The sequence below is a fragment of the Marinibaculum pumilum genome (assembly GCF_042646425.1).
GTDB classification, from domain to species: domain Bacteria; phylum Pseudomonadota; class Alphaproteobacteria; order Ferrovibrionales; family Ferrovibrionaceae; genus Marinibaculum; species Marinibaculum pumilum.
Window position 1 is genome coordinate 1 of record NZ_JBHRTR010000007.1, and the last position, 56,011, is coordinate 56,011.

The following is a 56,011-nucleotide window of genomic DNA, read 5'->3' on the forward strand; positions in this document are numbered from 1 at the left end:
GCTCATCAAAGCTCCTCCTCACGGAGCTTGAATCACTGTTCGCAATCCCATGCTACAAATTTATGAGTTTACGACCTAGTCCTCGTCCTCGACCAGCAGGATATGCAGCCGCCGGGGCCCGTGCGCGCCCAGAATCAGCTCCTGCTCGATATCCGCGGTACGCGACGGGCCGGTGATCAGGTTCACGGTGCGCGGAAAGGCACGGTCGCCCGCCGTCACCGTCTGGGCCGCCCGCAGCCGGGTCCAGGCATCCTCCAGCGCCGGCACCACATCGCCGGCGCGCAGCACGACGACATGGGTTTCCGGCAGGAAGTTCAGGCTGGTCGGCCGCTCCGGCGCCGACCAGAGCATCAGGGTGCCGGTCTCCGCAATGCCGGCGAAGGCCGGGGTGACGGAAACGGCATCCTCCGGCACCGCCCGGCGCCGGGCGATGTCCAGCAGCCCGGCCTGCTGCCAGGGATAGGGGTCCAGCGCCAGGTCGGGGCTCATCGCCACCGCGGCCGGCAGGTTGCGGTCGCTGAGATAGCGCATCAGCGCCGCCGGCACCTCCGCCGCCGGCACCCGGTCGACGGTGGCATTGGCAGCGACCGCCTTCGCCGCGAACAGGTCCCGCATTTCCGCCACCGGGAGCTGCGCCCGCGCCGGCACCAGGTTGCGCGCCCGCGCGGCAAGCCGGCCCTCGACCTCTGCCGCCGCCGCCTCGCGGTCGCGGCCGGGCTGGCGGGCCGCCAGGCTGTCGCGCAGGCCGCCGAGGATCCGGTCGCGGGCGCCGCTCAATGCCGCCCCTCCCGGCCCCGCGCCGCCCAGAGATCGTGGAAGCTGCGCCCTTCGGGTGCCGGCATGTCGCGCCCGGCGGTCCAGCTGCCGGCGAAGGGCAGGCGCGCGGCACGGCCGCGCCGGCCGCCGGCAAGGGCGAGCCCGCGGGCCGCCAGGCGGGCGGCGATGCGGTAGAGCCGCGGCCGTGCCGCGAGCCAGGCCCAGGCCCGCACCGCATGGCGCTGCATCGCCGGCGTCACCGACTGGCGGAACGCCTCCTCCCGCCAGTGGCGCATGATCTTCGGCAGCGGGATCCGCATCGGGCAGACCTCCTCGCAGCGCCCGCAGAATGAGGAGGCCTGCGGCAGGTGATAGGCCTCCTTCACCCCCAGGAAATGCGGATCGATGGCCGCCCCGATCGGCCCCGGATAGACCCAGCCATAGGCATGGCCGCCGACGGCCCGATAGACCGGGCAATGGTTCATGCAGGCACCGCAGCGGATGCAGCGCAGCACCTCCGACGCCGGCCCGCCGAGCAGCCGGGAGCGGCCATTGTCCAGCAGGACGACATGGAATTCCTCCGGCCCGTCCAGGTCGCCGTCGCGCTTCGGACCGGTGGAAAAGGTGGTGTAGACCGACATCTCCTGGCCGGTGGCCGACCGTGCCAGGATGCGCAGCAGGGTGGAGACATCCTCCAGGGTCGGCACCACCTTCTCGATGCTGGCCAGCACCAGATGCACCCGCGGCAGGGACTGGGTCAGGTCGCCATTGCCCTCGTTGGTGACGATCACCGTGGAGCCGGTCTCCGCCACCAGGAAGTTGGCGCCGGTGATGCCCATATCGGCGTCGATGTATTTCTGCCGCAGTACCTCGCGCGCCTCGGCCACCAGGTCGCCGCCGTCGGTCAGTTTCCGCGTCTTGCCATAGCGCGCGTGATGTTCGTGGAACAGGTCGCTGACCTGCGCCTTCGTCTTGTGCACCGCCGGCGCGATGATGTGGCTGGGCGGTTCGTCGGCCAGCTGGATGATGTATTCGCCCAGGTCGGTCTCGATCGGTTCGACGCCGTTCTGTTCCAGGAACGGGTTGAGGCCGATCTCCTCCGCCACCATCGACTTGCCCTTGGTGACGGTGCGGGCGCCGGCCGCGCGTGCCACCGCCAGGATCGCCTCCCGCGCCTCGGCCGGGGTGGCGGCCCAGTGCACCTTCCCGCCGCGGGCCGTCACCGCGGCCTCGAACCGCTCCAGATAGACATCCAGATGGTCCAGGACATGGCTCTTGATCGCCAGCCCCTCGTCGCGCAGCGCGTCGAATTCCGGCAGGCCGGCCACCGCCGCCGACCGGGCATCGCCGAACTTGCCGCCGATCCGGGCGAAGCTGTCCTGCAGGATGCGGTCGTCCAGCGCCGTCCGGGCCTGTTCCTTGAAGCGGTGCGCGGCCAGCTCCATCACCGGCCCCCCAGCGGCGGGGCGGCCGTCTCTCCGGCCAGCACCTCCGCCACATGCCGCGCCCGGCAGGCGGAGCCGCGGCGGGTCAGCCGGCCGGCGATGTTCAGCAGGCAGCCCAGGTCGCCGGCCAGCACCAGCTCCGCGCCCGTCGCCTCGATGGCGTCGACCTTGCGGTCGACCATTGCCACGGAAATGTCCGGATACTTCACGCAGAAGGTGCCGCCGAAGCCGCAGCAGGCTTCCCGCTCGGCCGCCTCCACCAGCTCCAGGCCGGCGACCCCGGCTATCAGCTGCCGCGGCTGCGCCGCCACCCCGCCCTCCCGCAGGGAAGAGCAGGAATCGTGGTAGGTCACCCGGCCGTCGAAGCGCGCCGCCACATCGTCCATGCCGCAGATATCGACCAGGAAGGCGGTCAGCTCGTGGCAGCGCGCCGCCAGCGCGTCCGCGCGGGCCGCATAGGCCGGATCGTCGGCCAGCAGGGCCGGCAGATGCCGCGACAGCATGCCGGCGCAGGACCCGCTGGGCGCCACGACATGGTCGAAGCTTTCGTCGCCGAAGGTGTCGACCAGCAGCCGGGCCAGGCGGGTCGCGGAGGCGCGGTCGCCGCTGTTATAGGCCGGCTGGCCGCAGCAGGTCTGCGCATCGGGCACGCTGACCCGGCAGCCGGCCCGTTCCAGCAGGCGCACCGCGGCGAAGCCGACGGACGGACGGTACAGGTCCACCAGGCAGGTGACGAACAGGGCGACATGCGGCCCCTGCGACATCGCTGATCCTCGCTCTCTTTTCGTTGCCGGCAGTATAGCATCGCGCCGCCGCCGGGACGGCGACCGTGTCACGCGGCTGGCTGCACCAGGCTGCGCGGCACCAGGACCCACATATGGCCGGGATCGCGCATCCGGCCGGCACGGTCGGCCGCCTCCGGCCCATGGCCCCAGAACACGTCGCCGCGCACCGCCCCGCGGATCGCGCCGCCGGTATCCTGCGCGATCATCAGTCGCCGCAGCGGCAGGCCCGAGGGCGGCGGTTCGCCGCCGAAGGCCCCGTCGAGGTCGGTGTCCAGCCAGACCGGCAGGCCGTAGGCGAACAGGGTCCGGTCCACCGCCAGCGAGCGTTCCGGGGTCAGCGCCACGCCCTGCGCGCCGACCGGCCCGTCGCCGTCCAGCTCCCGGAAGAAGATGTAGGAGGCGTTCATGTTCATCAGGGCGTCGGCCTGGTCCGGGTGGGCCGCCAGCCAGTCCCGGATCGCCTGCATCGACATCCGGTCCTTCGGCACCTCGCCGCGGTCGATCAGCGCCCGGCCGATGGCGAAATAGGGATGGCCGTTCTGGCCGGCATAGCCCACCCGCATCGCGCTGCCATCTTCCAGCGCAACCCGGCCCGATCCCTGGATATGGAGGAAGAAGGCGTCGACCGGATCGTCCACCCAGACCAGTTCCAGGCCCCGCCCCGCCAGGGCGCCGCCGGCGATCGCCGCGCGGTCGGGGAAGCCGTCGGGCTTCGCGCCGTTCTTCAGTTCCGGCGGCAGGCGGTACAGCGGATACCGGTAGCGCGCGTCCGGGCGACGGGCGCCCCGCAGGCTCGCCTCGAAATAGCCGGTGAACAGACCGTCATAGCCACCGGGCCCGGCCACCTGGTAGGGCCGGAAATGCGTCTCGAAGAAGTCGCGTGCTGCGATCCGGTCCAGGACCCCGGTCTGCGCCAGGGCCGCACAGATCGGCTGCCAGTCGCCGATCCGGCCGAATTCCGGCCGCGGCCCGGCGGACCGCTCCGCCGGCTGCGCCATGATCCGGTCGCAGGACCGGCGCAGGGCCGGTATGGCCGCGTCGTGATCGTCCGCCGCCCAGCCCCGCATGGCGGAATAGGTGTCCGGCGTCAGCGCCAGGTCGGGCCCCGGCTCCTGCCGCCCGGCGCAATCGGTCAGCACCAGGGCCGCGCCCAGAACCGCGGCCAGGCGCAGATGCCGCAGCCAGGACCGGCGCCGCGGCCGCCCGCCGGATGGCCCGCCGGATGGTCCGATGGGCGTCGCCGTGAATTCGCCCGGCAATTGCGGAAAGGGGGACAGCCGCACCTTGGCGGCAGCCTATTGCTGGTCGCTGGTGGCGATCAGCACCCAGTTCGGGTCGGAGGAGGAGAGGTCGCGCCGGAAGGTCCAGTACTCGGCCACGATCTCGATCGTGTTGCCGGAACCGCCGATCACCTCGCCCTGCGCGTTCTTCGTCTGGTTCATCAGCTCGGCGACGATCTTCACCGTCACCTCCGCCACCCGGCCGGTGACATTGGCTTCGGAGATCGTGGCCGACTTGATGCCGATCAGGGTCGTCTCATGCGTCTCGCCGGCGCGGTCGCGCGCGTCGATCGCCTCCTCGAAGCTGCGATAGACGTCATCGGACAGAAGCGGCCGCAACTCGCTCTTCTCGCCCTTCGCGAAGGCCGTCACGATCATCTCGTAGGCGGCCTGGGCGCCCTGCAGGAACTGCTGTTCGCTGAAATTGCGATCCAGGCGCCGCACCTGCGCCAGGCCGGGCGGGCCGGCAGGCTCCGGCTCTTCACCGTCCCTCGCACCGCGTTCGGGCAGGGAAATGATCTTCTCTTCCTCGTCGTCCTGGTCCTTGTCCTCGTTCCGCACGTCGCGGGATCCGGGAAGGCCCCGCGGCGGCCGCTCATGCCCGGTGCGTCGCCCCAGCACGCCGCGCAGGCGCAGCAGGATGAAACCCGCCACCATGGCAAGGAGAAGAATTTCCAGGAACTGATAATCGCCGCCCATCGTATCCGTACCTCATCGGCCCGACGCGCCGGAGAGCAAGGCTCCGGAAGTCTCGGGCCAGTGTTTCCAGCGCGGCCGATCCGTTGCGAACAGCAGACCGCACCCTAACCGGTTGACGGCGCAGGGTCCAGCACAGCCGCAACCAACCTGCCGCGACGGCGCCGGATATCCGCCTTGCCGCCTCCGGCGCATCCATGCTAGCAGCCCAGCCGGCAGCGGCGGGCGAGCGGTCACGCATCGACCGCTTCGGCCTGCCCGTTCCCCAGATTGCCGCCGATGCCGGGCCATTTGGCCCAGGCGGCTGCAGACCCGAAAAGGCCTGACCCATGAGCAACGCCGCAGCCCAGGATCCGTCCGCGCCGGAAGCACCGTCGATCTCCGTTTCCGGACAATATGTGAAGGATTTCTCGTTTGAGAACCCGAACGCGCCGGAGTCACTGGCCAGCGACGCCCCGCAGCCTCAGATCGAGGTCAATGTCGATGTACAGGCCCGCGGCTTCCGCAACAACATGTACGAGGTCGTGCTGCGCATCCACGGGCATTGCCGCCAGGCGGAAAACACCGCCTTCGTGGTGGAGCTGGACTATGCGGGGCTGTTCGTCCTGCGCAATTTCGAGCAGGGCCATCTGGAGCAGGCCTGCCTGATCGAATGCCCCCGCCTGCTGTTCCCGTTCGCGCGGACGATCATCGCGAACACCACCCGGGATGGCGGCTTCCCGCCGCTGCTGCTGGACCCGATCGACTTCAACCAGCTGTACCAGCGCAGCCGCGCGACCCAGGCCGGTGCCGGCCAGGCTGCTGCCGATCAGGGTGCCACAGATCAGGGCGCGGACGAGAGCTGAGCGCCGGAGCCCAGCCTCAACCCCGTCCTTCCTCCGCGCCTTCGCCCCGCAGCCAGATCGGTTCGGCGATCTTCGCCTGCAGGAAGGCCAGATGGGCCGCCTGTTCCGCGGCGCTCGCCGCGTGCGGCCGCGGCGGCCGCGGGGCGGCGCCGGTCATCGCGGCGAGGCCGGCCTCCTCCTCCACTTGCAGGCTGAGGCCGGTCTGGCGGCCGCCCAGCAGTTCCAGATAGACCTCGGCCAGCAGTTCCGCGTCCAGCAGGGCGCCGTGCTTTGTCCGCGCGGAATTGTCGATGCCGAACCGGCTGCACAGCGCATCCAGGCTGGCGGCCGCGCCGGGAAAGCGCTTGCGCGCCATCCGCACGGTATCCACGGCGCGGTCCATCGCCAGCACCGGCAGGCCCAGCCGGGTCAGTTCCGCGTTCAGGAAGCCCATGTCGAAGCTGGCATTGTGGATCACCAGCGGATCGTCGCCGATGAAGTCCAGGAAGGCCTGCACCTCCTCCGCGAAGGTGCGGTGCCCGGAGAGGAATTCCGCCGACAGGCCGTGCACGCGGAACGCCTCCTCCGGCATGTCGCGTTCGGGATTGAGGTAGACGTGGAAGCTCTCGCCCGTCGCCACGTGATTGCGCAGCTCCAGGCAGCCGATCTCGACCAGCCGGTCGCCGCCGTTCGGGTTCAGGCCGGTGGTCTCGGTATCCAGCACGATCTCGCGCAGCATCAGCCCTCGCATCCTTTCCGTCCCGGCAAGCCCGCCGGGAAGGCCCTGCATGTCCTGGCCGGGTCATCAATCCGCAGCTGGCGTGCCTTCCTCGGCGCGCCGGCGCATTGCCGCAGCGACCCGGGAGACATGGTCCCGCGTCTCCTCCAGGCTGCTGCCGGTGGGAATGACGAAATCGGCCCGTTCCCGCTTCTCCGCATCCGGTACCTGCTTCGCCAGGATAGAGTCGAACTTTTCCTCGGTCATCCCGGGACGTGCCAGGACCCGTTCACGCTGCGCCTCCGCCGGCGCACTCACCACGGCGGAGGCGTCGACATTCTTCTCCCCGCCCGTCTCGAACAGCAGCGGGATGTCGAGCACCACGAACGGCGCGCCCGCCGCCTCCGCTTCCGCCAGGAAGCGCTGCCGCATCTGGCCGACCAGCGGATGGACGATGCCTTCCAGCCGTTTCAGTGCCGCTGCATCCCCCAGCACCAGGGGGGCCAGACGCTGGCGGTCCACGGCGCCGTCGACGACGGCGTCCGGGAAGGCTTCCTGCATCGGTGCGACCGCCGCACCGCCGCGGGCATAGAGCGCATGCACCGCCGCATCGGCATCGAACACCGGCACGCCGAGGTCGCGGAACATTGCCGCCACGGTACTCTTGCCCATGCCGATGGAGCCGGTCAGCCCGAGATGCAGCATGTCGGTCGCTTCCCCCTGCGATGGTCCTGCGGTTCGAATGACGCCCGGTGCTAGCCGGCCCGAAGGTGGTCCAGCATGGCCTGCCGCAGGGCCGCGGTGACGGCCGGCGCGACGCCGAACCAGGCGGCGAAGCCGGGTCGCCCCTGGTGCAGCAGCATGCCGAGCCCGTCGACCGTGGCGAGGCCTCGCGCCGCTGCGGCCTGCAGCAGGGCGGTGGCGAGCGGAGTGTAGACGATGTCGGCGACCAGGACAGTGTCGTCGGCCGGGGCCAGCAGCGCGCCCTGCAATGCCGGATCCATCGGCGGCTGGCCCTTCATCCCCAGGCTGGTGGTGTTCACCAGAAGCCCGCAGCCGGCGGCCGCCACGGTCGCCGCATCCAGGTCATGAAGCCGGATGCCGTCGCCGAGATGGTCGTGCAGCGCGGCGGCCCGGTCGGGAGAGCGGTTGACGATGCGCACTTCCGGGCAGCCGGCGTCCAGCAGCACGGCGGCGATCGAACGTGCCGCGCCGCCGGCCCCCAGCAGGCAGACCGGCCGCGCCGCCGGCCTGTAGTCGGGGCGGATCTCGCGAACGCTCTCCAGAAAGCCGTAGCCGTCGGTGCTGTCGCCTTCCAGGCTGCCGTCACTGCGCCGCACGACGGTATTCACGCTGCCGGCCCGGCGGGCCCTGTCACTGACGATGTCGACCAGGGCCGGTGCGGCGAGCTTGTGCGGCAGGGTGACGTTGAAGCCGCGCAGTTCGCCCGTCCGCACCCGGTCGAATGCCGCCGGCAGCGCATCGGGCGGCACCGGGATGCGGTCATAGCGGCCATCGATGCCATGCACCGACAGCCAGTGCCGGTGCATCACCGGCGACAGCGAATGGTCGACCGGCCAGCCGATCACGCCGGCCCGCGCCACGGGCCCGGAATCCGCCGCGCTCATTCCGGCACCACCCCGAGATGGCGCAGCCGCGCGATCACCGGCAGCAGCGGCATGCCCAGGATGGTGAACCAGTCGCCTTCGAACCGTTCGAACAGCTGCAAGCCGGGCCCCTCCATCCTGTAGCCACCCACCGTCGCGAGCGCCGCCTGCGGATCCCGCGCCAGGCAGGCATCCAGGGCGGCATCGCCGAACCGGCGCATGGTCAGGTCGGCGCTGTCCACCGCCTGCCAGGGGCTGTCTTCCCCGGCCCAGACAATGGCCGCGCTGGTCAGCCGGTGGGTTCGTCCCCGCAACGCAAGCAGCTGCCGGCGGGCGGCCGCGAGGTCGGCCGGCTTGTCATACCATTCGCCGCCGCAGGTCAGGACCTGGTCGGCGGCGATCACCACCGGCGCCGCCCTGCCGGCCGGCCATTGCCGCAGGGCCGCCTCCGCCTTGGCCCGGGCCAAAGCGAGCGCGGTCTCGTCGGCGGTCGCGCCCGCCGCCCGCAGTTCCGCCTTCAGCGGTGCCTCGTCCAGGCCGGGCGGCTGCAGCACCGCCGCGATGCCCGCCTGCGACAGCATGTCCCGCCGCGCCGCACTGCCCGAAGCCAGGACGACGGGACGCAGGCACGACTGCCGGCCGCTCACTCGCCTGCACCCCGCGGCGCTCCGGATCCCGGGCGGTCCTCCACCACATTCCTGTCGGGCGACTGCCGATTGCCCTGAAGCTTGTCCCGATGGCGTTCGTAGAGGGTGATGATCGCCGCCGCCGTCTCCTCGATGGAGCGGCGCGAGACGTCGATCACGGGCCAGCCGTGATCGGCGAAGAGCCGTCGCGCCTGGGCGACCTCCTCGCGCACCGCATCGGGGTCCACATAGACGGTCTCCCCGTCCTGTTTCAGCGAGCGCAGCCGCGACCGCCGCACCTGGATCAGCCGCTCCGGCGAGTTCGTCAGGCCGACGATCAGCGGCCGGGTCAGGCCGTCCAGTTCCTCCGGCAGGTCCATGTTGGGCACGAAGGGAATGTTCGCCGTCTTCATGCCCATATTGGCAAGATAGATCGCGGTCGGTGTCTTGGATGTGCGGGACACGCCGACCAGGACGATGTCGGCCTCCGCCAGCCGGTCACTCAGATGGCCGTCGTCATGGGCGAGGGTGAACTGGACCGCGTCGATCCGGCTGAAATAGGCGCTGTCCAGCTGGTGCTGCCGGCCCGGCCGGGTGACCGCCTGCTCGCCCAGGAAGCTGCTCATCGCCGCCAGCACCGGGTCGAGGACGGCGATGCAGGGGGCGGACATGCGGCGGCATCCCTGTTCCAGCAGGCTGCGCATCTCGGCATCCATCAGGGTGAACATCACCATGCCGGGCTGAGCCTCGATCGCCTTCAGGACCCGCTGCATCTGGCCCGGGGTGCGCACCAGCGACCAGACATGGCGCCGCGTCTCGCTCCGCGCGTTCGGGAACTGCACCAGGGTGGCCGCCGTTATCGCCTTCAGCGTCTCTCCCGTCGAATCCGAGACGAGGTGGATGTGGAAGCGCGCCGCCGGCGTGCCCGCGGGCGCGGCCGACGGTGCGACGGACGATGCGCTCACGGCCGGACCCCACCCGCTGCGGAGCGGGCGGCGCTCCGGCGGCTGTGGATGGATTCCGCAAAGCGGGGATGAAACAGGGTCATTCTCCGGCCCATGTGGACAGCATATCAGTTGTAAGCGACTTAACAGAGCGTCTGTCCCGAACCAAGGCCGCCGCCGCAGAGAGGGCGCAAGACGGGGATGATCCGGGCGCCAGCGCCATCTGTCCCCACTTTCCCCGGCATCCGGCGCGGCCGCCGGCATACCTGCCTCCGGCCAGGATGACCACCGGTTTGCGCCATCATCGCCCCTGATCTACACAGGCGCTGTCCACAGGCACTCGCCGCCGCACGGGGGATCACCGGATTGTCCCCAAATTTCGCGCCACCCCTGTGGACAGGATTTGATCCGCGCGATTCACAGGACCTACCTCCTCCACTTCCACCCAAAGAAAAGAGTCTTTGATGGGTGATCCCAGATGGATCCGTCCGGCATGACCGCAGCGAACGCGGACAAGTCTCTGCTCGCCGTAGCCCGCGGCAGGCGGCGCACGCCGCCGCCCGCCTGGCTGATGCGCCAGGCCGGCCGCTATCTTCCCGAATATCGTGAGGTCCGTGCCAGAGCCGGCTCCTTCCTTGATCTCTGCTTCCAGCCGGAGATGGCTGCAGAGGTCACCCTGCAGCCGATCCGCCGCTTCGGCTTCGATGCCGCGATCCTGTTCGCCGACATCCTGCTCCTGCCCCACGCACTGGGACGCGAGGTGCGTTTCGTGGAGGGCGAAGGACCACGGCTTGATCCGCTGCAGGATGCGGCAACGATTGCCGGTCTGCAGGACATCGACCCGCTTCCGGCGCTGGCGCCCGTATTCGAGACGGTTTCCCGGGTGCAACAGGCGCTGCCCGATGACTGCACCCTGATCGGCTTTGCCGGCGCGCCCTGGACCGTCGCCACCTACATGGTCGCAGGCGGCACGGAGCGGGAGCAGGTGCAGGCGCGGCTGTTCGCCTATCGGGAGCCGGCAGCCTTCCAATCACTCATCGATCGCCTGACCGAGACCACGATTGCCTATCTGGAGGCCCAGATCGCCGCCGGGGCGGAGGCCGTGAAACTGTTCGACAGCTGGTCCGGCGCCCTCGCGCCGGCGGAGTTCCGCCGCTGGTGCCAACTTCCGGCGGCGCGGATCGTCGCCACGCTGCATGCACGGCACCCCGACGTTCCGGTGATCGGCTTTCCGCGCGGCTGCGGCGGGCTGCTGACCGAATATGCGGCATCCACCGGTGTCGATGTCATCGCGCTTGATACCGGCACCGACCCCGCCTGGGCGGACCGGGTCCTGCCGCCCGGCCTGCCGGTCCAGGGCAATCTGGATCCGCTGGCGCTGATTGCCGGCGGCGGGGCACTGGAGCAGGCGGTTGCCGGCATCCTTGCCGCCCTTGGCAATCGACCGCATGTCTTCAATCTGGGCCATGGCATCCTGCCGCAGACACCGCCGGACAATGTCGCGGCGCTTCTGCGACTTCTCCGCGGCGATTGAGGCAGGCGGGCCCGGGACGGGCGTCACGTGGGGGATGGCATGGCCGATCGAGGCGGAGACGGGATTTACGGAACGGAACCAGGGCGAAGCGGGCGGACCGCGATTGTCCTGATGAACCTGGGCGGTCCGGACCGGCCCGAAGCCGTGCGACCGTTCCTGTTCAACCTGTTCAGCGACCCGGCGATCCTTCGCCTGCCGGGGCTTGTGCGCCGCCCGCTGGCCTGGCTGATCGCCAGGCGGCGGGCGCCGGTGGCGCGGGAGATCTATGGCCAGATCGGCGGCCGTTCGCCGATCCTGCCGCTGACGGAGGCGCAGGCCGGCGCGCTGCAGCGGGAGCTTGGCGGCGAGGAGGACGAGACGTCCCTGCGCTGCTTCATCGCGATGCGATACTGGCATCCCCGTGCCGCGGAAACCGCCGCCGCGGTGCGCGACTGGGGCGCCGACCGGGTCCTGCTGCTGCCGCTCTATCCGCAATTTTCGACGACAACGTCGGCCTCTTCTGTAGCGGAATGGCAGCGGGTTGCGGCACGCGCCGGGCTGAACGCCCCGACCCGCGCCCTGTGCTGCTATCCGGAACTGCCCGGTTTCGTGGCCGCACAGGCCGAGTCCGTGGTGGAAGCGGTGCGCGCCCTCGATGCGGAGGCGCCGTCCGGAACCGGAAAGCGCCGTCCGGTGCGGCTGCTGTTCTCCGCCCATGGCCTGCCGAAGCGCATCGTCGAGGGCGGCGATCCCTACCAATGGCAGGTCGAGGTCACCGCGGCGGCGCTGGCGGAGGCGGTGTCGGACAGCCTGCCGGAGCGGGTGCCGCTGGACTGGGCCGTCTGCTACCAGAGCCGGGTCGGCCCGCTGGAATGGATCGGGCCCTCGACCGACGCGGAGGTGGAGCGGGCCGGCGCCGACGGGGTCGCGCTCGTGGTCGTGCCGATCGCCTTCGTCTCGGAGCATTCCGAGACCCTGGTCGAGCTCGATATCGAATATGCGGAACTGGCGAAACGTGTCGGCGTGCCAGGCTATCGCCGGGTGCCGGCCGTCGGCACGGCGGCCGCGTTCATCGACAGCCTGGCGGGACTGGTGGCCGCGGAACTCGAGCTTCTGGGCAGCGCCGGCCAGGCCGTGGGCGGCGAAGGGCGGATCGGTCGCGCCGCCGGTCGCCTTTGCCCGGCCGATGCGGCAGGCTGTCCCTGCGGCAGCATGATCGGCAGCTGAACGGCCCTGATGCCTGCAAGCTGTCCGGAAGAGGACATCAGGCGGCATAAAGAAATCAGGGGGAAGGTCGATGTGGTATTTCTGGCTAAAGGCGCTCCATGTCCTGGCGGTGATCGCCTGGATGGCCGGCATGCTGTATCTGCCGCGGCTCTACGTCTACCACGCCGCGGCGGCCAAGGGCGGCGAGCTGTCGGAAACCTTCAAGGTGATGGAGCGGCGCCTGCTGCGCGGCATCATCAATCCGGCGATGATCGTTACCTGGATCACCGGTCTGGCCCTGGCATTCGGCCTGGGCGACGGGCCGGCCTGGTGGGCGGACGGCTGGCTGCATGCGAAGCTCGCCCTGGTTGTGCTGATGCAGCTCGTCCATGCCGCCTATGCGCGCTGGCGGCGGCAGTTCGCGGCGGACGACAACCGGCATGGCGCCGGCTTCTATCGTGTCGCCAACGAGATCCCGACGGTGCTTCTGATCGCGATTGTCATCCTCGTGATCGTCAAGCCGTTCTAGGGACCTTGCAATCGGACCGGCAGTGAATTAGCATCTTTTGGACCTTACAACTTTGCCCAGCCATTTCCTTGGAACGCCGTTGATCGCGCTGCAGACCTTCCGGGGCTGATCCTCGAAGTCGCACTGCCGGTGATGGGCAATCAGACGCAGGCGCCGCACCCGAAGCGGCTTGGCGGCCCGTCTGAGTTCACGTTCCACAGGATTGGCGGCTCCCGAAACAGATAGAAACCATGGCCCATGTCCGGGAGGACCATGGCTGGCACGGTCGGTAATCGATTGCCAGCGGTTGGGCGGCCGGCTTTCCAGGCCGGTGGCGATGCACAGGGAAGGCGGAGCGAACCTGCAACCCGCGACGGCGAAGTCCGCGACCGGGCCATAGCGCGACGGAACGAAGGCAGCTGACCGGATGTTTTCAGGATGGGATCCTGGCTTCTGGCGAGCGCCAGTCCCGTATCGCGGCGATGGCCCTGGTGACCTTTGCGGACGGGTGATCGCCGCGGCGTTCCGCCGGCCCGCCTCCAGCCTCGCATCTGCTGTCCCGGCGGGTTTCGCGCCTCGGGATCTGGGATGCCGGTCGTTGCGTCGACGCCGGGCTCGACCTCCGGAAGACGGCGCCTTTCAACAGATTTCCAGGTCTTATCAGAACTCGAGATCCCTCCGTGCCGGACCGCGCGGATCGGAATTCCTGCCTTGCCACGGTCCCGACGAAGTAAGAGTGTTCCATGAATCTTCAGGAACTTAAGGAAAAGTCGCCGACGGAGCTGCTGAACACGGCAGAGTCGCTTGAGGTGGAGAACGCATCGACCCTGCGCAAGCAGGACATGATGTTCGCGATCCTGAAGCAGTTGGCCGAGCGCGGCGAAGAGATCACCGGCGGCGGGGTCCTGGAGATCCTGCAGGACGGCTTCGGTTTTCTCCGCTCGCCCGAGGCCAACTACCTGCCCGGGCCGGACGACATCTACATCAGCCCCAGCCAGATCCGCCGCTTCGGCCTGCGCACCGGCGACACAGTGGAAGGCCCGATCCGCAGCCCGAAGGACGGCGAACGCTATTTCGCCCTGTTGAAGGTCACCGCGATCAATTTCGAGGATCCGGAGAAGGTCCGGCACAAGGTGCATTTCGACAACCTGACGCCGCTCTACCCGGAAGAGCGCCTGCGCCTGGAGCTGTCGGAACCGCCGAAGGGCGACATGTCGTCCCGGGTGATCGACCTGATCTCGCCGCTCGGCAAGGGCCAGCGCGGCCTGATCGTCGCGCCGCCGCGCACCGGCAAGACGGTGCTGCTGCAGAACATCGCACATTCGATCACCGCCAATCATCCCGAGGTCTACCTCATCGTGCTGCTGATCGACGAGCGGCCGGAGGAAGTGACCGACATGTCGCGGTCGGTGAACGGCGAGGTGATCTCCTCCACCTTCGACGAGCCGGCAGCGCGGCATGTTCAGGTCACCGAGATGGTGATCGAGAAGGCCAAGCGCCTGGTGGAGCACAAGCGGGACGTCGTGATCCTGCTGGATTCCATCACCCGCCTGGCACGTGCCTACAACACGGTGGTGCCGTCGTCGGGCAAGGTGCTGACCGGCGGTGTCGACGCCAATGCGCTGCAGCGGCCGAAGCGCTTCTTCGGTGCCGCGCGGAACATCGAGGAAGGCGGCTCGCTGACGATCATCGCCACGGCGCTGATCGACACCGGCTCCCGCATGGACGAGGTGATCTTCGAGGAATTCAAGGGCACCGGCAATTCCGAGATCATTCTGGACCGGAAGCTGGCCGACAAGCGCACCTTCCCGGCGATCGACATCACCAAGTCCGGTACCCGGAAGGAAGAGCTGCTGGTCGACAAGGGCACCCTGGCAAAGATGTGGGTGCTGCGCCGGATCCTGATGCCGATGGGGGTCGTCGATGCCATGGAATTCCTGATCGAGAAGCTGAAGCACACCAAGACCAACCAGGACTTCTTCGACAGCATGAACACCTGAGCCGCCGCGCGACGGACTTTCGCGTCCGTCGCGGTTTGGGCTAGGGTCCGGTCGGGGAAGCTGCGGGTCGGTACCGCGCCCGGCGAGCGGCGAGCGTCGCTGGGGCAGGTCCGCGAAGGCACGAGGGTTTGGCAATGCGAAGCGAAGGGGCTGGGCCCGGCATTGGCCGGCGAGACGCCGCGAAGCGTCTGGCACGCAGTATCGGTCTGGGCATGGCGGTCGGCCTGGGGACCTGGCTGGCGATGCCGGTCCTGTCCGGCGGCAGCGGACCGGCGGGCGCCGCCCTGGCGGCCGCCGACAGGATTGCCGTCGCATCGAAGGTCAGCGGCACGGTGCACCGCGAAAGCGCCGGCCAGCGGATCGACCTGAATGTCGGCGACCCGATCCATTCCGCGGATCATGTCCTTACCGGGCAGGACGGCCGGGTCCGCCTGCAGTTCCCGGACGGTTCCACGGTGGTGGTCGGTCCGGGCAGCGACCTGGAGGTCGCATCCTATGACATGAAGTCCGAGACGAAGCCCGGCGGCCTCCTGCGCCTGGCGGAGGGGATCCTGCGGGCGATCGTGGACACCATGCCGGCAAACGGGCAGTTCGCGGTTGCGGCGCCGACGGCGGTTGCGGCGGTGCGCGGCACCGCCTTCGTGGTGGAAGCCAGCGCCGACAATACCGGTGTCTTCGTGATCGACGGAATCGTGTCTGTCTCTGCGGCCAGCGGAGCCGGCGGACCGGTGACGGTGCAGAACAACCGGGGCACCGATGTCCCGAAGGGCGGCACGCCGACGCCGCCGGCGGCCTGGGGAACGGACCGGATCAAGAAGGTATTCGCGCTGACGAAGTTGGACTGACGTCCGCCGGCCTGCAGGGCGCCCCGGTTGGTGCAGATGTTGCACGAACGGAGGGCTCCTGTACGGGAACGGGAATTTTCGGACGAATTTGAGACAACGCGCCGCGCGGCCACGGACCCAGACACTGCGATCTGCAGCCGCAATGTCCGATTACGGCACGGAATCCCCGCGCCGTGTCGTCTCGGGCCGGGATCGTAATCGTGAACGCAAGACAGATCACCGTCCTGACACTGATCCTGGGCCTTGTAATCGGTTTCACGATCCTGCGTGACCGCGTCCCGCTGCTGCGCAATCTCGAAGCCGCCTCCATCGACCTCCGCTACACGCTGCGCGGCCCGCGCGACGTCGGGGACGAGGTCGTTGTCCTGCTGATCGATGACGAGACGATCGCAGAGCTCGGCCGCTGGCCGCTGTCGCGCGATGTCTTCAGCCGCACCCTCGGCAGCCTGAAGGCCGCGGAACCCAGGCTCATCGTGTTCGACATGCTGTTCACCGAGCGGCAGGAGGACATCCCGACGGCGCTGCAGCAGCAACTGCATGCCGCCATCGCAGCCCTGCCGGCGGAGGACCGGATGCGGCTGCCGCTGGCGCAGCTGCTGACCCAGGCCAATGTCGACAGCCGCTTCGGGGAGACCATCGGCGGCCTGGGCAACGTGATCATGCCCTACGCCTTCCAGCCGCCGCGGAACGGCAAGGTGACCGTCGCCGCGGGAAACGGGCAGAACGGAGCCGCTTCGGACATCCCGGCCGGACAGGGCGCGGGGCCGCCGGAACCCGGCTATGTGCAGGACAGCGCCTACCGCCACTACCGGTTGCCGGACGGCATGTCGCATCGCCTGCCGGCGGCGCCGGGCCGGCTTCTTGCGCCGGTGGCGTCGATCGGCGAGCAGGCGCGCCGCACCGGACATGTCCAGATCTTCTTCGATACCGACGGTTCGCCGCGCTACGAATTCCCGGTCCTGGCCTACAACGACAGCCTCTATCCGTCGCTGCCGGTCGTTGCCACCGCGGATTTCCTGGGGGTCGCTCCGGACGATATCCGGCTGAACCTGCCGGACGAGATCCGGCTCGGCGATCGCCGCGTGCCGCTGGACCGGCACCTGCGCCTGCCGATCAACTATGCCGGTGCGGCCGGCACATACCCGACCTATTCCTTTGCCGACGTGGCGCAGGGGCGGGTGGACCCGTCGGTGTTCCACGACCGCCTCGTGATCATCGGCGGCGCCGCGCTGGGACTGAACGACACCTTCGAGACGCCGTTCTCCACCATGATGCCGGGGGCGGAGCGCTATGCGACGGTAATCGACCAGCTGCTGCACGGACTGACCCCGCGCACGCCCGACTGGGCCACTGCGCTGGAGATCGCCGCGGTGCTGCTGGGGGGCATCCTGGTCGCCTGGATGACGGCGACGGTGCGGACCCTCTGGTCCGGACTGCTGACCCTCGGACTGATCGCAGGCTGGTGGGCTTTCCAGCAGGTCCTGTTCCAGGAGCTGTACATCGTGATCGGCGTGGTGGCGCCGACCGCCGCCTTCGCCCTCGGTTTCCTGGCGATATCCGTGGATCGCGCTTGGGCGGAGGAGGTGCGCCGCCGTGAGGCGGAGGACGAGCTGCGGCGCAGCGAGGAACGCTATGCGCTGGCGACGCGCGGCGCCAATGACGGCGTCTGGGACTGGGCGATCGAGGACGGGCAGCTCTATGTCTCGCAGCGCTGGCGGGAGATGGTCGGCGCCCTGGAAGAGGACAAGATCGAGCGGCTGGAGGACTGGATCTCCTGGCTGTTTCCGGAGGACCGGGCCGATTTCCGCGCCCAGCTGGACGTGCATCTGCGCGGGGAGACCGGGCAGTTCGACCACCAGTACAGGGTGATGCACAGCGACGGCATGCCGCGCTGGATGCGCGCACGCGGGGTCGCTATCCGGAAGGAGGACGGCACCCCGACGCGGATGGCCGGTTCGCAGACGGACATCACCGAATCCAAGCGGATGGAAGAGGAGATCGTCCACGGCAATCTCTACGACCGCCTGACGGACCTGCCGAACCGGGTGCTTCTGAAGGAACGCCTGGGCCAGGCGCTGGCGCGCTACGACAGCGGGGCGACCGCCGGCATCGCGCTGTTCTACATCGACCTGGACCGCTTCACCCTGGTCAACGACAGCCTGGGCTATGCGGCGGGCGACCGGGTGCTGATCGCGGTCGGTCGGCGCCTGCGGTCATTGGTCGGCAAGGCCGATACCCTGGCGCGGGTGGGCGGCAACGAATATGTCCTGCTGGTGGAGGGGATCGCCAACGGCGCGGCGGCCCTGGCGCATGCGGAAAAGGTGCAGGAGACATTGAGCAGCGCTCATGCCGAGAGCGGTCGCCGGATCGTCCTGACCGCCAGCATCGGCTATGTCCTGGCGGGGCGCGAGACCAAGGATGCCGAGGTCACGATCCGCGCCAGCCGCCTGGCGATGCTGGAGGCGAAGGCCAATGGCGGCGCGCGGGTCTGCGGCTATGACCCGAACATGCAGTCCAGGGTCACCGAGCGGCTGGACGTCGAGAACGAACTGCGGCGGGCAATCGCGCAGGAGGGCGAGATCCTGCTGCACTACCAGCCCATCGTGCGCCTGACCGACGGGCAGATCGCCGGCTTCGAGAGCCTGATGCGCTGGCGTCATCCGGGGCGGGGCTTCGTGTCGCCGGCGGAGTTCATACCGCTGGCGGAGGAGACCGGGCTGATCGTCGAGCTGGGCCAGCGTGCCCTGATCCTCGGCTGCCGCACCCTGGCGGAATGGCACCGGCGCTACGGCGACGAGATCTGGCTGAGTATCAACGTCTCCGCCCGGCAGCTGGCGGAGCGGGTGGTGGTCGACCAGGTGAAGCAGGCGCTGCAGATGTCGGGCGTGCGGCCTGGGGCGCTGAAGATCGAGCTGACGGAAAGCGTCGCCATGGCCAATCCGGAAACGGCGATCGCCACCCTCGAAGAGATCGCCGAGCTCGGCGTGAAGATCTCGATCGACGATTTCGGCACCGGCCATTCCTCCCTGGCCTATATCCACCGCCTGCCGTTCGACCTGCTGAAGATCGACCGCTTCTTCACTTCGCGCCTGGCGGAAAGCCGCCAGGGCATGGAGATCGTCGAGACGATCGCCACCCTGGGCCATAATCTGGGGCGCGAGATGGTGGCGGAGGGGATCGAGCGGAAGGACCAGATCGCCGCCCTGCGGACCCTGCCCATCACCTACGGGCAGGGCTATTATTTCGGCCGCCCGATGCCGGAGGAGATGGTGCGCGAACTCCTGGACCGGCAGTACGGGCTGCTGGAAGTGGCCCGGAAGGCCTGACCGCCGGCGGGCGGCGGCACAGGCGCGGACCGGCAGCCGCCGCCCGGGTGGCGCGAACCGGATGGAGACAGTTTCATCGTCAATCGCATCCTGATCTGGCTGGTCACTGTCGTGACCCTCCTGGTGGTGCTCTGGATGCTGGTCGGGGCGGTGTTCGGCCGTGCCGCGATCCTGGAGTTCCTGTTCGGTTCGCCGGACCGCAGCGCGGTTTCCTTCCAGTCCCTGGTTCCGCCGGCGACACCCAATACCTATCTCTTGTGTCCCCCCGGCTATTGCGATGCGGCGCGGCAGACGGTGCCCAGTCCGGAATTCGACGTGCCGGCGGATCGGCTGCAATCGGCGTGGATGGACATGCTGGACCGGCAGCCGCGGGTCACGGTGCTGCGGGAGGACGAGGCATTGCGACAGGTCGATGTCGAGCAACGCTCGCTGCTGATCGGCTATCCCGATACCGTCACCGTTCGCTTCCTGCCGCTGCCGCAGGCGCGGTCCACCCTTGCCGTTTACAGCCGATCGCATTACGGACGGTCGGACTACGGCGTGAACAGGGAGCGGATCGAAACCTGGCTGGCGGATCTGCAGCCGTGACCTCCCGCAACCGCCAGGGCCACGGCCTGCCATCCGGGACGGGCATCGCCGGTGGCCGGGGTCGGGCTTCTGCCGCCCTTGACCCCATCCGGTCCGACACCGAGAATCGCCCAGACGAGGCTGAAGGATGAATCTGCTCCACAAATCGCTGCAGGACGGCGCTTCCCCGGAGCGTGGCGACCGGGTGCCACGGCCGTCGGAGGCGCGTGCCGTCGGCCGCGATCCCAATGCCTGGTCCCTGTCCGCCGGGGATGGCCGGTTCGAGATCCGCCTGACCCGCGACCCGAAGGATATCGAGGCTTCGCAGGCGCTGCGCTACCACGTCTTCTATGAAGAGATGGACGCCCGGCCCGACGCGGAGATGGCCCGGCTGCGGCGCGACGCAGATGCGTTCGATGCGATCTGCGACCATCTTCTGGTGCTGGACCACAAGCGGCCGGAAGGCGACCGGGTGGTCGGCACCTACCGGCTGTTGCGCCGGGCGGTGGCGGAATCCCATGCGGGATTCTATTCGGCATCGGAATACGACATTGCGCCGCTGCTGGATGCGGTGCCGGCGAGCGAGGGCGGGCTGATGGAGCTGGGGCGGTCCTGCGTCCTGGCGGAATACCGCACCAACGCCACGATCCAGATGCTTTGGCGGGGCCTCAGTTACTACGTATTCGACCATGGCATCCGGCTGATGTTCGGCTGCGCCAGCATGCCGGGCCGCGATCCGGCACGCCTGGCCGTGCCGTTGAGCTACCTGTACCACCATCATCTGGCGCCGCCGGAGCTGCGTGCCGTCGCGCTGCCGCACCTCTACACCCGGATGGACCTGATTCCGGCGGAAGAGGTGGTGCCGCGCCGGGCGCTGCACGAACTGCCGCCGCTGGTGAAGGCCTATCTGCGGCTGGGCTGCTATATCGGCGATGGGGCCGTGGTGGACCAGCAGTTTGGCACCACGGACGTCTGCATCATCCTGCCGATCGAGCGGGTCGCACCGAAATACTATGCCCATTTCGATCGCGAGGAACTGGACGCCCGGAGCGCGGACGACGCCGGGAGTGCCGACAAGGCCTAGGTCGGTCCGGCCGGCGGCGGGTTCGCCACCTCCGGGATGGCGGGCATCATTGCATCAGCCAGCTGCACCGCCTTGCTGATCGTGTCGATGCCCGCCTTGCGGCTGTCGATGACCACCGAGTGCCTGCCGTCCTCGCCCGGCCGGATGCCGGTGGCGAAGCTCATCTCCACCTTGCGTCGGTCCGGGGGCGGCAGCTTCACGCTGCCCGGATCGATGCCCTGGGCGACGGCGATCCGCCGCAGGCGCGCCGTCAGGTCGTCGAACGCCGCTTCACCGAAGACGAAATAGGTGTTGGCCAGATATTGCAGCAGGGCCGCCCTGTCGGGCGCGAAGCGGTCGTCCTGCGGGAAATGGCGCGCCTTCACCCGGGCCTGGCAGCCGGCGACCATGGTCGGCATGTACAGCGGGAAATCCCAGCCATAGGGAACCAGATCGGCTTCCGCCAGGCCGGCCTCGGCGGCGAAGCGGCTGTGCGCGGCGCGGATGGCGGCGGCTTCGCCGTTGGCGCCGCCATTGCTGGCGCCGGAATGGCCGTTCATCGTCAGGGGCCGCTCGCAGGCCAGGATGCGGGACGCGTAGTAGGCGTTCAGCATCTCTGATTCGATGTCGCAGACGGGATCGGCGAAGTACCGGCCGCCCTGCGCCTGCCGGATCCGCGCGATCAGGTCGGCAGAGACCAGGCCGTGATAGATCGAGGTCACGAAGCGCGACTGCTGGCGCCAGGCGAAGAGCGCGGCCAGATGGGCCGCGCCGTCATAGGCACCCAGCCGGTCGCCCTGGCGCACGATCATCAGGCCGGGATAGAGGGTCGAATCCGGCCATTTGTAGTCGTGGCGCGGCCAGGCCAGGACCTCTGCCGCATTGTCGCGCAGGACCCGGGCGGCGAGCTCCAGCCCGTCGGGCATGACGGCATCGTCGTCGCCGATGAACATCACATGACGCCCGCGCGCCTGCGACAGGCCGAATTCCCAGTTGTCGTGCATGGCGAGGCGCCGTGGCGCCGTCAGGATGCGCAGGCGGGGATCGTCCAGGCCGGCCAGGCTTTCGGCGGCGGGCGGCGCGCTGCAATTGTCGACCACGATGGCCTCGAGATCGCCGAACCGCTGCGCCAGGATCGACCTGACGCTGTGCGGCAGGGTGCCGGCGCGGTCGCGGGTCGGGACGATTACGGTGAAGAATGGCGGGGACATGTGACCTGGCGATGCGTGATGCGGTTGGGCGATGCCTGATGCGGCTGGGCGGTGCGGGACGGGCTTGACACCGGCCGGGCCATGGACCTTGTTCCGGCAGGCCCGCCGACGGCGCCATTGTGGCCGCGGCGGCGGGCGGAGGCCACCTTCCTGAGGACGGGTGCAGGGTGAACAGCTTGTCGATGCCAGCCGGCAGCGGGCCGGAGCGGGAGACGGAACGCGAGGCGGCGACCGCGATGGGACGGTCGCGGGCCAGCCTGCTGCGCGGCCTCTGGTATCTCGCGGCGCCGGCCCGCAACCTGCGACGGGGGGAGATGCGGCCGGTGACCCTGCTGGGCGAGCCGGTGCTGCTGTGCCGCGACCGGGCGGGGGCGGTCTTCGCACTGCGCGACGTCTGTCCGCATCGCGGCATTCCGCTGCGTTACGGCCGGTTCGACGGCGAGACGGTGATGTGCGGCTATCATGGCTGGCGTTTCGACCGCAGCGGCACCGCCTGCGAGATCCCGTCACTGCTGCCGGACCAGAAGGTGAATCTGGCGCGGATCCGCTGCGGCGCCTACCGGGTCGCCGAGCGGCAGGGCCTGATCTGGGTGTTCATGCCGGAACAGGCCGGCAGCGCCATCGGTAACGGGGCGGAACCGCCGCCGGTGCCTGAAATGCCCGGCCTGCCGGAGACGGCGATGCCCGGCATTGTCACCAGCATGGCCTTTCCCTGCACCGCCGATCACGCCGCCTTCGGGCTGATGGATCCCACCCATGCCGCCTTCGTCCATACGTCCTGGTGGTGGAAGCGCAATGCGCGGAAGCTGCGGGAGAAGACCAAGCATTTCGAACCGGCGCCGCTGGGCTGGCGCATGGTCCGGCATGCCCTGCCGCCGGAGAACCGTGCCTACCGGATCTTCGGCGAGGATGTGACGACCGAGATTCGCTATGCCCTGCCGGGCCTGCGGATCGAGCAGGTCCAGGGCAGCCGCCACAGCGCAGTCGGACTGACCGCGATCACGCCCGTGGATGCGGAGAACACCCGCGTCTGGCAGATCTTCTACTGGACCCTGCCCTGGCTGGCCGTGCTGAAGCCGCTGGCGCTGGTGCTGGTGCGGCGTTTCCTGGACCAGGACCGGCAGATGGTGATCAAGCAGCAGCACGGCCTGCCCCATGCCGACCGCCTGATGCTGGTCAACGACGCCGACATGCAGGCGCGCTGGTTCGACCGGCTGAGCCGGGAATGGGAGCGCGCTCAGGCAGAGGACCGGGCCTTTGCCAACCCGCTGCAGCCGCAGACCCTCCGGTGGCGCAGTTGAATCCGGCGGCGGGTGCGGCGGCGGAGGACCGGCCGCTTGCCGGGATCGTCTTCGTCACCGCCGCGGTCTTCGCGCTGAGCCTGCAGGACGCCCTGGCCAAGTTCCTGGGCGAGCAGTTCGCGGTGGTGCAGATCCTGGCCTTCCGCGGCCTGTCCGGCGTCCTGCTGACCCTGCTGGCGGTCCTGGCCGGCCTGGCGGTGCTGCGCGTGCCGCGGTCGCACCGCCTGCTGGTGGCGCTGCGTATCCTGTTTGCCGGCGCAGCCGCGATGGCGCTCTATACCGGGCTGCGGACGGTCCCGTTGGCGGAGGCCACGGTGCTGCTGCTGACCGCGCCGGTGATCATCACCGGCCTGGCGGCGCTGCTGCTGGGCGACCGGGTCGGCTGGCGGCGCTGGTGTGCCGTCGCCGTCGGTTTCGCCGGCTGCGTCGTGGTGCTCTGGCCCGGCGACCTGCAGATCGAACCGGGCGCGGCGATCATCCTGGGCGGCGCGCTGTGCTGGAGCCTGGCGGCGATCCTGACCCGCCGGATCGGCACCGCCGTGCCGGTCACGGCGCAGCTGTTCTACCTGAACCTTGCCTTCCTCGCGGTCTGCGGCGCGGCCACGCCGTTCGACTGGCGGACGCCGGACGGGGAGGGGCTGCTTCTGCTTCTGTTGCTGGGCGGGATCGGCTTCGCCAGCCAGTTCGCCATCCTGCACGGCTATCGCTGCGCCTCGCCCGCGGTGGTGGCGCCCTTCGAATATACCGCCCTGCTCTGGTCGGCGCTGCTGGGCTATCTGGTCTGGGGCGAGATCCCGGCCAGCAATGTCTGGATCGGTGGCGCCCTGATCGTCGGGGCCGGCGTCTATATCGCCCACCGGGAGACACGCCCGGCCCCGCCCGTGCGCCCGCGCTGAGCCATCCCGTCCGCCTTGCCGGTCATGCCGGCAGGCCAAGGCAGGCCCGTGCCTCGGCAGTGGTGGCCGCGCGGCGCCCCGCGAGCGGCAGCCCGCGGGCCAGTTGCGTCACCAGGGCGGCGTTGTCCGCCGCGGCGCTGCCGTCCGCAAGGTGCAGGTTGTTCTCGAAGCCCAGCCGGACATGGCCGCCAAGTGTTGCGGCCGCCAGGGCACAGGCCGCTTCCCTTGCGCCGAAGGCACAGACCATCCAGCTCGCCCCGTCCGGCAGATCCGCTGCCAGGAACGGCAGCAGGGCGTCGGGCCGGCTCTGCCCGTCCTGGCTGTAACGGCCGAGAACGAACAGGAGGGCCGGCCGCGGATCGTCGATCACGCCGCGCCGCCGCAGCTGGAGATAGCGCTGCAGGTCGGCGGCGTCATAGAGAATGACCTGGAACCGGATGCCGCCGGCGCGGCACGCCGCAAACATCTCCGCCAGGGCCGCTTCGGACAGGCCGGCTGCCGCGCCGGATGCGTCGCGGCGCAGGGCGGCATCGACCTCCCGCAGGCCGAGGGAGACGAACAGCGGCGCCCCGGCGAAGGCATCGGGAAGGGCATGCAGCAACGCCTGCTGGTCCGCCGACTGGTAGCGCCCCGCCGCCTCTGTCGTCAGCTGGACGACGAAGTCCGCACCTGCCCGTTCGGCTATGGCGCCTGCAGCGTCGCGATAGGCACCTGCGTCCAGCAGATGGCGCCCCTCAGGGTCGCGGACATGCAGGTGCAGCATCGATGCACCTGCCGCCCGGCAGGCCGCCGCCGTCTCCGCCAGCTCAGGCAGCGCGAGCGGCAGGGCCGGATGGTCCGCCTTGCCGCGGCGGGCGCCGTTCGGCGCGACGGCAAGGACGATCGGCGCATGGTCCTGCTGCATCTGCGAGCCTCCTTCACTCCGGTCCGGCCGGTGGCCCAGATCAACTTGCGCCCGGATGGAAGCATCCGAGCGGCAACAAGTTGATCGATTTCAGAAAAGTTAGAGCATCTTGTCTGCGTTCAAACGGACGCAGGATGCTCTAGTCTGTCCCCGGCCGCATGGTGCGGCGAGGGGGAGATAGCATGAAACGCAAGGAACTGACGCCCGACTGGCCCTGGGCGAAGAAGGCACCCTATGCCCTGGGCACCCAGTGCGGCGAGTGGGTCTATGTCGCCGGCCAGGTGGCCTTCGGACCGGATGGCGAGATCGTCGGCGGCGACGACATGGAGGCGCAGTCCGATCAGGTCTTCGCCAATATCCGCGGTGTCCTGGAGCTGGCCGGTGCCAGCATGGACGATGTCATGAAGGTGACCGTCTTCATGGTCGACCCGTCGCAGTATGACGGCTATGGCCGGGCGCGGTCCCGGGCCTTCGGCCAGACCCGCCCGGCCAGCACCCTGATCCCGGTGGAGAAGCTGATCCGTCCGGGTCTTCTGGTCGAGGTGGAGGCCTATGCCATCGTCGGCGCCGGGCGCGACTGACGGCCGAGGGGACCCACGGGCGGGGGGACTGACGGGCGGGCGGCGCTTCGACCGCGACTGAAACGTTCGGTTGCTGCCACGGCGCCGGTGGCGGCTAGAAGGATCGCGCACCCCACCTGCTGGAGACCGCGCGATGTACAGTCTGCCGGCGCCGGACGGCCCCGACCCCTTTCCCGCCTACGATCGGCTGCGCCGGCAGGGGCCGCAGCGCGACACCGACGGCGGCGCCTGGCTGCTGACGCGCTTTGCCGATGTCCGGCAGGCGCTGCAGGCGCCGCAGCTGCGGATCCGTCCGGCGGCGGTGCCGGGTGCGCCATGGCTCGGCGACGGGCCCGCGGCGGCCCTGTTCCGCAACCATGTGCGGATGAGCGACGGCGATGCCCACCGGGTCCGCCGCAGCCGGATGGCGGCGGCGCTGGAGCGGCTGTCGCCGGCGGAGGAGCTGGCGGCGGCTGCGGCGGTGGAAACCGACCTGCGGCTGGACCGGTTGGCGGGGGCGGCAGGACTGGAGGCGATGTCGGCGCTGGCCTTCCCGGTACCCCTGTCGGTGGTCGCGCACTGGCTCGGGCTGGCGGCGGGAGACGCGGAGCGGGCCGCAACGCTGGCCGGGCGGTTCGCGCCGGCCCTGCTGCCCTGGAGCGCCGCCGCCCAGCTGGCGGACGCGCAGCACGCCGCCGCCGACCTGACGGACCTGCTGTCGGAGCAGGTTCGACGGGGCTCCCTGCCCTTCTTTCAGGCGCTGACCGAGGCCGGCGGGCCGCTCCGGCCGCTCGACACCGCGGAGGCGGTCGCCGCGGCCGCCGGGCTGCTGGCGCAGGCCTGCGACGCAACGGCGGGCCTGCTGGGCAAGACCCTGGCGCTGCTGCTGCGCGACCCGGCACTGGCCGCCCGGGTCCGGTCCGCCGGCACGGTGGATCCGGACCTGCTGGACGAGGTGCTGCGCTTCGACCCGCCCAATCACAGCACCCGCCGGGTCGCTGCGGCGCCGGTGACGATCGGTGGCGCGGCGATCCGGCCCGGCGACGATGTCGTGCTGATCCTGGCAGCCGCCGGCCGGGACGCACGCGTCCATGTCGATCCCGGCAGGTTCGAGCCGGACCGCTTCGCAGTCGCGCGTCGGCTGGATGCGGCGGCCCCGCGGCACCTGGTGTTCGGCGCGGGGCCGCATGCCTGTCCGGGCGAGGCGGTGGCGCGGGCGATCGTCGCCGGCGCGGCAGCGGCGGTCCTGCGGCATCGGCGGGGCCTGTCCCTGCGCGATCGCGACATGGACTGGCGGCCGTCCGGCAATGCGCGGATCCCCGCCTGCCTCTGGCTGGCGTGAAAGGCCGGTTGTCTTGCATCGGCGAAGTGGACAGGATGTGCGCCTGTTCCGGATATTGCAGTGCGGGAGGCGTCCATGGCCCTGGACCTGGTGTTGCAAGGGGCGTTGCCCGCCGACGGCGGTGCGCCGCAGCCGGTCGATATCGGCATAGCAGGTGGACGGATCGCCGAGATCCGGCCGGGCCTGGTGGCGGAGGGGATCAGCGCCGACACCCAGCTGATCGACCTGGCGGCGGACGGTGGTGGATGCCTCGTCGCGCCGGGCTTCGTGGAGACCCATATCCATCTGGACAAGTCCTGCATCCTGGACCGCTGTGCCTCCCGCCGCGGCGACCTGGAGGAGGCGATCGGCGAGGTGGCGAAGGCGAAGGCCGGCTTCACCGCCGAGGACGTTCATGCCCGCGCCAGCCGCACACTGGAGAAGTGCCTGCTGCAGGGCACCACGCATATGCGCACCCACCTGGAGGTCGATCCGGGCATCGGCCTGCGCGGGCTGGAGGGCGTCCTGCCGCTGGTGAAGGCATTCGCCTGGGCGCTGGACCTGGAGATCTGCGTCTTTCCGCAGGAGGGCCTGCTGAACAACCCGGGCACCGATGAGCTGATGGTGGAAGCGCTGAAAAACGGCTGCCGGGTGGTGGGCGCCGCGCCCTATACCGACAGCGATCCGAAGGGGCAGATCGACCGGGTGTTCGAGATGGCGCGGGAGTTCGATGCCGATATCGACATGCACCTGGATTTCGGCGCCACCTGCGACGAGGTCGACATCACCTATGTCTGCGACCTGGCAGAGAAGTTCGGCTATGGCGGCCGGGTAGCGGTCGGCCATGTCACCAAGATGTCGGTGATGCCACCGGAGATGTTCGCCGGCATTGCCCGCCGCCTGTCGGATGCCGGCGTGGCGGTGACGGTGCTGCCGTCCACCGACCTGTTCCTGATGGGGCGCGGGCAGGACCACAGCCGGATGCGCGGCGTCACGGCGGCGCACCTCCTGCTGCACGAAGGCGTGAACTGTTCGCTTTCAACCAACAACGTGCTGAACCCCTTCACCCCGTTCGGCGACTGCTCCCTGGTGCGGATGGCCAATCTGTACGCCAATACCTGCCATGTTGGCGCGCGCGGCGATGTGGAGGAATGCTTCCGCATGGTCACGGCCCGGTCCGCGCGGCTGCTGCGCCGCGACGATTACGGCCTGGAGGTGGGGATGCCGGCGGACCTGGTGGTCCTGGACGCGGCCGACATGGCCGGGGCGGTCGCGGAGCTGGCGCCGGTGCTCTATTCCTTCAAGGCGGGCCGCATGGTTCTTGAGCGGCCGCGGCCGCAGCTGCACCGGCCCGCATGATGGCGGCGATGCCGGCAGGCCGGGCCGTGGCGGACGGGCGCGACGCGTTCTGCCGCTATGAGGCGGTGGCGGTGCCCGAGGCGGCCGAGGGGCCGCTCTCCGGCCTGACCTTCTGCGTGAAGGACCTGTTCGACGTGGCCGGCTATCCCACCGGCTGCGGTCATCCGCTGAAGCTGGCGCAGAGCCCGATCGCCAAAACCCACGCGCCGCCGGTCGCCGCGCTGCTGGCGGCCGGTGCCCGCTTCACCGGCAAGACCCACCTGGACGAGCTTGCCTACAGCCTGAACGGACAGAACGCGCATTACGGCACGCCGGTAAACCCGACGGCACCGGGGCGGATCCCGGGCGGGTCGTCCAGCGGCTCCTCGGTGGCGGTGGCGGCGGGCCTGGCGGATATCGGCCTGGGCAGCGATACCGGCGGTTCCGTACGCATCCCGGCCGCCTATTGCGGCCTGTTCGGCCTGCGGCCGACGCATGGGCGGATCGCCCTGGACCGGGCGATGCCGTTCGCGCCGTCCTACGACACCGTGGGCTGGTGCAGCCGCGAGCCCGCCGCCCTGTGGGCCGTGGGCCGGGTGCTGCTGCCGCCCGGCGGGACCGCGGTCCCGGCGTCGCGGCTGCTGCTGGCGGAGGATTGTTTCGCGCTGGCGCGGCCGGAGGCGGAGGCCGTGCTGCGTGCCGCCCTGCCGGCGGTGGAGGCGGTGCTCGGCCCGGCGGAGCCGGTGCGGGTCGCCGGCGAGGCAGGGATCGGCCCCTGGCTGGAGGCGTTCCGAGTGCTGCAGGCCGCCGAGATCTGGGACGTCCATGGGGCGTGGGTGGAGCGCTACCGCCCCGTCTTTGGCCCCGGCGTGCGGGAGCGGTTTGCGATGGCCGCCGGCATCGGTGGGGCAGAGCGGGAGGCACAGGCCCCCCGGCGGGCGGAGGCCAGGGCGGCGATGCACGCCCTGCTGCCGCCGGGGACCGTGCTGCTGCTGCCGACCGCGCCGGACATCCCGCCTGCGCTGGACATGCCGGAGGCGGAGCTGGACAGCTTCCGCTACCGGGCCCTGAGCCTGCTCTGCCTGGCCGGCCATGCCGGCCTGCCGCAGCTCACGATGCCGGAAGTGGCGGGGCGCCGCCTGTTGCTGGACGGGGCGCCGCTGGGACTGTCGATGCTGGCCGGTCCCGGCGGCGACGAGATGCTGCTCGACCTGGCGGCACGGCTTTCCGCCGATTGAGTTCCGGTGATTGAATTCCGGCGGGGGCAGGCCGGCGGTCAGGCCTTCGCCGCAACCGCCTCCACCTCGACCAGGAATTCCGGCAGCGCCAGTTCCTTGACCACCACGACCGTCGAGGCCGGATAGGGCGGCTTCAGCAGCGCGTCGCGGGCGACGCGATAGGGCTCGATATGGGCGCGGTCCGTTACATAGGCGTTCACCCGCACCAGGTCCTGCACACCCATATCCGCCTCCGCCAGGATGGTCAGGACGTTGGTCCAGGTCAGCGTGCATTGGTCGGCGATGTCGGTGGCGATGCGGCCGTCGGCGTCGACCCCGACCTGGCCGGTGACGAACAGCCAGCGGGCGCCTGGCGGCACTTCGATGCCGTGGCTGAACATGCCGTCGGGGCCGGACACGGCCCGCGGGTTGCGTACCTGGTTCGCCATCCTGTCCCTCCCCTGCAGACGATCAGCTTTCGAGGCCCAGCCGGCGATGCCAGTCGGCGATCGATTCCTCCGGATAGCCATCGAACAGTTTGTCGTCCGCACCCGGATCCACCGGCACCCAGCGGGCCTTCGAGCCCAACATCAGGTGGGTATGTTCGGGGGCGACCGGCAGTTCCGTGTCGATCGCCGAGGCGAACGGGTGGACGAGCTCCGGCCAGCGCGGATCCCAGACCCAGAGGCCGCTGCCGCAGATGCCGCAGAAGCGCCGCTCGGCCGGGCTTGGTTCGCTGTCGGCCGGGTCGATCTTCGCCCGGTAGACGCTGACATGGTCCTGCCCGTCCACCTGCAGGCTGTCGGCATCGCCCGACAGGTTGATCGCAAAGCCGCCGCCGCCCTGCGTCTTCCGGCAGATCGAGCAGTAGCAGAGGTTGAACGGATAGGGATGGCGCGATGTCAGGCGGAAACTGACCGCGCGGCAGTGACAGGATCCTTCCAGCTGCATGATCGTCCCCCTTTTCGGCCGCCTTGTTGGGGGACGATAGCAGGTCGCCCAGTTGGAGGTCAGCCCGCGGCGATCCGGCCCAGCCGGGAGCCCAAAGCCTGTGCCTGCAGCAGCAGCCGCGGATCGCCCAGGATGGCGAGGCGTTCCGGCGGTTCGAGCCAGCCGTCCAGTTCCGCCAGGTCCGCGGCCTCGCGCAGCTTCACCTCCGCCGTGGCGGTGACCGGATCGGGTCGGCCGCGGGTGCGCGGCTCCGGCGACAGGGCCGCCAGGTGCAGGGCCAGCAGGTCGGGATCCGACAGCACGGCCATCAGGCCGTTGGCAGCACCGCCTTCGGCCCCGGCCGGCGCGAAGTCGCGGCGCAGGGCGCGGGCGCGGTTCAGCACCTGCGGCGGCGCCGTCTCCTCCGGGATGCGGAGCAGACGCAGGCGGTCGGCCAGCCGGCCGAGGCGGCCGGAGCCGCTGGCGGCGGAGATCGGTACGGCCAGGATCAGCCCGGCCAGGGCCGGTGCCATCCAGGCCGCCAGGGCGGGTACGATGGACAGGGCGATGGCGGTCAGGGCCAGACCGGCCAGGACATGCCCGCGATGGGTGGCGAGCAATTGCCGCAGCGGCCAGGCGCCATCGTCGCGGCGCTGCGGTCCCCAGCCGGAATCCTGGCCGGCCAGGATCTGGATCACGAAGCGGGTCTGCACCAGCATCATGATCGGCGCCATCAGCGACGACAGCAGGATCTCCAGCACGGCGCTGCCGAGCAGGGCAGCTGCCCCGCCGCAGCCGCGCCGGGTGGGACCGTGCAGCATCGCCCGTGCGATGCCGATCAGCTTCGGCAGCAGCAGGACCGCCATCGCGAACAGGAACAGGCGGATCATGCCTTCCGCATCGAACTGCGGCCAGGTGGGGAACAGGGAATGGTCGCCGGCGAAATAGTCGGGCCGGATGAAACGCGCCTGTACAGCCAGGGCAAGGCCGGTCAGCAGCAGGGTCAGCCAGATCGGCGACATCAGGTAGGACAGGATGCCGTTGGCGAAATGCACCCGGTTGGGCCAGTGCAGGCCGCGCGCCGCGATCACGCCGGCATGCTGCAGGTTGCCCTGCGACCAGCGCCGGTCGCGGATCGCGATGTCGAGCAGCGATGGCGGCGCACCTTCGTAGGAGCCGGCGATGGCGGGCAGCATGGTGACCGACCAGCCGGCCCGCCGGATCAGCGCCGCCTCGACGAAGTCATGGCTCATGATCGCGCCGCCGAACGGCTTGCGCCCCGGCAGCACCGGCAGACCCGCGGCCTGGGCGAAGGCGGCGGTGCGGATGATCGCGTTGTGGCCCCAGTAATTGCCGTCATGGCCCTGCCAGGCGGCGATGCCGTCGGACACGACGGGACCGTAGATCCGGGTGGCGAACTGCTGCAGCCGGCCGAGCAGGGTGGTGCCGCCGATCAGGCGCGGCGAGGTCTGCACGATGCCGGCGCGGGGATCGGCGATCATCGCCGCCCGCAGCGCCGCGATCGCGTCGCCGGTCATCAGGCTGTCGGCATCGAGCACCAGCATATGGGCATAGCGGCCGCCCCAGCGCTTCACGAACTCCTCGACATTGCCGGCCTTGCGGGCGGTGTTGCGGGTGCGGCGGCGGTACCAGACGGGGATCCAGGGGCAGCGCCGGCGAAGCGCCATGAAGGCCTGTTCCTCCGCGATCCAGAGGTCGGGGTCGCGGGTATCGCTGAGCACGAAGATCTCGTAGGGGGTGCCGGTGTCGCGATCCGCCTGCCGCATCTCCGGCAGCGCCGCCAGCTCTTCCGCCATCGCCGCCAGGCCGGCGAAGACGGTGGCGGGATCCTCGTTGTAGACCGGCATCACGAGCGCGGTCCGCTCCGCGCCGGGATGTCGCGGATCGCCTTGGCGCGATGCCGGCAGGTTGGGCTCCGGCCTCACCGGGGTATGGCCCAGGCCGGCGATCGCTGTGGTGGCGGCGAGCGCGATCCAGCCGAAGGTCACCGCGAACAGGGCCACAAGCGCCCATTGCAGGGGCGTCACGTCGCCGACATCGACGACACGCACCATCTCTGCCACGCCGAACATGGTCAGCAGGATGCCGCCGCCGAACGCGACGAGCCGCGCCATGCGGGTGGGACCGGGGACCGGCGCGCGGGGGAACTCCGCCTGGGACTCCGACCAGCGGCCGAGCTGCTGCGGCGGCATTGCCATCGACGCTTCCGGCGGCACGGCGACCGGACCCAGGGGCCCGAGATGCAGCTGCACGGGCAGGAGCTGCGGGGGAAGCAGCGGCGCGTCGCCCGCCTCGCCGGGGGCTATTCTGTCCATCGGTACAACCATGTCTCGCCCGCCTTCCGGTCGTCCTGCGCCAGTTCCAGCCGCAGTTCGGCTTCGGTCGCACCCTGCGGGTCGAGTTCGAAGCTGATGCGCAGGACCCCCGGCTCCGGGATCCGGTAGTGGGTCATGTTCAGGATCTGGCCGGCCGAGCTCTCGGCCCGTGCCGTGATGCCGGCGGGGATCTCGCCGTCGAACCGGTAGTCGACGACGAACAGCGGCAGGTCGCCGTCGTTGTAAGGCCGGCCGAGTCCGATCCGGGTCGCCTTGACCCGCGGGCCGGCGGCCTGGGCCGGCGGCAGCGCGTCCCAGTGGATGCGGTAGGTCAGGTTGTACTGCTCGCCTTCGCGCAGGCCGTCCTGCGGCTTCCAGAAGGCGACGATATTGTCGTTGGTCTCCTTCGCGGTGGGGATCTCGTAGAGCATCACCGCGCCGCGGCCCCAGTCGCCTACAGGCTCCACCCAGGCGCTGGGGCGGAGTTCGTAGCGGGCCTCGGCATCCTGGAAGTCGGTGAAGTCGCGCTTGCGCTGCACCAGACCGAAGCCGCGCGGCCCGGTTTCCTGGAAGGCGGAAATGCGCAGCCGCTCCGGATTGTCCAGCGGCCGCCAGACGAAGCTGCCATTGCCGGACCAGATCGACAGGCCCTCGGTATCGTGCACCGCGGCGCGATAGTCGACGAAGTCGCTGCGGTTGATGCCGTCGTATAGGAACATGGCGGAGAACGGTGCCAGTCCGACATGTTCGACATTGCGCCGCGGGAACAGCACCAGCTCCACGTCGGTGACCGTGGCATCGCCCGGCCGCAGGGTGAAACGGTAGACGCCGGTGGCCGACGGGCTGTCCAGCAGGGCATGGACCACCACAGCCACGGCGTTCTCGGGCGGGCGCTCGATCCAGAAGCTGCGGAACATGGGGAATTCCTCGCCCTCGGGCCGGGCGGTGTCGATGGCGAGGCCGCGGGCCGAGAGGCCGTAATGTTCGCCGGCGCCGACCGCGCGGAAATAGCTGGCGCCCTGGAACACCGCCACCTCGTCCTGCACGCCCGGCTCGTTGACCGGAAAACGCAGCCGGAAGCCGGACAGCGGTATCGGCCCGTCGGGCACCTTGCCGGCGACCGTGGGGCCGAGATCGTAGTTGGCGGGATCGTAGCCCAGCCGCACGGCCTTGCCGTTGTCGACAAGCCAGACATCGACGGGCTGGGCGAAGACGAAGCCGGCCGGCATGAGGTCGATGCTGAAGGTGCGGTCGCCGTTCAGCCAGACTGTCGCCTCGGGGCGGTAGCGGATGTCGCGGTACTGATCGTAGCTCAGGGACAGCAGGGCGTCGGGCACCTCACCGCTGCGATCCTGGTAGGGCCGGCGGGCCAGCGCCTCTGCCGTCTCGATCAGGCGGGCGCGGCTGAACGGCGTCTCTCTTACCGATGCCGGCTGGCCGGGGGCCAGCGGCTGGGCGGCCTCCCGCGGCGATTCGCTGCGGGCGGGTTCCGCCCGGGTCTCGCTGCGGCTCTCCCCTTGGGCAGCCGGCCCCGACGTCGTGGTCGCAGCCAGCGCCAGGCTCGCGAAGATGATCGCGGCGGCGATGCCGGCCCGGCGCCCGAACGCACTTTTCCTGCTCGCGTGAGACGCACCTGTCTCGATCACGTCACCACTCCCGACGCCAATAGGCACTGCCTGCTTTGAACCTGGGCCCGGAGCGGTTCTGCGCAGACGGAACGCGCGCTTCATCCTGCTGGAACTGCGGTCGGTCATAGACCGTCCCTTCGGCCCGGCGTTTGCCGACCCAGAGGGCTAACGATCGACCGGTCCAAGGGTTCCCGCTCCGCTGCGATTCAATATAGGAGCCGGAGGGTTTCCGACAGCGGCATCAATGGCGCCGGGGGTCGCCCTGTGCGAATCCGCCGCGGCTGTGACCGGCCGGACGCAGTTCCCGATACAGATCCGGGAGGGGCGACCGACCCGGGCCCGAGGTCATTCCGGCAGGTCGTACCAGGCGACCTGCTGGCTGACGGCCAGCAGTTGCCCGTCGGCCGACCAGAAGTCGGCATGCTGGTCGCTGAACCCGCGGCCGGCGGTCTTGCCGCTGGCATCGACCAGGATGAAGTCGTCGTCGACCGCCGCCAGGTCGTTTGCGGTGGCATGGAAGTAGCTGGTCATCGAGATGGTGGAGAAGGGGGTCGGACCGCCGATCCGGTAGTACGGCCGCGGGAAGCAGGTATCGACCAGCGCGGCCAGCGACACGAAGTCCAGCGGCCGGCGATCGGCGTCGCGGATCCAGGTCAGGCTGCGCGTGCTGTCGGCGCGGCCGAACAGCCGGCCTTCCACCACCCGCATGTCGTAGCTCGCCGGCCAGGCGATGCGGTCGTTGGGGAAGTCCAGGCGATCGACCCGGTCGGCCGCCGGGACCTCTGGCATCGCCTGTTCGGCATAGCCGCCGGTGGGACGGCGGGTGCCGAAGACGGCGGTCGAGCGGACCGCGGCGGTCGGCGCGCCCGCCGCCCGCAGGCTGGCGGTCCAGAACTGGGTGCTGCGGCCGGCGCGGTCGCAGGCGGTGGCGACCAGCAGCGGGTCATCCTTCAGCCCCGTCATGTAGTCGACGGTCTGGGAGACCGGCTGCATCTCCGGCGCCAGCGCCCGGGCATCCTCCAGCATGGCCTTCATCAGGACCGCGGCGGTCCAGCCGCCGAACGGCCCGATATTGTTCCAGTAGGCGCGGTCCGGCTGCATCCGCCGCAGCCCATCGGCGTCCCTGTCTGCCACCAGGCCCCGGTCCAGTACGAACGTCATCGAAATCAGCACCCCCTCGCCTGCATCGCGCTGCCGGCGGGTATAGCATGGCCCGCATCGCGAATGGCCGGGCTGCGGCCCGACAGGGAAGGGAGCGGAAGATGCCGACGCAGGCGGAGAAGGCAGTGGCGTTCCAGGCCCTGCATGCGGGGCCGGGGGCCTTCATCATCCCCAATCCCTGGGACATCGGGACAACCCGCATGCTCGCGGGCCTGGGCTTCCGGGCCCTGGCGACGACCAGCGCGGGCTTCGCCTTTTCGCGCGGGCTGGCGGATGGCGCCGTCGGCCGCAGCGCGATGCTCGACCATGCGGCGGAGATCGTCGCGGCGACCGACCTGCCGGTCAGCGCCGATCTGGAGAACGGCTACGGGGATTCGCCGGAGGCGGTGGCCGATTGCATCGGCATGGCCGCTGCGGCGGGGCTGGTCGGCTGCTCGATCGAGGATGCGACGGGGCGGCCCGACATGCCGCTCTATCCGCCGGACCTGGCCGCGGAGCGCATCCGCGCTGCGGCGGAGGCGGCGCGGCGCCTGCCCTTCCCCTTCACCCTGACCGCGCGGGCGGAGAACTTTCTGGTCGGCCGCCCCGACCTGGACGATGCGATCGCGCGGCTGCAGGCCTACCAGGCGGCGGGTGCCGACGTGCTCTATGCCCCCGGCCTGCGCGGCCGGGAGCAGCTCGCCGCCGTGGTGGCGGCGGTGGATCGGCCGGTCAACGCCCTTATCGGCCTGCCGGGGATCACCCTGTCCGAGCTGGAAGGCCTGGGCGTGCGACGGATCAGCACCGGCAGCGCGGTGGCGCGCGCGGCCTACGGCGCCTTCCTCCGCGCGGCGCGGGAGATGGCAGACCAGGGCAGCTTCGGCTTCACGGAAGCCGCCGTGCCGTTCGCCGAGATCACCGACCTCTTGCGCCGCTGAGGGGACCTAGCCGTCTGCGGTGATGCGGGCGACCAGGGTCTTCTCGACATCGTCGGCGCGGTCGTTTGCCACCTGGCAGGTGCCGGCAGCGGCATGGCCGCCGCCGCCGAATTCCAGCATCAGGGCGCCGATATTGGTGCGCGAGCTGCGGTCCAGGATGCTCTTGCCGACCGCGAACACGGTGTTCTGCTTTTCCCGTCCCCACATGCGGTGCATGGAGATGTTGCAGCGGGGAAACAGGGCATAGACCATGAAGCGGTTGACGGCCCAGATCGTTTCCTCGTTCTGCAGCCGCAGCAGCACGAGGTTGTCGTGCACCTTCGCGCAGCGCTGGATCTGCTCGCGCGCCATGCCCTCATGTTCGCGGTAGAGCTCCACCCGCTCCTTCACGTCCGGCAGCTCCAGCACCTCGTCGATGGTGTGGATCTGGCAATCGTCGATCAGCCGCATCATCAGCTGGTAGTTGGAGATCCGGAAATCCCGGAAGCGGCCCAGGCCGGTGCGCGCATCCATCAGGAAATTCAGCAGGGTCCAGCCCTTGGGCTCCAGGATGTCGTCCAGGCTGTATTGGGCGGAATCGGCCTGGTCGACGGCCTTCATCATCGCCTCGGAGACATTCGGGAAACCGGTCTTGCCGCCGAAATGCTCGTAGACGATGCGCGCCGCCGACGGCGCGTCGGGATCGATGATGTGGTTGGCCGGACGCCCTTCCACCCGCATCGTCTCCGACAGGTGGTGGTCGAAGGCGAGATGGGCTTCCGGCACGTAGGGCAGGTTGGTGGTGATGTCGCTGCCGGTGATCGTGATCTTGCCGTCCTGCATGTCCTTCGGATGCACGAAGGAGATGTCGTCGACCATGCCGAGCTGCTTCAGGAGGATGGCACAGACCAGCCCGTCGAAGTCGGAACGCGTCACCAGTCGATAGGTCTTGTCGGCCATGTCACCCCCTTGCCCGTTTGTCGCCCTGCCGCCTGCGAAGACGGCGACCCCGCTACCGAAAAGAAGATCGCCGTACGATTGGCGCTAGGCAAGCAGGCGCCGGTTAAGTCCAGGTAAAAAAACGCCGCCTTTGCCTGCCTTCAGGCGCCGGCTTTGCCGCCCGCGAAGCTGCGATAGGCATAGGGGCGGTCGCCGCCGGACGCGGCGCGCTCCGCCCGCTGCCGCAGCCAGCCATGATGCGGTGACAACGCGCAGGCGGGGTCGGTCGCCTCCGCGCGGCCGGCGATCGCCATGGCCTGGCAGCGGCAGCCGCCGAAATCGACCTCCTTGGCCGGGCAGGAGCGGCAGGGCTCCTCCATCCAGTCGGTGCCCCGGAAACGGCGGAAGGCAGGATCCGACTGCCAGATCTCCGCCAGGCCGTTGGCGGTGACATGGGGGAATTGCAGGCCGGGGATGCTCTCCGCCGCATGGCATGGCAGGACCCTGCCGGAGGGGGTGACCATCATCCCGTGCCGGCCCCAGCCGCCCAGGCACGGCTTCGGCCGGCGCGCGTAATAGTCTGGCACCACCGCATCGATGGTCAGCCGGCCCTTCAGGCGGACCCGGGCTTCCTCCACCACGGCCATCGCGCGCTCCACCTGGTCGATCGCCGGCATCAGCGCGTCGATGTTGCGCAGCGCCCAGCCGTAATACTGCACATGGGCGATCTCGATCCGGGCGGCATCCAGCCGTTCGGCCAGGGCGATCAGCTCTGCCACCCGGTCGATGTTGCGGCGATGGACCACTGCATTGAGGGTCAGCGGCAGGCCCGCCTCCCGCACCAGGGCAGCCGCACGCAGCTTCGCCTCGAAGGCGCCCGGCAGGCCGGCAATCAGGTCCGCGCTGCCGGCATCGGTGTCCTGCAGCGAGATCTGGACATGGTCCAGGCCGGCCCCGGCGAGGGCGGCCAGGCGGTCGCGGTCGAGCAGGGTGCCGGCGGTGATCAGGTTGCCGTAGAGGCCCAGCCCGGCGGCCCGGGCGACAAGCGCTTCCAGGTCGTCGCGCACCAGCGGTTCGCCGCCGGAGAAATGGATGTGATGGATGCCCAGGCCGGCGGCCTGGTCCAGCACCCGCAGCCAGTCCGCAGTCGTCAGTTCCGCCGCCCGGCGCACCAGGGTTTCCGGGTTGGAGCAGTAGGGGCAGCGCAGCGGGCAGCGGTGGCTCAGCTCCATCAGCAGCGACCAGGGCGGCGGGATCTGCCGCTCCGCGGCGGTGCTGTCCGCCCGGCCCGTCGCCGTCTCTGCAGCCGGCACGCTCACGGTTCCAGCAGCCGCTTGTCCGCGAGGTCCTGCAGGAAGCTCTCCACATCGGCCGCGATATCCGATGCCGGCGCGTCATATTCGGCGGCGAGCTCCCCGGTGATTTCCGCCACGCTGCGACTGCCGTCGGCGCGCCGCAGGATCTCGGCGCCGATCTCGTCCAGCATCAGCGCCCGTTCCGGGCCGAGCAGCACCCAGCTGTCCCGCGCCTCGTCGAAACGCAGCTTGATGTGCCGCGGCAGCTTCGGCCGGCTGTCGGGGGCCAGAGTCATTGCGCGTGTGTCATCGCGGCGGCGCGACCGGCGCGGGGTCGGGCGGCGCCAGGTCGTCGGGCCGGAAGGCGCCCGGCGGTGGCAGGCGCGGGGCGACATAGGCGAAGTAGAGCGCATCCAGCTGGGTCCAGAGGATCGCGCACTTGGTCTCCAGGGCGTCGATCACCGCAGCCTGCTGTTCCGAGGTCCGGGCATGGCGCTTTACATGGTCCAGCGCGAATTCCGCATCCCGCGGCGCCTGGTCCAGGCGTGCGTCGAAATAGGCGAGGGTCTCCGCCGTGACAAAGTCGTAGCCGGCGAGCATGCCGCGGACCCGGGTGGAGATGATGCCGGGGGAAAAGAGCTCCGTCAGGGAGGAGGCGATCGCCTCCAGCAGCGGCCGCTCGCGCACCAGCTGGACATAGGCGTCCACCGCGAAGCGGGTCGCCGGCAGGATGCCCCGGCAGGAGGTGACATAGGCGGCATCCAGGCCGACGCCGGTTGCCAGGGCGAGCCATTTCTCGATGCCGCCGCGGCGATCGTCGCTGCCGTCATGATCGATGATCCGCTGCCGCCAGACGCGACGCAGGGCCGGATCCTCCATACGACTGAGGATGGTGGCGTCCTTTATCGGGATGCCGCGCTGATAATAGTAGCGGTTCAGCGCCCAGGCCTGCACCTGGCCGCGGTTGAGCGTGCCGGCATGCAGAAGCTCGTGGAAAGGATGCAGATGGTGGTAGCGGGTCTCGCCCACCTGGCGCAGCCGGGCCTCGAGCGCGTCCGGCGTCATCGTCCCGCTCACAGTTGCAGCTCCGTGCCGTCCTCGGCGACCTGCCATCCGGCCGCCTCGACCGCCTGCCGTTCCGGGCTGTCGGCGAGCAGGACCGGATTGGTGGTGTTGATATGCACGAACAGCCTGTGCGCCACCGGCAGGTCGGCGAGCTTCGCCAGGGTGCCGTCCGCGCCGGAGATCGACATATGGCCCATCCGGCGGCCCGTCTTCTGGCCGACCCCCAGGGCGACCATCTCGTCGTCGGTCCACAGGGTGCCGTCGAACAGCAGCGCATCGCCCTGCGCCAGCCGCCGCTTCAGGTGGTCGGGCATTGCCGCACAGCCGGGCACGTAGTGCAGCAGGCCGCCGGTCTGCGGGTCCCGCACGGCGACGCCGACGGTGGCCTCGCTTTCGCCGCCGATCTCGACCTCGGCCCCTTCCAAATAGAGCGGCACCTTTCCCGGCACCGGGAACAGGGTCACCTCCAGCCCGGCGATCGTGGCGGTTTCCTGCAGCGGCAGCACCCTGCGGTCCACCACGCCGTCGGCCAGCACGTTGAAGATCGGATTGTCGCGCAGGATGCCGTGGATCGCCGCGCTGGCCCAGAGGCCGAACGCGGTCCGCTCCCGCAGGGTGAGCAGGCCGCCGATATGGTCGATATCGCCGTTGGTCAGCACGATGTCGGCGATCGGGCTCTGTCGCAGCCCCGGCCCGGGATGCAGGCCGGGGGTCGCGATGATCTGCTGGCGGATGTCGGGGGAGCAGTTGAACAGCACCCAGCGCCGGGTCCCGTCGGGGCCGGGCCGCCCGGGCGGATCGGCGGTGACCGCGATCGAGGATTGCGTGCGCCGGGGTGCGGCGGGGTCGCCGGCCCAGGCGCGGCGGGCAACAGGCGCGCCGTCGTTCCATTGCGGGAAGCCGCCGCCGGCCGCCGCGCCCAGTACGATTACATGCATTTGCTCGGCCTGCCGGAAGGGCCTGGGCGGAGGCCGCTGGTCAAAGCCCCGCGCAACCGTCGCGCGGGGTGCCGGATGGCGCGACCGAAGGCACAACCGGGCTGGATGGTGCGGGCGAACGGAAAACCGTTGCACCCGGCCTGTCCGCCGCGTCCCGTGCCCGACAGCGGAAGAAACGGCGCGGCGGCACCGGCCCTTGGCCGGCTCCCCGCCGCTGCCGGATCGGTCGTCCCGTCGGTCAGATCTCCGCCGGGAAGTAGCCGTTGATCTCCATGCCGCAGGTGATCTCGCGGATCCGCGGGCGCTTCCAGACCTTCATGACATCCTCCTCGGTTGCTGACGGCGGGATCTGGCCCCGCCGCACAGTTCATTGGGCATTCCCACCGCATTTGGGTCAATGCCAGGGCCGGGCAAGAGCCGACGCAAAAACTATCCGACGGCTGAACACCGATTGCAAGACTTTACCACCGCGCGACCGTGGTGCCAGAATGCGCGGATAAATAGTCGCGCCATCAAGGCGTGAATATAAAAGGGAGGAGATGTCGATGAGATGGACTCTTGCGGCTGCCGCCATGCTGGTGGCCGCCGTTCCGCTGGTGACCCAACCCGGTCCGGCGGTGGCGCAGAGCGCCGACGAGCTCAAGAACGACAGCGCGACCCCGGGCGACATTCTCACCTACGGGATGGGCTATGACCTGAAGCGCTTCAGCCCGCTGGACCAGATCAACGCCGGCAATGTCGCCGACCTGGTGCCGGTCTGGACCTACAGCCTGGCCGGCAATCGCGGGCAGGAGACGCAGCCGATCGTCCGCGACGGGGTGATGTACGTCACCACCAACGATTCCTCCTCCGCGATCGACGTGAAGACCGGCAAGCAGCTCTGGAAGGTCGCCCACCAGTATCCGGAACAGACCAACCGGGTCGCCTGCTGCGGCATCGTCAATCGCGGCTTCGCGATCAAGGACGGCGTGCTGTACCGCACCCTGCTGGATGCCAACCTGCTGGCCCTGGATGCCAAGACCGGCGAGGAGAAGTGGCGCTCGCAGGCGATCGACTTCCGCGACGGCTATTCCATGACGGTGACCCCGCTGGTGGTCGGCGACGTGGTGATCACCGGCATCTCCGGCGGCGAATACGGCATCCGCGGCTTCATCGACGGCTGGGACACCAAGACCGGCAAGCATCTGTGGCGCCGCTACACGATCCCGGGCGAGGGGGAAAAGGGCAACGAGACCTGGTCCGGCGATTCCTGGAAGCATGGCGGCGCGCCGGCCTGGATGACCGGCTCCTACGACCCGGAACTGGACCTGGTGTACTGGGGCGTCGGCAATGGCGGACCGTGGAACCCGTTCGTCCGCAAGGGCGACAATCTCTATGTCGGGTCGATGCTGGCGCTGAAGCCGCAGACCGGCGAGATCGCCTGGCACTACCAGTTCTCCCCCAACGACCCGTTCGACTATGACGGGGTGAACGACCTGGTGCTGGCCGACCTGGAGATCGGCGGCACGCCCCGCAAGGTGGTGATGCAGGCCAACCGCAACGGCTTCTTCTACGTCCTCGACCGGGCGACCGGCGAACTGCTGAGTGCCAAGCCCTTCGTGGACAAGCTGACCTGGGCGGACGGCGTGGACATGAAGACCGGCCGGCCGATCCATTCCGCGGCGGTGAAGAAGATGTACGAGGAGGGCGAGGGCCACGAGGTCAATGTCTGGCCGTCGGCCCTGGGCGGCAAGAACTGGGCGCCGATGTCCTACAGCCCGAAGACGGGGCTGGCCTATATCAATACCCTGAACATCGGCTGGAACTACAAGGCGGTGGAGCCGGACTATCGGGCCGGCGTGTTCTACTTCGGCGCCGAGTTCGGCTGGGACTGGCCGCAGGGTGACGAGCCCCGCGGCATCCTGCGGGCCTTCAACCCGGCCACGGGCGAGAAGAAGTGGGACTTCCCCAGCGCCATCCCGATGAACGGCGGCGTGCTGTCGACGGCCGGCAATGTCGTCTTCTCCGGCGCCCAGACCGGCGAGCTCTATGCGCTGGACGCGGAGACCGGCAAGCAGCTCTGGAAGTTCCAGACCGGCTCCGGGATCATCGCCCCGCCGGTGACCTACGAGGTCGACGGCGTGCAGTACGTCACCGTGGCCAGCGGCCTGGGCGGCGTCTACGCGCTGTTCTCCGGCGACGAGCGGCTGGCGGCGGTGCCACCCGGCGGCGCGATCTACACCTTCGCGCTGTTCGACAAGATGCGGGCCACGAACTGAGGCCGGTATCCGTCACCGGCGCATGAGATGTGCGGCGGCATCGGCCCGGGGTTCCGCTTCCGTTGGCCGGTGCCGCCGCTACGCGCCGGCCTTTCCCGCCCGCCAGCTCCGTATGGTGCGAGTAAGCGTCATGAATGTGTCCATCCGCCGGCTGATCGTCGCGGCCGGCCTGTGCCTGTCCCTTGCCGCGCCCCTCGCCGTTGCGCCATCCGGCCTCGCTGCCGACGAGACCGTCAGCGAAGCCGACCGGAAGGCGGGCCAGAAGGCCTACAAGCGCTTCTGTTCCCACTGCCACGGCCTGGACCTGAAGAATCCCGGCACCGCGTCCTTCGACCTGCGGAAATGGCCCTCCGGCCAGCATGACCAGTTCGTGGACACGGTCAGCAACGGCAAGGGCGACATGCCGGCCTGGGGCGACATCCTGCGGCCCGAGGAGATCGAGGTGATCTACGCCTATATCATCAGCCATCCGGACCGGAAGAAGTGAGGCGGGCGGCCGCATTCGTCGCTGCGGCCGTCGCGCTGCTTCCGGCAGGGCTGCCCGCGCGCGATGCCGTCGCCCAGATCGAGATCGCTGGCGGCGTGACGCCGCTCCGGGTCTGCATGGAGGCAAACAGCCCGCCCTTCTCCGTCGACCGCCGGGCGGAGGGCGAGGGCTTCGACCTCGCGATCACCCGGGCGGTGGCGGAGGCGCTGTCGCGGCCCCTGACGATCGTCTGGTTCCGGTCGGAGGAGGATGAGGAAAGCAGTCTCAAGGGCGATGTCCAGGCGCTTCTGGGCGGCGATCTCTGCGACCTGGTCGGTGGCTATCTGCTCGACCATGGCACCCTGAAGGCACCCACCGACAGCATGCGCCCGCTGCCGGAGATCGTCGCCATCGCCGACGGCCCCGGCGGCACCAAGCGGGCGGTGCTGGAGGTGCCGGAGATCGTCCGCCTGACCGACGGTCCGAGGAAGCCGCTGGTGCCGCCGGCGGCGATCGATCACAGCCGGGCCTATCGCTTCGCACCCCTGGCGGTGATGACCGGCCCCGCGCTGGGGGTCTACGAGATCTCTTCCCTGGACGCGCTGGACGGCAAGCGGATCGGGGTCGAGGAAGGCACCCTGGCGGACACCATCCTGATGCTCTACCGGCAGCGCAAGCTGGTGGACTCGATCATCCACTATGTCCCGCATGGCGGGCTGATCGCCGACCTGGCCGCCGGCAACCTGGACTTCGCGATGATGGAGCTTCACCGCTTCGACACCTACCGGCGCCGGCAGAAGAAGGCGGAGATCCATCCGACCGGCTACCTGCATCCGGTCGGCTTCAATTTCGGCTTTGTCGCGCGGGCGGAGGATCGGGACCTGCTGGACGCGGTGGACCAGGCGCTCGATCGGATCCTGGCCGGCGAGGCGCCGGCGCGCTTCGCGGCGGAGGCGGAGATGACCTACGTGCCGCCGCGGGCGCCGGACATCCAGCCAGCGATCTCGCTGGGCTACCTGCTGCGCGGCGACTGAACGGCCCTCTATGCCGCCGGCCCGCGGCGGGCCGCCAGGCCGCGATGCGGGTCATAGGCCCAGACCGCCGCCGCCATCGCCGCCACCGCCGTGCCGGCCACGACCGCCAGCGAGGTCCAGGCCACCTGCTGGTAGAGCGCGAAGCGGATCAGCTCCACCGCATGGGTGAAGGGATTGACCTCAGCCGCCAGGTACAGCACCTCGCTGGTCTCGCGGATCCGCCACAGCGGATAGAGCGCGCTGGAGGCGAAGAAGGCGGGGAAGATGACGAAGTTCATCACCCCGGCGAAATTCTCCAGCTGCCGCACGAAGGACGAGAGCAGCAGCCCGATCGCGCTGAGCATCACGCCCGACAGCAGGATCGCCGGCAGGGCCGCCAGATAGCCCCAGCCCGGCGGCCGCACGTCCCAGATCCAGGCGATCGCCAGGAATATGTAGGCCTGAACCGCGGCGACGCAGATCTGCGCCACGACCTTCGCCGCCAGCAGGAACCAGCGCGGCAGCGGGCTGGTCAGCAGCACCCGCATCGAGCCCATCTCCCGGTCGTAGACCATGGAGAGCGAGCCCTGCATGCCGGCGAACAGCAGGATCATGCCCACCAGGCCCGGCGCGATATAGACCTGATAGAGGATGTAGGTCTGGTAGGGGTCCTGCACCGACACGCCGAGGATCGAGCGGAAGCCGGCAGCGAAGATGAACAGCCAGACCAGCGGCCGCACCAGGGCGGCGATCAGGCGGCCGCGCTGCTGCAGGAAGCGCCCGGCCTCCCGCGCCAGGATGCCGCCGAAGCAGGTCGCCCAGGCGGCCGGGCCGAGGGAAGGGGGAAAGGCGGTCATGCCGCCTTGGCCGTCGGCGCGGTCAGGCGGCGATAGGCGGTGGCGACATCGTCGGTTCCCGCGGCTGCCAGCACCTCCGCCACCGTGCCGGCGGCGCGCAGGCGGCCCTCCGCGAGTACCAGGAGGTGGTCTGTGACCGGATCGATCTCGTCGATCAGGTGAGTGGCCCAGAGTACGGCTGTGGGGACGGCCGTGCCCTGCGCGGAACAGAGGCCGCGAACCTCCGCCAGCAGGGCGGCGCGGCTGTCGATGTCGAGCCCGGTGCTGGCCTCGTCCAGCAGGAGCAGCGCCGGATCGTGCAGCAGGGCACGCAGGATCTCCACCCGGCGCTGCTGGCCGCCGGACAGGGTGCGGACCTTGTCGCCGGCCCGGTCGGCCAGGCCGCCGCGGTCCAGCCAGGTCGCGATCCGCTCCCCCGCCGTCCGGCGGCCGATGCCCTGCAGCGCGGCGCCGTAGCGGAGCACCTGCGCCACGGTGAGGTCGGGCTCGATGCTGCGCGCCTGGAACACCAGGCCCAGGCGGCGCAGTACCTGGCTGCGCTGGCGGCGGATGTCGAAGCCGGAAACGGCGATGCGTCCCTCGCGCAGCGGCAGCAGCCCGCTGACCAGGGAGAAGAGGGTCGTCTTGCCGGCGCCGTTCGGGCCCAGCAGCACGGTGAAGCTGCCGGGGGCGATGCTGCATGTCAGGCCGTCCAGTGCCCGCCGGCGGCCGAAGCTGTGGCCGGCGCCGTCGATCTCGAGGGCGGCCGGCGGGGCGCGGTCGCTCATTCCGGGCTGACCACAACGCCCCAGGGATAGCGCCCGACGGGCACTGACTTCAGCACCGTATCCGTCTCCGTATCGATGACGGAGATGTCGTTGCTGGCGCCGTTGGTGGTGTAGAGCCGGGTCTCGTCGGGGGAGAAGGCGAGCTGCCAGACACGCTTGCCGACCAGAAGATAGTCCTCCACCTCGTAGGTCTGCGCATTGACCACCGCGACATGGTTGGACGGCCCCAGGGCGATATAGGCCTTCTTCCCGTCGGAGGTGAGGCGCACCCCCACCGGCTGGATCATCGACGCGCGCATGCCCGGCAGGTCGAAATAAATCGTGGCCAGGACCTCCCGGGTCGCCACGTCGATCACCGCGGTGGAGCCGCCGATCTCCGACGTCACCCAGACCTCGGCGCCGTCGGCGCTGAACTCGGCGAAGCGGGGGCGGCTGTCGACCAGCACATTGTCGACGATGCTGTTGCTCTCCGTGTCGATGAAATGCGCCATGTTCGTGGTCTCGGAGGTGTTCACCAGGATCCTGCCGTCGGGCGAGATGCCCATGCCCTCCGGCTCCACGCCGACCTCGATGATGGCGTCGACCTGCCGCTTCGGGATGTTCACGACGGTGACCAGGTTGTCGTCCTCGTTGGCGATGTAGAGGGTGTCGCCGTCGGGATGCAGGACGAACAGTTCCGGATCCGGCCCGGACGGCAGGGTGCCGGTCACCTTCAGGGTCTCCAGGTCCAGGATCTCCACGATGTCGTCGTCGCCGGCGCAGATATAGAGGTGCCGGTTGTCCTTGCTCAGCGCGATGCCGCGCGGCCGCTGCCCGACCGGCACGGTGGCGCGCACCTGCAGGCTGTCGCCGTCCAGGATCGAGATGGAATTGTCCTTCTCGTTGGAGACATAGACCGTCGTTGCCTCCGCCGCAGGGGCAAGCAGCAGAAGAAGGCCGGCGAACGCGGCGGCGACGGAGATCCGCATCGGCTCAACCGCTCGTCGTGCGGCAGTCAGACTCGCGGCGGTCCAGGCCCAGGGTGTCCAGCTCTTCCGTTTCATGCAGAAATCCCTCCTGCGGCGATGTCGAGACCATGGATGCGGGTGCCGCCAGCAGGATCGGCTGCCGCAGCTGGCCGTTCCAGTCGCGGAAGGTCAGGGCGCGCCCCTTGAAGCCCTGCAGGCGGAAGTCCGGCCCGCGCATGAAGGCCGACAGGACCGCCGGGTCGGCGCTGCGGGTCCGCAGCGCCGCCTCGCCGAAGGCACGCACCGCCAGCCAGGCCTGGTAGTCCAGCGGCCGCATGCGGCGGCCATGCGCCTCCTCGAAGCGATTCTGCAGCTGGGTGGCGCCCCACTGCTCGGCCGTCGTGTGCCAGGAGGTCGGCACCAGCGCCTGGGTGCCGGCGACCAGCCGGGGGTCCCAGGTGCGATAGATCAGGTAGTCGCCGAACAGCCCGACCTCGTCGGCGACGACCAGCACGTCATAGTCGACCCCCTGGGTGAAGACCGGCACCTCGGCCTGGGCGCTGCGGCGGGCGTCGGGGCCATAGTCCCATTGCCGCTCCGCCACGATCTCCGCGCCGAAGCGTTCCGCGGCGCGGCGGATGGCGGCGGCGAACAGCGCATCCTCCGGCCGGGCGCCCTGCACCAGGAGCCAGTCGGACCAGCGCTTCCGCACCAGGAACTGCGCCAGCGCGTCCGCCAGCATGGCCCGGCTGGGCGCCACATGCAGCAGGCCGGCCCGGCAGTCGCCGCTGCGCAGCCGGTCATCCGGGGCGGCGGCGTTGAGCAACAGGGCATCCGCGGCCTCCGGCAGGTCGGCGACGCGCAGCAGGGCGTCCGCGGGCAGCTGCAGGACGAACAGGTCGATGCCGGCCTGCCGCATCCGGCGAAAGGCAGTGACCGGGTCGGCGTCCTGCGCCAGGAGCTCCGCCTGCAGGGCGAAGGTCTGGCCGGTGAAGCGGCCGGTGGTGTTGTTGTCGTCGATCGCCAGCCGGGCGCCGGGCAGGCCCTCGTCTTCCGGCGGCACGTCGAGGTTGGCCAGCCCCGGCGGCCGGGCCTGATGCTGGACCAGCAGGCCGACCGGGATCGCCGGCGCGTCGGCCCGGGCAGTGGCGGCCGGCAGCAACAGCGCCAGGAGGAGAGCGAGGAGCGCGGCCGCGCCCAGGGCGGCAGATGGGGGTGCGGCAGATGGGGGTGCGGCAGCGGGGGCTGCGACAGCGGCGGGCACAAGGCAGGGGGAGCGGTTCACGTGAGGCGGGCAATCCGGTGGCGGTGGATGCGCCGGCCGACAGGGCCGGATCAAAAGCGGCGGCCCGGCCGGGACTGTCCGGCCGGGCCGCCCTGTTGCTGACCTAGTTCCGGCAGGACCAGGGGGTCGCCGCCGGATGGTCGGACCGTGAGGGTCAGACCAGGTCGTGCTTCGACAGCGGCAGGTCCGAATAGGCCTTGCCGGTCGCCGCCAGGATGGCGTTCGCCACCGCCGGTCCGATCGGCGGGGTGCCGGGTTCGCCGGCGCCTGTCGGTGCCTCGGCCGAGGCAATGACGGCCACCTCGACATCCGGCATGTCGGAGATCCGCAGCGGCTCGTAGGTGTCGAAATTGGCCTGGTCGACGATGCCGTCGGTCATGGTGATTTGGTTGCGCAGGATCGCCCCCAGGCCATAGCCGATGCCGCCCTCCATCTGAGCCTTGATGTTGTCGGGGTTGATCGGCACGCCGCAATCCACGGCGCACCAGACCTTCTCCACCTTGAAGGTCCCGTCGTCGTTCTTCGACACCTCCGCGATCTCGGCCACATAGCTGTTGAAGGAGCGGTGCACCGCGACGCCGCGATGCCGGCCCTGCGGCGGCCCGGCATCCCAGTTCGCCATCTCCGCCGCCTTCTTCAGGACGCCGGTCTTGCGCGGATCGTCCTTCAGCAGGGCCAGGCGATAGGCGACCGGGTCCTTGCCGGCGGCGCGCGCGGCGCGGTCGATCATGGTCTCCATCGTATAGGCGTTCTGGGTATGGCCGACGGACCGCCACCACAGCACCGGCACCTTGGACTGCGCCATGGTGGATTCGACCTGCACGTTGGGGATCGCATAGGTCATGTCCTCGATCCCTTCGACCGAGGCGCTGTCCACGCCGTTATGCACCAGGACCGGCTCGAACGGCGTGCCGGCGAAAATCGACTGCCCGACCGAGTGGAAGTAGAGCCCGGTGGGCATGCCGTCCTTGTCCAGCGCCATCTTCACCTTGTGGGCGAAGGCGGGGCGGTAATAGCCGCCGGTGATGTCATCCTCGCGGCTGTAGACCAGCTTGACCGGCTGCGGCTTGCCCCAGGCCTTGGCCAGCATCGCCGCCTCGGCCGCATAGTGGGAGTTGTAGATCGCACGGCGGCCGAAGGAACCGCCTGCCCACATCGTATGGATCGCCACCTTCTCCGGCGGGATCTCCAGCACGCTGGCCGCGACCGCCTGGTCGATGGTCTGCAGCTGGGAGCCGGTCCAGATTTCCGCCGTCTCGCCGTCGAAGCGGATCGCGATGTCGATCGGCTCCATCGGCGCATGGGCGAGATAGGGGAAGGTATAGTCCGCCTCGATCACCTGTGCGGCATCGGCCAGGGCCTTGCCCACATCGCCGTCGGAGCGGCCGACCGTCCCCGGCTGCTGCGACCGGGCGGCCCATTCCTGCAGCATCGTGTCGGTGGAGCGGGTCTCCGCCTCGGCGGCGTCCCATTCGATCTCAAGCAGGTTGCGCGCCTTCAGCGCCGGCCAGGTGGAGGTGGCGAAGACCGCGACCCCGACCGGCAGCGGCACCACGGCCAGCACCCCGGGCACCGCCTTGGCCGCGGTGTCGTCGACCGCGACCAGCTTGGCGCCGAACATCTTCGGCTTCTGGATCACCGCGACGACCATGTCGTCGAGATGCAGGTCCATGCCGTAGGTGTTGGGCGCGCCGTGCGACTTGTTGACGACGTCGACCCGGGGAAAGCCCTTGCCGATATAGACCCAGTCCTCCGGCTTCTTCAGGTCGACCTGGGTCGGCACCCGCAGGGCGGAGGCGGCCTCCGCCAGCTCGCCGAAGCTGGCGCTGCGGCCGGACTTGGCGTGCATCACCTTGCCGTCCTTCACCTCAAGGTCGGCGAGCGCGACCCCCCACTGCTTCACGGCTGCATCCTTCAGCATCGCGCGGGCGACGGCACCGGCCTCGCGGTACTGCATGAAGGAATTGGCCATGGCGGTGGAGCCGCCAGTGCCCATGACGCCGAACGCCAGGTTCTTGTAGACCGGCGTGTCGGCCGGGGCATACTCGACCTGCACCTGGTCGGGCCGGGCGTCCAGTTCCTCGGCGACCAGGGTGGCGAGGCCGGTGGCGGAACCCTGGCCCTTGTCCAGATGCTTGATGATCACGGTGACGGTGTCGTCGGGGGCGATCCGGACGAAGGGGTTGAAGGCGCCATCGCCGGTGGCGGCGCGGGCGCCGGTTCCCGGATTGGCCAGGGCGGGCAGCTTGAGCCCGATGACGAGGCCGGCGCCGGCGCCGGCGGAGAGCTTCAGGAAGCCGCGGCGGCTGGGGGTGGTCAGCGCCTTCGGCATGCGGTGTGGCATCGGCAGCATGATCAGCCCTCCATGATCTCGGCGGCGCGATGGATCGCGGCGCGGATGCGATGGTAGGTGGCGCAACGGCAGGCATTGCCCCACATGGCGGCGTCGATATCACCGTCCGTCGGCTTCGGCGTGTCGCGCAGCAGCGCCGTGGCGCTCATCATCTGGCCGGACTGGCAATAGCCGCATTGCGGCACGGCCAGTTCCTCCCAGGCGGCCTGGATCGCCTTCGCTTCCTTGCCGGAGATCGCCTCGATGGTGGTGATCTCCATCCCGGCGGCGTCGGCGGCCATGGTCTGGCAGGACCGGATCGGCGTGCCGTCGGCCTGTACGGTGCAGGCACCGCACATCGCGATGCCGCAGCCGAATTTCGGTCCCGTGATCTTGAGTTCGTCCCGCAGCACCCACAGCAATGGCGTGTCGTCCTCGACATCCACCTGGCGCTGCTCGCCATTCACCTTGAGCGTGATCATCCGGTCTCCTCCCGTTATGGCCAGGAGATGAGGCGCATGGTGACGCATGTGGCGGCGCCCGTGATGGCGGCCGCGGCGCCGCAGCCCGCGCGGGCGTGCGGCTCATGCCGGGTGGCGCGGCCGCATGCGGGTCAGGTCTCTGCGATCATCTCCTGCCGGACGTGGCGGCCCTTCCAGGACTCTCGTTCGTCCGATACGGGTAGTGTTGCGCTCAATACAGCCGTGAATCAAGCGCAGGGACCACGGAAGCAACCTTCCGGGCGATCACGTTTTCACCGATGCACGCGCCTGGGGTCAGTCCGCGAGGCGGCGGAAGCGGGGCCGGTCAGGGCCGTCCAGGGCGCCGGTGTCGAAGTCCAGGACGAAGCTGCGGATACCGCCCTGGATGCCGGGCTCGAACTGCAGGAAGCCCATCGGGTCTTCCATCCCGCGCGCCGCGGGGTCGGGAAAGTGCACCGCGAAGATGTCGCCATCCCAGTGGGTCAGCGCGATCTGGGTGTTGCGCGGGCCCACCGTCAGGAGCAGCGGGGCGGACCCGTCCGCATCCACCGCGACCCGGCCGAAGATCGGGCTGTCGTAGAGCCCGGCATAGGCGGCGAGCGGCAGCGCGGGCCGCGGGTTCGCCGGCGGCGATTGCAGCACCTCACGCTCGGCCGCGTCGCGGGCCGCCGCGGCCTGCAGCAGGAGCGCGCCATGATCCACCGCCGGCCGGCCGCGCATCGCGTCCAGGAAACGGTTGCCGATGGCGTCGCCGGCACCCGGCAGGGCGAGATTGGTGAGCACGACGATGCCGACCTTCCGGTCGGGGTCGAAGCCCAGGAAGCTGGCGAAGCCGTTGGTGCCGCCGTTGTGCCAGATCACCCGGCCGGCCGCGTCGCTGCCGGCGACCAGGCCACTGGCATAGGAACCGCCCTGCACCACCGCCACCTGCGGCAGCCAGGTATGGGTCAGAGCCGCCTCGCCGATCACGGTCGTCCCGTCGACCGTGCCCCGGTTGATCTGCAGCCGCAGCCATTGCGCCATGTCGACGATGTTGGAGTTGATGTTGCCCGCCGCGCCGACATTGTAGAAGTCTTCGTCGAACGGGATCGGATGGATCGCACCGCCGGAGCGGCTGTGGCCGACGGCATGGTTGGCCGCGCCGGAGATCGCCGCGGCCGTGTTGCTGGTGGCCGTCATGCCGAGCGGGCTCAGGATCCGGTCGCGCAGGAAGCTCTCCCAGGACGCGGCATCGCCGGCCTTCATCACCACCTGCTCCGCCACCAGGTGCAGCACGTTCTGGTAGCCGAAGGTGGTGCGGAAGCTGCTGACCGGCGCGACATGGCGGATGGCGTCGATCATCGCCTGCCGGTCATAGCCCAGCACCACCATCTCTCCCAGCACGTAGGGGGGCATGCCGCTGCGCTGCGCCAGCAGGTCGATCACCCGGAACTCCGCCGTGACCCAGGGATCCATCATGCGGAAGCCGGGCACCAGGTCGACCACCCGGTCGTCCCAGGCCAGCCGCCCCCGGTCGACCAGCCAGGCTTCGGTCCCGGCGGCGAAGGACTTGGTGATCGAGCCGATCTGGAACAGGGTCTCCGGGTCCACCGCCGCACTGCCGCCGAGCTGGCGCTGGCCGAAGCCGCGTGCATGCACCAGACGGTCGTCGGCGACGATGCCGATCGCCACGCCGGGAATGCCGGCCTGCGCCATGAAAGCCTCGACATAGCTTTCGAAGGCGGGAAGGGCTGCCTCGACCTCGGCCTGGGAGGTTTCGGCCGCCTGTGGGCGCGGTGCCGCAGCGGCATGGAGGACGAAGGCCAGTGCGGCGAGGATCAGGGCCGCCGTGGTGCGGCGCATGGTGGCGATAAAAAGGGCTGCAGGGCGCGAAGCGCGCATCGGAATCCCCCGATCGGTGCCGCCCGGTTCGGGCCGGCGGATGCAGCCGCGGCAAGTGTCGCCGAACGGCCTGTTCTTGCAAGCCCGAAATTCCGCGCCGGGCGGTGGCAGGAAGGACGAACGGTCCCTACCCTCGCGGCGGTTGAACGGTGCAGCGCGCACGAGGACGGGGGAGCGGCACATGACGGAGCCGATGCAGGTGCGGATGATCGGCGTCACGATCCGCCGGCCCTGGCGGCAGGTGTACGACTTCGCCGCCGAGCCGCGGAACATGCCGCGCTGGGCCTCCGGCCTCGGTGCCGGCCTGCGCCACGAGGAGGGCGCGTGGATCGCCGACGGGCCGGAGGGCCCGGTCCGGGTCCGTTTCAGCGAGCGCAACCCGTTCGGCGTGCTCGATCATCGGGTCGTGCTGGCGCCGGGGGTGGAGATCCTGGTTCCGATGCGGGTCCTGCCCAATGGCGACGGCGCGGAGGTGCAGCTGGTGCTGTTCCGCCAGCCCGGCGTGACGGACGAACGCTTCGCCGCCGACGCCGACTGGGTCGCCCGCGACCTGGATGCGCTGAAGCGCCTGCTGGAGGCGATGCCGGACTGAACCGGATCAGCTCTGCAGATCCGCCTCCAGAACGGTGATCGCCAGGGAATTGTCCGCCGTCGCGCCCAGACGGTCGCGGGCGGTGGCCCAGCGTTCCTCCGTCAGGTTCGCCATCGGCGCAGCCATCTTCATGGCCCGGCCCAGGTCGGCGGCGATCTTCACGTCCTTGGCCAGCAGGCCGACGGCGAAGCCGGTAGCGAACTTCTCCCCCACCACATGGTCCTTCATCACCACGTCGGTGTGGAAGTTGCGCCCCGTGGAGACGTTCATGATCTCCACCATCGTGCCCGGGTCGAGGCCGAAGCGGCGGCCGATCAGCATCGCCTCCGCGGTCGCGACATAGCTGGCCGCTGCCACCATGTTGTTCAGCGCCTTCATGGCATGGCCGCTGCCCAGCCCGCCGGTGCGGAACAGCCGCGCGCCCATCGCCTGCAGCACGGGCTGTGCCGCCTCGATCGCGGCCGCGTCGTCACCGCCGATCATGATCGCCAGCTCGCCGGTCTTGGCCCGCGCCACGCCGCCGGAGACCGGCGCGTCGAGCAGCACGGCGCCGCGCTCGGCCAGAACCGGGCCCAGCTCCTTCGTGCCGACCGGTTCCGAGGAAGACATGTCGATGATGATGCAGCCGGGCTTCAGGCCGGCCGCGAAGGCGCCGCCCTCGGCCGCAGTCAGCACCTCGCGCACGATGGCGCCTGTCGGCAGCATGCAGACCACGACCTCGTTCGCCGCCACCTCGCCCAGGCCGGCGGCGGCGCGGCCGCCGACCTCCGCGGCGAAGCGGCCGGCCAGGTCGGGATCGGCGTCCTGCACCGTCACGTCATGGCCGGCGGCCACCAGGTTGGCGGCCATGGGCCAGCCCATATTGCCGATGCCGATGAAGCCGATCCGCATGTCGGTCCTCCCCCTTCTGCGCGTGTTGCCTGTCTCAGCGGGACCGGATCACTCCAGCCCCATCTCCTTCAGTACCTCGGTGGCGTTGCGGAAGCTGTCCACCGCGGCGGGGACACCGGCATAGATCATCGTGTGCAGCAGCACCTCGCGGATCTCCGTCGGGCTGGCGCCGTTGGCGATCGCGCCGCGGACATGGGTGCGCAGCTCGTTGGGCCGCGCCAACGCCACCAGCATCGCCATGGTGATCATCGAGCGCGTCTTGCGGTCGATATGCTGGCGCTGCCAGATCTCGCCGAAGCAGTAGCGGGTCACCAGGTCCTGCATCGGGCCGGTGAAATCGGTGGCGGCGGCGATCTGGTCCTCTGCGCCCGCTGCGCCGAACATGTCGCGGCGCACCTCCAGCCCGGCGGCGAAGGCCTCTTCCGCCGTCGCCGGTATTCCGGGCCGGCCGGGCCCCGCCGCCTCGGTGTCGAAATGCAGGACGGTCAGCCCGCCGGTGGCGTAGTTCTCGGTATCGGCGTGGACCTGGCGGCCGATCTCGGACTCCATCGCCGCCGCCATCGCCGCGGCGTTGGCGAACTCGCCCTCGAAGATGCAGAAATACGGAGAGTCGGCGCCGACCCCGGCGACGTCGAAGGCGAAGCGGCTGGCCTTCAGGCCCGGCAGCTTCGCCGCCAGCGGCAGGTGGGTCTCCACATAGTAGCGGCGGAAATGCTCCGGATCCTTCGGATGTCCGTAGAGCACGACGAGCTTGTGCATGGCCTGGCCTTTCGGTCGGGTGAAAATGCGGGGGTCAGATCTTCGGTGTCGGGATCGCCGGCAGGGCGGCGGCGACGGTCTCCGCCACCGCCAGCAGGGCGCGGTCGCCGCCGGGCGGGCCGTCCAGTTCCAGCGCCACCGGCAGGCCGGCGTCGGTGATCCCGGCCGGCAGGCTGATGCCCGGCACGCCGGCATTGCTGCCGGGATCGGTGTTGCGGATCGTGGTCATGAAGGTCGGCACCTTCTGCCCGTTCAGCAGGGTCTCCTCGTCGTCGCCGATCGGCGGTGCGGGCAGCGGCACGGTGGGGAAGACGAAGGCGTCGACACTGTATTTCGCCAGCCCGTCGCGGTAGGCGGCGATCAGGCGCGGGCGCTGCTCCTCCACCGCCACCTTCCAGGCCGCCTCCGCCGCCTCCGGGGCCTGCGCCAGCAGGGCATCGAACAGCCCCTTCACGTCGGGGCTGGCGACATGCGGCGCGATATCTGCGGCACGCAGGTCCAGCCCGGCGGCGGCCAGATAGGCGTCCAGGTCGACCCGGCCCTCATGGAACACGATCGGGAAGCCGACCGCGGCCGTCAGCTCCGCGATGCCGGGCAGGTCGACCTCCACCAGCTGGATGCCGGCATCGCGCAGCCGCGCCAGGGCGTCGCGGCAGAGGCGGCCCGTCTCCTCGTCCAGCCCTTCCCAGAAATGGCTCTGCGGCACGCCGAGGCGGATATCCGCCGGCGCCTTCGCCGGCAGCGGCGCATCCTCGCCGGTGACGATGCCGTCCAGCAGCGCCAGGTCGGCGATTGTGCGGGCCAGCGGACCGGCCGTGTCGCGGGTGGAGGAGATC

At 69.9% G+C, this 56,011-nt stretch carries 53 protein-coding genes (1 of these 53 cut by a window edge); 20 read left to right on the forward strand and 33 right to left on the reverse strand.

Annotation, left to right across the window (positions count from 1 at the left end; translation table 11 throughout):
* Window positions 1–75: 75 nt before the first annotated feature.
* From ACFOGJ_RS02400 to ACFOGJ_RS02420, 5 genes are all read right to left on the reverse strand, one after another.
* The gene (locus tag ACFOGJ_RS02400; RefSeq protein WP_379897822.1) at window positions 76–777 is read right to left on the reverse strand and encodes a LutC/YkgG family protein; all 702 of its coding nucleotides are present in this window, start codon (window positions 775–777) and stop codon (window positions 76–78) included.
* Window positions 774–2,201, reverse strand: a complete 1,428-nt coding sequence (locus ACFOGJ_RS02405; RefSeq protein ID WP_379897823.1) for a LutB/LldF family L-lactate oxidation iron-sulfur protein — start codon at window positions 2,199–2,201, stop codon at window positions 774–776. Before ACFOGJ_RS02405 ends, ACFOGJ_RS02400 begins: the two co-directional genes overlap by 4 nt.
* Entirely contained in the window at window positions 2,201–2,965 is a 765-nt protein-coding gene (locus ACFOGJ_RS02410; RefSeq protein WP_379897825.1) for a (Fe-S)-binding protein, read from the reverse strand. Before ACFOGJ_RS02410 ends, ACFOGJ_RS02405 begins: the two co-directional genes overlap by 1 nt.
* 68 nt (window positions 2,966–3,033) lie before the next feature.
* Window positions 3,034–4,269, reverse strand: a complete 1,236-nt coding sequence (mltA, locus tag ACFOGJ_RS02415) for a murein transglycosylase A (RefSeq protein WP_379897826.1) — start codon at window positions 4,267–4,269, stop codon at window positions 3,034–3,036.
* Between the two features lie 12 nt (window positions 4,270–4,281).
* On the reverse strand, window positions 4,282–4,965 hold the full coding sequence (locus tag ACFOGJ_RS02420; protein WP_379897828.1) for a Tim44/TimA family putative adaptor protein: 684 nt from the start codon (window positions 4,963–4,965) through the stop codon (window positions 4,282–4,284).
* Between the two features lie 326 nt (window positions 4,966–5,291).
* Here ACFOGJ_RS02420 and secB point away from each other — a divergent pair, with 326 nt between their 5' ends.
* Entirely contained in the window at window positions 5,292–5,807 is a 516-nt protein-coding gene (secB, locus tag ACFOGJ_RS02425; RefSeq protein WP_379897829.1) for a protein-export chaperone SecB, read from the forward strand.
* 16 nt (window positions 5,808–5,823) lie between these two features.
* Here secB and dnaQ read toward each other — a convergent pair whose 3' ends face one another.
* From dnaQ to ACFOGJ_RS02450, 5 genes are all read right to left on the reverse strand, one after another.
* Complete coding sequence (gene dnaQ / locus ACFOGJ_RS02430) at window positions 5,824–6,522, reverse strand: DNA polymerase III subunit epsilon (protein WP_379898024.1); 699 nt, start codon at window positions 6,520–6,522, stop codon at window positions 5,824–5,826.
* Between the two features lie 69 nt (window positions 6,523–6,591).
* Window positions 6,592–7,209 carry a dephospho-CoA kinase gene (gene coaE, locus ACFOGJ_RS02435; RefSeq protein ID WP_379897830.1) on the reverse strand — a complete coding sequence of 206 codons (618 nt, stop codon included), beginning with the start codon at window positions 7,207–7,209 and terminating at the stop codon, window positions 6,592–6,594.
* Between the two features lie 50 nt (window positions 7,210–7,259).
* Window positions 7,260–8,132: a shikimate dehydrogenase gene (locus ACFOGJ_RS02440; RefSeq protein ID WP_379897833.1), complete on the reverse strand. Its 873-nt coding sequence runs from the start codon at window positions 8,130–8,132 to the stop codon at window positions 7,260–7,262.
* Window positions 8,129–8,758: a Maf family protein gene (locus tag ACFOGJ_RS02445; protein WP_379897835.1), complete on the reverse strand. Its 630-nt coding sequence runs from the start codon at window positions 8,756–8,758 to the stop codon at window positions 8,129–8,131. Before ACFOGJ_RS02445 ends, ACFOGJ_RS02440 begins: the two co-directional genes overlap by 4 nt.
* A complete protein-coding gene (locus ACFOGJ_RS02450) occupies window positions 8,755–9,702 on the reverse strand; it encodes a pyruvate, water dikinase regulatory protein (protein WP_379897837.1) in 948 nt (315 codons plus the stop codon). The genes ACFOGJ_RS02445 and ACFOGJ_RS02450 overlap by 4 nt, the downstream gene beginning before the upstream one ends.
* A 472-nt stretch (window positions 9,703–10,174) precedes the next feature.
* On the opposite strand from ACFOGJ_RS02450, the gene hemE reads away from it, so the two are divergent.
* The 8 genes from hemE to ACFOGJ_RS02490 all read left to right on the forward strand — a co-directional run bounded on the left by hemE (window position 10,175) and on the right by ACFOGJ_RS02490 (window position 20,730).
* Complete coding sequence (gene hemE / locus ACFOGJ_RS02455) at window positions 10,175–11,215, forward strand: uroporphyrinogen decarboxylase (protein ID WP_379897839.1); 1,041 nt, start codon at window positions 10,175–10,177, stop codon at window positions 11,213–11,215.
* Window positions 11,216–11,254: 39 nt separating this feature from the next.
* The gene (gene hemH / locus ACFOGJ_RS02460; RefSeq protein WP_379897841.1) at window positions 11,255–12,421 is read left to right on the forward strand and encodes a ferrochelatase; all 1,167 of its coding nucleotides are present in this window, start codon (window positions 11,255–11,257) and stop codon (window positions 12,419–12,421) included.
* A gap of 70 nt (window positions 12,422–12,491) precedes the next feature.
* A complete protein-coding gene (gene hemJ / locus ACFOGJ_RS02465) occupies window positions 12,492–12,929 on the forward strand; it encodes a protoporphyrinogen oxidase HemJ (RefSeq protein WP_379897842.1) in 438 nt (145 codons plus the stop codon).
* A 722-nt stretch (window positions 12,930–13,651) separates the two neighbouring features.
* Window positions 13,652–14,908, forward strand: coding sequence for a transcription termination factor Rho (gene rho, locus ACFOGJ_RS02470; RefSeq protein WP_379897843.1), 1,257 nt, complete (start codon window positions 13,652–13,654; stop codon window positions 14,906–14,908).
* A gap of 212 nt (window positions 14,909–15,120) precedes the next feature.
* Entirely contained in the window at window positions 15,121–15,753 is a 633-nt protein-coding gene (locus tag ACFOGJ_RS02475) for a FecR family protein (protein WP_379897844.1), read from the forward strand.
* A 200-nt stretch (window positions 15,754–15,953) separates the two neighbouring features.
* Window positions 15,954–19,079 carry an EAL domain-containing protein gene (locus ACFOGJ_RS02480; protein ID WP_379897846.1) on the forward strand — a complete coding sequence of 1,042 codons (3,126 nt, stop codon included), beginning with the start codon at window positions 15,954–15,956 and terminating at the stop codon, window positions 19,077–19,079.
* 111 nt (window positions 19,080–19,190) lie between these two features.
* Window positions 19,191–19,667: a DUF1499 domain-containing protein gene (locus tag ACFOGJ_RS02485; protein ID WP_379897848.1), complete on the forward strand. Its 477-nt coding sequence runs from the start codon at window positions 19,191–19,193 to the stop codon at window positions 19,665–19,667.
* A 127-nt stretch (window positions 19,668–19,794) separates the two neighbouring features.
* Window positions 19,795–20,730, forward strand: a complete 936-nt coding sequence (locus tag ACFOGJ_RS02490; RefSeq protein WP_379897849.1) for a GNAT family N-acetyltransferase — start codon at window positions 19,795–19,797, stop codon at window positions 20,728–20,730.
* Here ACFOGJ_RS02490 and ACFOGJ_RS02495 read toward each other — a convergent pair.
* Window positions 20,727–21,920 (reverse strand): glycosyltransferase family 2 protein, encoded by a 1,194-nt coding sequence (locus ACFOGJ_RS02495; protein WP_379897851.1) that lies wholly within the window; start codon window positions 21,918–21,920, stop codon window positions 20,727–20,729. The two genes, ACFOGJ_RS02490 and ACFOGJ_RS02495, sit on opposite strands and share 4 nt — an antisense overlap.
* Before the next feature lie 167 nt (window positions 21,921–22,087).
* On the opposite strand from ACFOGJ_RS02495, the gene ACFOGJ_RS02500 reads away from it, so the two are divergent.
* Window positions 22,088–23,221 (forward strand): Rieske 2Fe-2S domain-containing protein, encoded by a 1,134-nt coding sequence (locus tag ACFOGJ_RS02500; protein WP_379897854.1) that lies wholly within the window; start codon window positions 22,088–22,090, stop codon window positions 23,219–23,221.
* The gene (locus ACFOGJ_RS02505; RefSeq protein WP_379897857.1) at window positions 23,209–24,117 is read left to right on the forward strand and encodes a DMT family transporter; all 909 of its coding nucleotides are present in this window, start codon (window positions 23,209–23,211) and stop codon (window positions 24,115–24,117) included. The genes ACFOGJ_RS02500 and ACFOGJ_RS02505 overlap by 13 nt, the downstream gene beginning before the upstream one ends.
* Before the next feature lie 22 nt (window positions 24,118–24,139).
* Here the strand turns inward: ACFOGJ_RS02505 and ACFOGJ_RS02510 are convergent, their stop codons facing one another.
* Window positions 24,140–25,021, reverse strand: coding sequence for a BKACE family enzyme (locus ACFOGJ_RS02510; RefSeq protein WP_379897858.1), 882 nt, complete (start codon window positions 25,019–25,021; stop codon window positions 24,140–24,142).
* A gap of 182 nt (window positions 25,022–25,203) precedes the next feature.
* Here ACFOGJ_RS02510 and ACFOGJ_RS02515 point away from each other — a divergent pair, with 182 nt between their 5' ends.
* From ACFOGJ_RS02515 to ACFOGJ_RS02530, 4 genes are all read left to right on the forward strand, one after another.
* Complete coding sequence (locus ACFOGJ_RS02515; protein ID WP_379897860.1) at window positions 25,204–25,602, forward strand: RidA family protein; 399 nt, start codon at window positions 25,204–25,206, stop codon at window positions 25,600–25,602.
* 133 nt (window positions 25,603–25,735) lie between these two features.
* Window positions 25,736–26,923 carry a cytochrome P450 gene (locus ACFOGJ_RS02520; protein WP_379897861.1) on the forward strand — a complete coding sequence of 396 codons (1,188 nt, stop codon included), beginning with the start codon at window positions 25,736–25,738 and terminating at the stop codon, window positions 26,921–26,923.
* Between the two features lie 75 nt (window positions 26,924–26,998).
* Window positions 26,999–28,261 carry an amidohydrolase family protein gene (locus ACFOGJ_RS02525; protein WP_379897863.1) on the forward strand — a complete coding sequence of 421 codons (1,263 nt, stop codon included), beginning with the start codon at window positions 26,999–27,001 and terminating at the stop codon, window positions 28,259–28,261.
* 8 nt (window positions 28,262–28,269) lie between these two features.
* Window positions 28,270–29,478 (forward strand): amidase, encoded by a 1,209-nt coding sequence (locus ACFOGJ_RS02530; protein WP_379897865.1) that lies wholly within the window; start codon window positions 28,270–28,272, stop codon window positions 29,476–29,478.
* Between the two features lie 38 nt (window positions 29,479–29,516).
* On the opposite strand, the gene ACFOGJ_RS02535 is transcribed toward ACFOGJ_RS02530, so the two are convergent.
* From ACFOGJ_RS02535 to ACFOGJ_RS02555, 5 genes are all read right to left on the reverse strand, one after another.
* Entirely contained in the window at window positions 29,517–29,906 is a 390-nt protein-coding gene (locus tag ACFOGJ_RS02535; protein WP_379897867.1) for a RidA family protein, read from the reverse strand.
* A gap of 22 nt (window positions 29,907–29,928) precedes the next feature.
* Window positions 29,929–30,408 (reverse strand): GFA family protein, encoded by a 480-nt coding sequence (locus tag ACFOGJ_RS02540; RefSeq protein ID WP_379897869.1) that lies wholly within the window; start codon window positions 30,406–30,408, stop codon window positions 29,929–29,931.
* A gap of 59 nt (window positions 30,409–30,467) precedes the next feature.
* Window positions 30,468–32,723 carry a glucans biosynthesis glucosyltransferase MdoH gene (gene mdoH, locus ACFOGJ_RS02545; RefSeq protein WP_379897870.1) on the reverse strand — a complete coding sequence of 752 codons (2,256 nt, stop codon included), beginning with the start codon at window positions 32,721–32,723 and terminating at the stop codon, window positions 30,468–30,470.
* Entirely contained in the window at window positions 32,711–34,369 is a 1,659-nt protein-coding gene (locus ACFOGJ_RS02550) for a glucan biosynthesis protein (protein WP_379897871.1), read from the reverse strand. The genes mdoH and ACFOGJ_RS02550 overlap by 13 nt, the downstream gene beginning before the upstream one ends.
* 327 nt (window positions 34,370–34,696) lie before the next feature.
* Window positions 34,697–35,512, reverse strand: a complete 816-nt coding sequence (locus ACFOGJ_RS02555) for an acyl-CoA thioesterase (RefSeq protein WP_379897873.1) — start codon at window positions 35,510–35,512, stop codon at window positions 34,697–34,699.
* 101 nt (window positions 35,513–35,613) lie between these two features.
* Here ACFOGJ_RS02555 and ACFOGJ_RS02560 point away from each other — a divergent pair, with 101 nt between their 5' ends.
* Window positions 35,614–36,429 (forward strand): isocitrate lyase/PEP mutase family protein, encoded by an 816-nt coding sequence (locus tag ACFOGJ_RS02560; protein WP_379897875.1) that lies wholly within the window; start codon window positions 35,614–35,616, stop codon window positions 36,427–36,429.
* Between the two features lie 6 nt (window positions 36,430–36,435).
* Here ACFOGJ_RS02560 and ACFOGJ_RS02565 read toward each other — a convergent pair whose 3' ends face one another.
* The 6 genes from ACFOGJ_RS02565 to pqqA all read right to left on the reverse strand — a co-directional run bounded on the left by ACFOGJ_RS02565 (window position 36,436) and on the right by pqqA (window position 41,009).
* Window positions 36,436–37,368, reverse strand: a complete 933-nt coding sequence (locus ACFOGJ_RS02565) for an exopolyphosphatase (RefSeq protein WP_379897876.1) — start codon at window positions 37,366–37,368, stop codon at window positions 36,436–36,438.
* 140 nt (window positions 37,369–37,508) lie between these two features.
* Window positions 37,509–38,660, reverse strand: a complete 1,152-nt coding sequence (pqqE, locus tag ACFOGJ_RS02570; protein ID WP_379897878.1) for a pyrroloquinoline quinone biosynthesis protein PqqE — start codon at window positions 38,658–38,660, stop codon at window positions 37,509–37,511.
* 2 nt (window positions 38,661–38,662) lie between these two features.
* Complete coding sequence (pqqD, locus tag ACFOGJ_RS02575) at window positions 38,663–38,938, reverse strand: pyrroloquinoline quinone biosynthesis peptide chaperone PqqD (RefSeq protein WP_379897880.1); 276 nt, start codon at window positions 38,936–38,938, stop codon at window positions 38,663–38,665.
* Between the two features lie 10 nt (window positions 38,939–38,948).
* Complete coding sequence (gene pqqC, locus ACFOGJ_RS02580; RefSeq protein WP_449288566.1) at window positions 38,949–39,719, reverse strand: pyrroloquinoline-quinone synthase PqqC; 771 nt, start codon at window positions 39,717–39,719, stop codon at window positions 38,949–38,951.
* Entirely contained in the window at window positions 39,716–40,645 is a 930-nt protein-coding gene (gene pqqB / locus ACFOGJ_RS02585; protein WP_379897882.1) for a pyrroloquinoline quinone biosynthesis protein PqqB, read from the reverse strand. Before pqqB ends, pqqC begins: the two co-directional genes overlap by 4 nt.
* 238 nt (window positions 40,646–40,883) lie before the next feature.
* Window positions 40,884–41,009 carry a pyrroloquinoline quinone precursor peptide PqqA gene (pqqA, locus tag ACFOGJ_RS02590; RefSeq protein ID WP_379897884.1) on the reverse strand — a complete coding sequence of 42 codons (126 nt, stop codon included), beginning with the start codon at window positions 41,007–41,009 and terminating at the stop codon, window positions 40,884–40,886.
* Between the two features lie 181 nt (window positions 41,010–41,190).
* Here pqqA and ACFOGJ_RS02595 point away from each other — a divergent pair, with 181 nt between their 5' ends.
* The 3 genes from ACFOGJ_RS02595 (at window position 41,191) to ACFOGJ_RS02605 (ending at window position 44,403) form a co-directional block, all read left to right on the forward strand.
* A complete protein-coding gene (locus ACFOGJ_RS02595; RefSeq protein ID WP_379897885.1) occupies window positions 41,191–42,903 on the forward strand; it encodes a PQQ-dependent dehydrogenase, methanol/ethanol family in 1,713 nt (570 codons plus the stop codon).
* Between the two features lie 130 nt (window positions 42,904–43,033).
* On the forward strand, window positions 43,034–43,390 hold the full coding sequence (locus ACFOGJ_RS02600) for a c-type cytochrome (protein ID WP_379897886.1): 357 nt from the start codon (window positions 43,034–43,036) through the stop codon (window positions 43,388–43,390).
* Window positions 43,387–44,403, forward strand: coding sequence for a substrate-binding periplasmic protein (locus ACFOGJ_RS02605; protein WP_379897887.1), 1,017 nt, complete (start codon window positions 43,387–43,389; stop codon window positions 44,401–44,403). Before ACFOGJ_RS02600 ends, ACFOGJ_RS02605 begins: the two co-directional genes overlap by 4 nt.
* An 8-nt stretch (window positions 44,404–44,411) precedes the next feature.
* On the opposite strand, the gene ACFOGJ_RS02610 is transcribed toward ACFOGJ_RS02605, so the two are convergent.
* The 7 genes from ACFOGJ_RS02610 to ACFOGJ_RS02640 all read right to left on the reverse strand — a co-directional run bounded on the left by ACFOGJ_RS02610 (window position 44,412) and on the right by ACFOGJ_RS02640 (window position 52,933).
* Window positions 44,412–45,239, reverse strand: a complete 828-nt coding sequence (locus ACFOGJ_RS02610; protein WP_379897889.1) for an ABC transporter permease — start codon at window positions 45,237–45,239, stop codon at window positions 44,412–44,414.
* Window positions 45,236–46,006 carry an ATP-binding cassette domain-containing protein gene (locus ACFOGJ_RS02615; RefSeq protein WP_379897891.1) on the reverse strand — a complete coding sequence of 257 codons (771 nt, stop codon included), beginning with the start codon at window positions 46,004–46,006 and terminating at the stop codon, window positions 45,236–45,238. Before ACFOGJ_RS02615 ends, ACFOGJ_RS02610 begins: the two co-directional genes overlap by 4 nt.
* A complete protein-coding gene (locus ACFOGJ_RS02620; protein WP_379897893.1) occupies window positions 46,003–46,974 on the reverse strand; it encodes a PQQ-dependent catabolism-associated beta-propeller protein in 972 nt (323 codons plus the stop codon). Before ACFOGJ_RS02620 ends, ACFOGJ_RS02615 begins: the two co-directional genes overlap by 4 nt.
* 4 nt (window positions 46,975–46,978) lie before the next feature.
* The gene (locus ACFOGJ_RS02625; RefSeq protein ID WP_379897896.1) at window positions 46,979–48,238 is read right to left on the reverse strand and encodes an ABC transporter substrate-binding protein; all 1,260 of its coding nucleotides are present in this window, start codon (window positions 48,236–48,238) and stop codon (window positions 46,979–46,981) included.
* Between the two features lie 154 nt (window positions 48,239–48,392).
* Window positions 48,393–50,591, reverse strand: a complete 2,199-nt coding sequence (locus ACFOGJ_RS02630; RefSeq protein ID WP_379897897.1) for a xanthine dehydrogenase family protein molybdopterin-binding subunit — start codon at window positions 50,589–50,591, stop codon at window positions 48,393–48,395.
* Window positions 50,592–50,593: 2 nt separating this feature from the next.
* Complete coding sequence (locus ACFOGJ_RS02635; protein ID WP_379897899.1) at window positions 50,594–51,052, reverse strand: (2Fe-2S)-binding protein; 459 nt, start codon at window positions 51,050–51,052, stop codon at window positions 50,594–50,596.
* 294 nt (window positions 51,053–51,346) lie between these two features.
* Window positions 51,347–52,933 (reverse strand): serine hydrolase, encoded by a 1,587-nt coding sequence (locus ACFOGJ_RS02640; protein WP_379897900.1) that lies wholly within the window; start codon window positions 52,931–52,933, stop codon window positions 51,347–51,349.
* Between the two features lie 181 nt (window positions 52,934–53,114).
* On the opposite strand from ACFOGJ_RS02640, the gene ACFOGJ_RS02645 reads away from it, so the two are divergent.
* Window positions 53,115–53,525, forward strand: a complete 411-nt coding sequence (locus tag ACFOGJ_RS02645) for a polyketide cyclase (RefSeq protein ID WP_379897902.1) — start codon at window positions 53,115–53,117, stop codon at window positions 53,523–53,525.
* A gap of 6 nt (window positions 53,526–53,531) precedes the next feature.
* Here the strand turns inward: ACFOGJ_RS02645 and ACFOGJ_RS02650 are convergent, their stop codons facing one another.
* The 3 genes in view from ACFOGJ_RS02650 to iaaH are tightly spaced (at most 48 nt apart) and all read right to left on the reverse strand, a layout consistent with a single transcriptional unit that may run on beyond the window.
* A complete protein-coding gene (locus ACFOGJ_RS02650; RefSeq protein ID WP_379897903.1) occupies window positions 53,532–54,416 on the reverse strand; it encodes an NAD(P)-dependent oxidoreductase in 885 nt (294 codons plus the stop codon).
* A gap of 48 nt (window positions 54,417–54,464) precedes the next feature.
* Window positions 54,465–55,175: an EthD family reductase gene (locus ACFOGJ_RS02655; RefSeq protein ID WP_379897904.1), complete on the reverse strand. Its 711-nt coding sequence runs from the start codon at window positions 55,173–55,175 to the stop codon at window positions 54,465–54,467.
* A gap of 34 nt (window positions 55,176–55,209) precedes the next feature.
* Window positions 55,210–56,011, reverse strand: the 3' portion of a protein-coding gene (gene iaaH / locus ACFOGJ_RS02660; RefSeq protein WP_379897906.1) for an indoleacetamide hydrolase. Its footprint extends 629 nt past the window's final position; the window shows 802 of its 1,431 coding nt (coding positions 630–1,431); its start codon lies off the right edge, out of view; its stop codon occupies window positions 55,210–55,212.

Excerpts from the sequence above, each read along its gene's own strand:
- ACFOGJ_RS02405 (WP_379897823.1), bottom strand. The coding sequence starts at position 2,201 with ATGGAGCTGGCCGCGCACCGCTTCAAGGAACAGGCCCGGACGGCGCTG.
- ACFOGJ_RS02410 (WP_379897825.1), bottom strand. The coding sequence starts at position 2,965 with ATGTCGCAGGGGCCGCATGTCGCCCTGTTCGTCACCTGCCTGGTGGAC.
- ACFOGJ_RS02420 (WP_379897828.1), bottom strand. The coding sequence starts at position 4,965 with ATGGGCGGCGATTATCAGTTCCTGGAAATTCTTCTCCTTGCCATGGTG.
- secB (WP_379897829.1), top strand. The coding sequence starts at position 5,292 with ATGAGCAACGCCGCAGCCCAGGATCCGTCCGCGCCGGAAGCACCGTCG.
- coaE (WP_379897830.1), bottom strand. The coding sequence starts at position 7,209 with ATGCTGCATCTCGGGCTGACCGGCTCCATCGGCATGGGCAAGAGTACC.
- ACFOGJ_RS02440 (WP_379897833.1), bottom strand. The coding sequence starts at position 8,132 with ATGAGCGCGGCGGATTCCGGGCCCGTGGCGCGGGCCGGCGTGATCGGC.
- hemE (WP_379897839.1), top strand. The coding sequence starts at position 10,175 with ATGACCGCAGCGAACGCGGACAAGTCTCTGCTCGCCGTAGCCCGCGGC.
- hemH (WP_379897841.1), top strand. The coding sequence starts at position 11,255 with ATGGCCGATCGAGGCGGAGACGGGATTTACGGAACGGAACCAGGGCGA.
- hemJ (WP_379897842.1), top strand. The coding sequence starts at position 12,492 with ATGTGGTATTTCTGGCTAAAGGCGCTCCATGTCCTGGCGGTGATCGCC.
- rho (WP_379897843.1), top strand. The coding sequence starts at position 13,652 with ATGAATCTTCAGGAACTTAAGGAAAAGTCGCCGACGGAGCTGCTGAAC.
- ACFOGJ_RS02475 (WP_379897844.1), top strand. The coding sequence starts at position 15,121 with ATGGCGGTCGGCCTGGGGACCTGGCTGGCGATGCCGGTCCTGTCCGGC.
- ACFOGJ_RS02490 (WP_379897849.1), top strand. The coding sequence starts at position 19,795 with ATGAATCTGCTCCACAAATCGCTGCAGGACGGCGCTTCCCCGGAGCGT.
- ACFOGJ_RS02495 (WP_379897851.1), bottom strand. The coding sequence starts at position 21,920 with ATGTCCCCGCCATTCTTCACCGTAATCGTCCCGACCCGCGACCGCGCC.
- ACFOGJ_RS02510 (WP_379897858.1), bottom strand. The coding sequence starts at position 25,021 with ATGCAGCAGGACCATGCGCCGATCGTCCTTGCCGTCGCGCCGAACGGC.
- ACFOGJ_RS02515 (WP_379897860.1), top strand. The coding sequence starts at position 25,204 with ATGAAACGCAAGGAACTGACGCCCGACTGGCCCTGGGCGAAGAAGGCA.
- ACFOGJ_RS02520 (WP_379897861.1), top strand. The coding sequence starts at position 25,736 with ATGTACAGTCTGCCGGCGCCGGACGGCCCCGACCCCTTTCCCGCCTAC.
- ACFOGJ_RS02525 (WP_379897863.1), top strand. The coding sequence starts at position 26,999 with ATGGCCCTGGACCTGGTGTTGCAAGGGGCGTTGCCCGCCGACGGCGGT.
- ACFOGJ_RS02530 (WP_379897865.1), top strand. The coding sequence starts at position 28,270 with ATGCCGGCAGGCCGGGCCGTGGCGGACGGGCGCGACGCGTTCTGCCGC.
- ACFOGJ_RS02535 (WP_379897867.1), bottom strand. The coding sequence starts at position 29,906 with ATGGCGAACCAGGTACGCAACCCGCGGGCCGTGTCCGGCCCCGACGGC.
- ACFOGJ_RS02540 (WP_379897869.1), bottom strand. The coding sequence starts at position 30,408 with ATGCAGCTGGAAGGATCCTGTCACTGCCGCGCGGTCAGTTTCCGCCTG.
- mdoH (WP_379897870.1), bottom strand. The coding sequence starts at position 32,723 with ATGGACAGAATAGCCCCCGGCGAGGCGGGCGACGCGCCGCTGCTTCCC.
- ACFOGJ_RS02555 (WP_379897873.1), bottom strand. The coding sequence starts at position 35,512 with ATGACGTTCGTACTGGACCGGGGCCTGGTGGCAGACAGGGACGCCGAT.
- ACFOGJ_RS02560 (WP_379897875.1), top strand. The coding sequence starts at position 35,614 with ATGCCGACGCAGGCGGAGAAGGCAGTGGCGTTCCAGGCCCTGCATGCG.
- ACFOGJ_RS02565 (WP_379897876.1), bottom strand. The coding sequence starts at position 37,368 with ATGGCCGACAAGACCTATCGACTGGTGACGCGTTCCGACTTCGACGGG.
- pqqD (WP_379897880.1), bottom strand. The coding sequence starts at position 38,938 with ATGACTCTGGCCCCCGACAGCCGGCCGAAGCTGCCGCGGCACATCAAG.
- pqqB (WP_379897882.1), bottom strand. The coding sequence starts at position 40,645 with ATGCATGTAATCGTACTGGGCGCGGCGGCCGGCGGCGGCTTCCCGCAA.
- ACFOGJ_RS02595 (WP_379897885.1), top strand. The coding sequence starts at position 41,191 with ATGAGATGGACTCTTGCGGCTGCCGCCATGCTGGTGGCCGCCGTTCCG.
- ACFOGJ_RS02600 (WP_379897886.1), top strand. The coding sequence starts at position 43,034 with ATGAATGTGTCCATCCGCCGGCTGATCGTCGCGGCCGGCCTGTGCCTG.
- ACFOGJ_RS02610 (WP_379897889.1), bottom strand. The coding sequence starts at position 45,239 with ATGACCGCCTTTCCCCCTTCCCTCGGCCCGGCCGCCTGGGCGACCTGC.
- ACFOGJ_RS02615 (WP_379897891.1), bottom strand. The coding sequence starts at position 46,006 with ATGAGCGACCGCGCCCCGCCGGCCGCCCTCGAGATCGACGGCGCCGGC.
- ACFOGJ_RS02620 (WP_379897893.1), bottom strand. The coding sequence starts at position 46,974 with ATGCGGATCTCCGTCGCCGCCGCGTTCGCCGGCCTTCTTCTGCTGCTT.
- ACFOGJ_RS02630 (WP_379897897.1), bottom strand. The coding sequence starts at position 50,591 with ATGCTGCCGATGCCACACCGCATGCCGAAGGCGCTGACCACCCCCAGC.
- ACFOGJ_RS02635 (WP_379897899.1), bottom strand. The coding sequence starts at position 51,052 with ATGATCACGCTCAAGGTGAATGGCGAGCAGCGCCAGGTGGATGTCGAG.
- ACFOGJ_RS02640 (WP_379897900.1), bottom strand. The coding sequence starts at position 52,933 with ATGCGCGCTTCGCGCCCTGCAGCCCTTTTTATCGCCACCATGCGCCGC.
- ACFOGJ_RS02645 (WP_379897902.1), top strand. The coding sequence starts at position 53,115 with ATGACGGAGCCGATGCAGGTGCGGATGATCGGCGTCACGATCCGCCGG.
- ACFOGJ_RS02650 (WP_379897903.1), bottom strand. The coding sequence starts at position 54,416 with ATGCGGATCGGCTTCATCGGCATCGGCAATATGGGCTGGCCCATGGCC.
- ACFOGJ_RS02655 (WP_379897904.1), bottom strand. The coding sequence starts at position 55,175 with ATGCACAAGCTCGTCGTGCTCTACGGACATCCGAAGGATCCGGAGCAT.